This window comes from Paraburkholderia sediminicola (genome assembly GCF_046026855.1).
Classification (GTDB): domain Bacteria; phylum Pseudomonadota; class Gammaproteobacteria; order Burkholderiales; family Burkholderiaceae; genus Paraburkholderia; species Paraburkholderia sediminicola_A.
In genome coordinates this window covers 1-57,671 of sequence record NZ_JAQQET010000012.1, presented here as the reverse complement: position 1 = coordinate 57,671, position 57,671 = coordinate 1, and the positions used below count along the sequence as shown (strand labels likewise).

The window sequence follows — 57,671 nt, the reverse complement described above, 5'->3', positions numbered from 1 at the left end:
AGTACCAGCACGCCGCGCTCGTGCCTGTCGCGATAGCCGAGTTCGGCGAACAGCGGCTCCTTCACGGCGAGTGCCCGCGCGGGGCCTGATCCAAGCGAGAAAAACTTCTTGCCGCCGGTCTGTTCCTTGGTCGCCGACAGGCTCCATCCGGCGTACTGGCTGCCCAGGCAGGCCAGCACGGGCCACGAGGTGCGCACTTCGATCATGCTGGGCCACAGTGGCTGCGCCTCCAGGCTCTCGCGCACCGTGACGTGGCCGAGGCCGCCCATGCAGATGCGGGCGATCAGCACACCTGCCGCGACACTGCCGGGCGCGGCGACGCCCGCGTCCGCGAGCACGGTGCCGTTTCCCGTGTGGCTGATCGTCACGCCGAAGCGCGCCGCATCGTCGACCAGCCGGGCGACAAGACGCTCGCAGAGTGCGTTGACGCTTAGCGCGGCGGCATTGGCGAGTGGCGGCTGAGACGCGTCAGGAGTGGCATTGGATGAAGGCATAGTCGGGCTCATGGCAGGTTTCGATTCGTTGCAGAACGAGTGCATGCTGCGCGTCGAGCGCACGCCGCACCGCGTCCACCGACGTCGCGCGCACGAGTAGCGTGCAGACCGGCTGTCCGGCTTCGATCCACGTGCCGGGCATCGGCACGTCGCGGCAGCGCGGGTCGTGCAGGCAGGCGTCGCTGAAGCCTTGGGACACGGTGAACGGACGCGGCGCGAACAACACCTGTTGACCGGCGCGCCACACCGCGGGCGCAGGTGTTTCAGGTGCCGGCAGGCGGCCGTAGCGGCATGCTTCGATATGGCACGCGAGCAGTCCGCGCGGCCACGCATCAGGCGACGCGGTTTCGTAGAGCGTCATCGTCGACGAAGGACGGGTGTTGATTTCAAGCAGTTCGAACGCGTCGCCGTCGAGCAGAAAGTCGCAGCTATTGATGCCGGCGAGGCCGGTCCGCGCGCAGAGCAACGTGATCGCCGCGCGCACGCGCGCCTCGACGGGCGGAGGCAGATCGATCGGACCCATCGACCCGGCGTGCACGAAGGGTAGATCGCCCACCTCGCAGGTGAGCTGTTCAGCGAAGCCGAGCACGCGAGCGTTGCCGCGAGCGGCGATGAACAGCGCCGATAGCGAGCGGCCGCTGCTCCGGCGCTGGAAATAAACTTGCGCGGGAACGCGCAAGTCGCTGAACGCCGTCGCCGGTTCGATATGCGTCCCGCCGCAACCGTCCGCGTGTTTGACCAGCCACCCCTGCGCCGCAGCGGGCCGCGTGAACACGACCGCCGGATGCGGAATATCCAGCGCATCCAGCAGCGCAAAAAACCGCTGGGGTTCGCGCACCGCGGCGCTTGCCTCCACAGGATTACCGATAAAGCGGGGCAGCCCGTGCGCGCGGTACAACTGCGCGACGAACGGCTCGAGCCCGCTGCCGTCGATCCAGCCGATCAGGCGCGGCAAGCGCGTGGTCCGTTCGAGCGCCTCCATGAGCCGCGCGCCATCGATCGACAACTGGCCGCCGCCGATATCGAACCACAGTTCGGAGGCCTCGCGGGTATCGCGGTCGCCGAACACATCGAGCGCGGCGACGCGCAGGCCCGCACGCGTGGCGGACTGTGCGAGCATCCGCGCGGACAGTCCCGCCACCGCGACGAATGGCGCGAGCGAGAGCGATGGACGCGAGTTCATGGTGACTCCGATAGCGACAGCGCGCGGATCGTCACGCGCGCGCGTTCAACCAAGGCCGGCCGCGACGGCGCGGGCTTCGTCGAAGGCTTGCGGAAAACCCAAGTAGACCGGCTTGCCTCCCGTGCGCATTTGTATGAAAAGCCGATGCTCCACCTGATATTTGACGTTGCCGATCGCCAGCGCGCCGATGCCGATCGCGCCGCCGGCAGTCGGCACGCCCTCGATCGGCTTGCCGTCGTTCATCACGTTGACGCCTGCAATGCCTTCCGGCGGCACGGCGTTCACATCCGCGGCAATCAGCAGATGTCCGGCATGCGCGAGGTCGGCGGTGCTGACCACCTGAACGCCGGCGATGGCGGTGGCGAGTACGATCTCAGCCTCGCCCAGCGCCGCGCGCAGTTCTGCCGGCGTCGCCGTGCTCACGCCCTTGGTCACGATGCCGAAGCGCTGATTGATCTCGTCGCTGACGCGCACGGCGCGCGCCTGGTCGGCGTGGCTCGCAATCGACACGTCGGCGCCGAGCGAAGCCGCCATCGCCGCCGCCACGCGCCCGACCGCGCCGGTGCCGCCGAGAATCAGCACGCGCTTGCCGCCCAGTTCCATGCCATACGCCTTGGCCAGATGCCGCTCGACCAGCGCGACGAGCGCGGCGGCGGTCGTGTACGAACCGCTCGGATCGGCGAACACCGACACTTCGAACGGCGGGACCATGGCTTTGCGCGCGGTGTCGAGCATGTCGGCAGCGAGCATGACGTCGCGCCCGCCAATGAAGATGCCGGTGCGCGACACACCCTTCGGACCGCGCGAGAAAATCGCGTCCTGAGTCAGGTTCGCGACCATCCCGGCCTCGACGCCGCAATACGGCACGATGATCTGGTAGCCGGCGTCGGCGGCCATGTTCACGTCGAACGGACTCATCTGCGGCGTGGCCGTGAGCATGTGCAGGATATAAGGCCTTTCAGTGGGTTTTTCAGTGGTGTCGGACATGGCAGAAGGCTCGTTTCAGTGGCGATCCAGGGAGGGCGCAAGGGAAGGGCTCATGGCTGCGTGTGACTGCGTGCGGTTGCGTATTGCTGTCTACGGCTGTGTGTACCGCCGGATTCGCAGGTAGCGGCGCGGGACCGAGGCACGTCATGCGGCGTCGCTGCGGTGCTGCTGCCGGGCTTCGGCGGAGCGCACCGTCGCGCCGCGATTGCGTCCCGCGACGACCGTGCATTCGATGTGCGGCATGCCGCGCGTGGCCTCGCGCGCCGTGGCGAGCGCACACTCGGCCTCGTGCGCGTTAGCGACGATCGCAAAGCCCGTCGGTCCCCACGAGCTCTGGCCGATGCCCGCGGTTCGCTGCGCGGCCACGGCGCGCAGCGCGCGCTCGACATCGGGGCTCGCGAACACGCCGCCTTGCACGGGGGCAAAGTATTCGCCGATGGTCTGCTGCATCTCCGTCAGGCCATGCGCGAAGGGCACGATGTTGCGCTCCGCGGCGCCCGGCAGGATCTTCATCAGGACGAGGTGGCACAGATGCGCGGCGAGTTTTTGCGGAAACGGCGCGAGCGCGGCAAGGCCGCGGCGTTCTTCAGCACCGTGCAGACCCTCGCGAGCGTTGTCGCTGACGAGCAGGACGCGCCAGCTATCCGGAAACGGCTGGCGCGCGAGCAGAGGCGGCACGCCCGGATGCAGATCGCCGGACGGTCCTCCGTCCACCAGCAGGCCGCCGGCATCGAAGCCGAGGACGCCGATGCCCGAGCGCGCGCCGCGTCCGAGCAGGCTCGCGAGCTCGGCGCTGGTGGCGACGTGGCCGAGTAGACGAACGAAGGCGCTGCCGACCGCGAGCGAGAGTTGCGTGCCCGATCCCAGGCCGCTGTGCGCGCGCGGCGTTTGGGTCACCTCGATAGCGACGGGAGTCGGGTCGTAGGCCGCGTGCAGCCGTTCCAGACAGAGCGTGATGCGCTCGCGCTCCGCATCGGTCACCGCGCCTTCGATCCGGTCGCGACCGGCGAGCCGCGCCTCGACGCGAGTGCCGGCGCCGTCGATCACGAGCCCGAGGCTGCCGAACGCGCGTCCCAGCGAGGCGTTCGGATCGAGAAAACCGAGGTGCAGCCGCGCGGGCGCATCGACGGTCACGGAGGCATGAGGCTGAAGGCGGCGACTGTGAAGCTGCATCGCGAGTGTCCTTGTTCGTGCTTGACTTGTCGTGCATTAGCGGGCGTACCCGAAGGGCCATCGCGGCGACGGCGCGTGCCGCGGCGCAGCGGCCCGGCGGGGGACTTCAAGCGAAAGCCGTACCAGGCCCGCAGTGCGACGCCGGCTTCAACCGCCTTGCGCGGTTTTCGGCGCGTCGTACTTGATATAGCGGAAGCGCTGGTCCTCGGTTGGCGTGCCTTCGAGCGGGCCGCCTTCCGTTCCCGGCTGCCACTGAATGAATGATTCGATCTTGCTGGCGAGCGCAAAGTCCTTGTCCGTGATGCCCTTCGCGGAGTGCGTTTTCAGTTTCACGGTTACGAATGCATAGGAGACCGTGAGATCCGGGTGATGCCACGCGGCTTCCGCGAGGTGGCCCACCGCGTTCACCACCATCAACGTCCCTTTCCAGCCTTCGGTGCGATATTTGCGCCGCAGCCAGCCGTCTTCCAGATACCAGTGCTGTAGCGGACCGACGAGGCGTTGCTGGATCTCCTCGTCGGAATAGACCTGTTCTGCGTTTGCCATGATCGTTGCTCCGCACGTGTTGGAACCACCCATAACCGTCTGACACGCTGCAATTGACGGGCCAGTCACATGATCGCGTGTGGGCGGGGGTGTTCTCTCGCTGCTTGCCTCGCGACGGACACGCTTCGTATCGGGGCATGACACAGAATGTCCCACGTGGCGCGACGCAGCCGGTCACGGCCGTGACACCGCTGCGCCGGATCGTGCGTGATCCGAAGGTGATGCGAGGGTGGCGCGAATCGGCCCAGTACGCGGCCCGACGCGCGGCCCAATGCGCCGCGCGGCGTGTGCGGACGAGCTTGTGGCGGCAGACGATGCGCACGGCAGTTCGATTCCGGCATGGAATATGCGTTGGCCGTCATGCGCCGCAAAGCCCGACAACGATCGGGAGAGGGCGCTGATCGTTACCCGCATTCGAGGAGGCGCGCCCGATGCGACGAGGTAGCGTGGGTCATTCGTGAGTTGAACAGCAAGACCATTCTGGAGGAGACATGAACTTACGCACCACGGTTCTTGGGCTCGCGATCCTCGCGTCGGCAGCCTTGAGCTCTATCGTTGCACAGGCCGATTCGCAGCTCGACGGGCTCATGAAAAATCCGTCCAACTGGGCGGCGCAGGCGGGCGATTATGCCAATCACCGCTACAGCCCACTCAAGCAGATCAACGAAAACAACGTCGGGAAACTACAGGTCGCATGGACCATGTCGACCGGCGTGCTGCGCGGCCACGAAGGCGCGCCGCTCGTGATCGGCGACACCATGTATATCCACTCGCCGTTCCCCAACAAGGTTATTGCAATCAACCTGAAGGATCAGACGTTCATCTGGCAGTACCAGCCGAAGCAGGATGATTCGGTGGTGTCCGTGATGTGCTGCGATACCGTCAACCGCGGGCTCGCGTATGGCGACGGCAAGATCTTCCTGCAGCAGGCCGACACCAAACTCGTCGCGTTGAGCGCGAAAACCGGCGACGTGGTGTGGACCGCGCAAAACGGCAATCCGAAAGCGGGTGAAACCAACACCAACGCGCCGCACGTATTCGGCGACAAGGTGCTGACCGGCATCTCGGGCGGCGAGTTCGGCGTGCGCGGGCGTCTCATCGCGTACGACATCAAGACCGGGAAACCGGCCTGGACAGCCTACAGCACGGGTCCGGACAAGGACATGCTGATGGACCCCGACAAGACGATGACCTATGCCGACGGCAAGATGGTGCCGGTGGGCTCGGACTCGTCGCTGAAGTCCTGGAAGGGGGACCAGTGGAAACTGGGCGGCGGCACCACCTGGGGCTGGTATGCATGGGATCCGAAGCTCAACCTTGTCTATTACGGCACCGGCAATCCGGGTACATGGAATCCGACGCAACGTCCGGGCGACAACAAATGGTCGCTGTCGATCTTCGCGCGTGATCTGAATACCGGTGAAGCCAAGTGGGTCTACCAGATGACGCCCCATGACGAATGGGACTACGACGGCGTCAATGAAATGATCCTGTCGGACCTGACGATCGACGGCAAGAAGGTACCGGCTATCGTTCACTTCGACCGCAATGGTTTCGGCTACACGTTGAATCGCGTGACCGGTCAACTGCTCGTTGCCCAGAAGTTCGATCCGGCGGTGAACTGGGCTGACCATGTCGATATGAAGAGCGGCAAGCCGATTCGCAACGCGGCGTATTCGACGCAGGCGGCCGGCTCCGACCACAACGTGAAGGGCATCTGTCCGGCGGCGCTTGGTTCGAAGGACCAGCAACCGGCGGCGTACGACCCGAACACGAGCCTCTTCCTCGTGCCGACCAATCACGTGTGTATGGACTACGAGCCGTTCGATGTCGACTACGTGTCGGGCCAGCCGTATGTCGGCGCCACTTTGTCGATGTATCCGGGCCCGAACGACAACAACGCGATGGGTAACTTCATTGCGTGGGATGCCTCGAAGGGCAAGATAGTCTGGTCGAAGCCGGAGCGGTTCTCGGTGTGGTCGGGCGCGTTGGCCACCGCTGGTGGCATCGCATTCTACGGCACGCTGGAAGGCTACATCAAGGCAGTCCGCATCAAGGACGGCAAGGAACTGTGGCGCTTCAAGACCCCGTCGGGGATCATCGGCAACGTGTTTACTTACGAGTACCAGGGCAAGCAGTTCATCGGCGTGTACTCGGGTATCGGCGGCTGGGCTGGTATCGGCATGGCGGCGGGTCTTGAGAAGTCGACCGAAGGGCTCGGCGCGGTGGGCGGTTATCGCGAGCTTGCGAAGTACACGGCGTTGGGCGGCACGCTCTTCGTGTTCACCATTCCCGGCGGCAGCAGCTGAGTGGCCGGGCCAGATTGAATCGCACAGCCGGTTTGCCCTTGCGGAGGATTGGGCGGCCGGCAGCGCCTTCAGTCATATGAGTTATCTACGAGTCATCTGGCCCGCGCCATTGCACGGATGCGTCGATGAAACGCATCGGGGCGGGGCCTTACTTTGAAGGAGACGTCTGCATATGAAAGGCCGATCAATCTTGTTGCGGGCGGCACTGCCCGTCGTTTTCGTCGTGCTGCCTGCCGCGTTTGCCCAGACCAATCCCGCGATTGCCCAGGTGGCGTACAAGGTGGTCGACGGCAGCAAGGTCGACACGAATACGCTGCAAGGGTGGAGGACATGGCGTGCGCTTGACTGCGAACGCTGCCACGGCGCGCAGCAGCAGGGGCTCGTCGGACCTTCGCTTGTCGATGCATTCAAGACATTGGACAAGGACGAGTTCCATCGTACGGTATTCGGCGGCCGCGTGGCGAAGGGCATGCCCGACTTCAGTTCGAGCCAGATGATGCAGAAGAACTGGGAGAACCTCTACGCCTATCTGAAAGGGCGTTCCGACGGGCAGATCAAGCCGGGCGATCTGCAGGCCCTCGACGCGAAATAGCGCCCCCGTCTCTACCTCAGGAGATTATTGATGCGTCATGGCAAACGAATGTCCGCGCACGTCGCGTTCGTGGCCGCCGCGCTGTGCTACGCGGTGATTGCGAGCGGCGCGGTGCGTGCCCAGGGCGAGGCAATGCCCAATAACGATGGCGCCGACGGCGTGCTGCGGGTCTGCGCGGACCCGAACAACATGCCTTTGTCCAACAACAAAGGCGAGGGCTACGAGAACCGCATCGCAAGCCAGATGGCAAGTGATTTCGGCTACAAGCTCGAATACACCTATTTTCCGCAGCGCATGGGCTTTGTACGCCACACTTTGCGCGAGAAGGTGCCGGATACCGAGCGCTATAAATGCGATCTGATCATCGGCGTGCCGAAAGGCTACGACATGACCTCGACGACTCAGCCATACCTACGCTCCACGTATGCAATGGTGTTCACGAAGCGGCCCGAGCTTGCTGGCGTCAATACGCCGGATGACCTGCTCAAACTACCGCCGGACCAGCTGCACAAGCTGCGCTTCGGCATCTTCTCGCAGACGCCTGCGGTCGACTGGCTGCTCAGTCACGACCTGATCGATCAGGCGGTTTCGTATCAGGTGCAAAGCGGCGACCCGCAGGAATATCCCGGCCAGATGATCGAACACGATCTGCAGGCAGGCAATGTCGATGTCGTGTTCCTGTGGGGACCGATTGCGGGCTACTTTGCCAAGCGCTCCGGCGATACGGTGAAGCTGGTACCGTTCCCGGCCACGCCGGGAATCCGCTTCGACTATACGATCTCGATGGGGGTGCGCTACGGCGAGAAAGCGTGGAAGGACAAGGTCGATCAATGGATCGGCGAGAACCACGACAAGATCGACGGCATCCTCACGAGTTACGAAGTGCCGCTTCTGAAGCCCGTCGACACGCCGGCCGGCAAGCCCCCGGATGGGTCGCCATGAGGGGGGCGCAGAGGCGGTCGCACCGCGCGCTCGCGGTGTGCATCATGTGCGTGGCTTGTACGATGCATGCCGCGGTGTTTGCTGCGGGCACCGACGAAATCTCGCCCGCCGAGCGGCTCATCTTCACGACGGATCATCTGCACGGCATCGAGCAGCAAACCGAGCTCGACTACGCCTTCCTCAGCTCTGACCAGCCGGCGCACAGCACGGATATCGTCAGGGTGCTGGTGGTGAGCCCGGACAACGCCAAAGGCGATGCCCAGGTGTCCGATCACAGTGGAGCGGTGCCGTTGCCGAACGGCGGCTTGCAGTGCAACCCCGTGATCATCTATTTCCTCGAGCGCGACATCGCGGAGATGGAGCACCTGACGGGCGGCCAGCGCCGTTATTTCCAGCAGCGCTTGCGGCTCGCGCTCGCCGCGGGACCGAAGATCGAGACGGTGACGAGCCAGGTCGGCGGCAAGTCCGTGAAGGCTCAACAGATCGTCGTGCAGCCGTACCTGGGCGACCCCAATGCGGAACGCTTCGCGCAATACACCGGCAAGCGCTACACGTTTCTGATCGCCGATACGGTGCCGGGCCAGATCGCGCTGATCCGCACCGACGTGCCTGGCGCGAACAACGATTTCGCGCATCCGTTGCATACCCAGACGCTGAGCTTCCAGGCGGTGTTGCGGAAACTGCCACCGCCGGCGAACGCGCCGAGTGTGCCTGTGAAGCCTTCCAATGCGCCTCGGGCGAGCCGTTAGCGAGGTCGCGTCAAGGTGAATTTTATCCGCTCGCTGACCTTGCGTCAGTTGCAGATCTTCGTCGTGGCGAGCCGCTACACGAGCTTCGCACGGGCCGCGGAGGAACTGCATCTGACCCAGCCGGCGGTGTCAATGCAGATTCATCAGCTCGAGGACGCGGTGGGCCTGCGTCTGTTCGAACGCATCGCGCGCAAACTCACCTTGACCGAAGCGGGCGAAAAGCTGAGCCATCGCGCGAGCCGGATTCTCGGCGAAATCAAGGATGCCGAAGACGCGATGACGTCGCTCAAGCAGGCCGATAGCGGTTCGATCGCGGTGGGCATCGTCAGTTCCGCGACGTATTTCGCGCCGAAGCTGCTGGCCATGTATTCGCACCTGTATCCCAAGGTCGACGTGCACTTCTCGGTCGGCAACCGCGACGCGCTGCTGCGCGTGCTGCAGGACAATGCGATCGACCTCGCCATCATGGGGCGGCCGCCGCCGGAACTCGATACCACCACGGAGCCGCTTGCGTGGCATCCGCAAGTGGTGATCGCGCCGCTGAACCATCCGCTGTGCGGCGCGCGGCGCTTCGATCTGCAGGAACTGCGGGGTGACACGTTCCTGTTGCGCGAGCCCGGTTCGGGAACGCGCATGGCCGCCGAGGAAATGTTCAGGCAGCATCTGTTCACGCCCGCGAAGGTCGTCACGCTCGGCAGCAACGAAACGATCAAACAGGCGGTGATGGCGGGCATGGGGGTGAGCCTGATTTCTCTCCATACGCTGCTGCTGGAATTGCGTACGAAGGAAATCGCCTTGCTCGACGTGAACGGCACGCCGATTGAACGTACGTGGCAGATCGTGCATCTGCGGGCCAAGCAGCTGTCCCCGACCTGTACGGTATTCAGGCAGTTTCTGCTCGAGCAGGCCGCCGTTTATCTGGAGCGCGAGTACGCGGAATTCGCCACATTGCCCGTGAAAGCAGGAGTTCTGAAATGAGCGGTCTCGTCCCGGCATGTGCGGCGCTCGTGCGCTATGTGCGCCATGTGCGCTTCGTTGGCATGATCTGCGTGGCATTCGCCTGTTCGCAGGCGCTCGGTGCGCCGACCTCGATCGCGGTCATGGACTGCGTGTTGATCGACGATAACGCGGCTTACAACGACGCCGAGATCAACCGCATCCAGCAGGCGCGCATCGAGATGGTCAGCAATGCGTTGCGTGAGCAGTTGCGCAATAGCCGGCGCTATCACGTCGCCGACAATGCCCCCGCTGCAGATCTGATTGCTCGACTCGGCGTGTCACGGGATCTGAACACATGCGCCGATTGTGCACGGCAGGTGGGACGCAAACTCAGCGTCGAGCAGGTCGGCAGATGCTGGGTCCAGAAGGTCAGCAACCTGATCCTCAATATCAACCTGCACGTCGAAGATGTCGCCAGCGGGGCAACCGTATTCCAGCGCTCGGTCGACATTCGCGGCAATACCGACCTGTCCTGGCGCCGTGGCGCGATGGCGCTGGTCGGACTGATTGCCGACAGTGCGGCAGCGGGTTCGGAAGGTACCGATGCATCTCAGTGATATGGGTCGGGATTCTGCAGTAGCGGCACACTATGTACTCGAAAGGAGTGACAGGGTGACATCTTTCGTCGCGCGAGCGCGCATGCTGCATCCGCCGGCGTGCTGGCACGGAGTATGCGGCGACGTCCGCACATTTCCATGAGAAGCACGTTCGTCTTGCTGGTTCACGATGAGCGTGCTCCGGGTTGCCTGCCATAGGGGATTGCATCGATGGGTTCTGGCGAACTGCTTCAGGACTGGCGTCTGCATGCACTGCAAATCGAAGACGAGATATCGAGAGCCGTGATCGGCCAGCCGCAGACCATCCGTCTCATCAACGTCGCCTTGTTTGCCCGCGGTCATGTGCTCCTCGAAGGCGGCGTCGGTGTCGGCAAGACGACTGTGTTGCGCGCGTTTGCGCGGGTCGTGGGCGGGGAATTCGAGCGTGTCGAGGGCACCATCGATCTGATGCCAGGCGACCTCGTCTATCACACGTACGTCGACGCCGAGGGGAAGCCGCGCATCGATCCCGGTCCGCTTCTTAGACATGGTGAGCGGCTGACCACGTTCTTCTTCAACGAAATCAATCGTGCCCGTCCGCAGGTTCAGTCGCTCCTGCTGCGCGCGATGGCGGAGCGTTCGGTGTGGGCCTTCGATCGCGAATATCGCTTCCCGCATATGACGGTGTTCGCCGATCGCAACAAGGTCGAGAAGGAAGAGACCTTCGAGCTTGCATCGGCCGCGCGCGATCGCTTCCTGTTCGAGTTGGGCATGCCCACGCCGATTGAGCCCGAGGTGCGGCGCGCGCTGGTATTCGACGCGGCCTTCCATGACGTCGACAGGCTGCTTGCACGGCTCTCGCCCGCGATCGTGCCGTGGGAACAGTTGAATCAGGTCGGCGCGGCGATTCAGGAGAGTGTGCAGTCGAGTGCAACGATCGAACGCTATGTCCTGGACATCTGGCAGGCAACGGAAACACCGCAGCGTTTCGGCATTGCGCTCGACGGCGTCGATATGGACCGGCTCATTCTGGCGGGCGCGAGCCCACGAGGCATGAGCTCGCTGTTGCGGGCAGCCCGCGTGGTGGCGTGGCTGGCCGGCCGCTCACATCTGATACCGGAAGACATTCATGCCGTGCTGATGCCCGCGCTTGGGCATCGCGTGTTCTTCACGCCGATCTATGAACTGCGCCGCCAGGAACTCGCTGAAGCCCTGACCGCGCAAATTATGAACAGGCTTGCCGTACCCTGAATCATGAACGGGACATCGGAATTTCACTACCGATTGCCGATGCGCGCTGGGGGATTTCGTCCCGGCTCGCACCGGGGATCGAGCTTCGGCGCCGGTCAGGAATTCGCGATGCACGGCCGCCTGTTCGACTACCCGGATCCGCGTCGCCTGGATCTGCGTGCAAGCGTGCGCGCCGCACGCTCGGAGTGGCTGGTGCGGGTTCACCTGCAGCGCGCCGCGGTACCCGTGCAGGTGATCGTCGACGTCTCCGCGTCGATGCACTTCGGTATGCACCAGACGAAGTTGCAGGTTGCCGCGGACTTTGTCGAGGCGTTGGGATACAGCGCGTTCCGTGTCGGCGATCAGTTGGGCATGCTTGCCTTCGATACCGGCGCGCGCGACGATCTCTTCATGCCGGCGCGATATGGTCGAGGCGTCGGCAACGTGCTCGCGACGATGTTGCGCGAGAGCACGAGCGTTGCAGCCGGGGGCAGCAGTATCGCAGCGCTGCAACGCGCCGCTTCGACTCTGGCTGGACGGCAGGCGTTGGTTTTCCTTGTTTCCGACTTCCACTGGCCGCTTCCGGAGTTGCCCGCCGTACTCGACTTGCTGGTCCATGCATGCGTGGTCCCAATGGTTGTCTGGGACACGGCTGAGATCGCGCCGCCCAACGGCGGGCCGCTCCTTGCTGTCAACGACGTCGAGTCCGCCGGGCAACGCACGCTGTGGCTGCGCGGCAGTGTGCGCGAGCGTTGGTGCGGGGCCGTCGTGCGGCGGCGTGCAGAACTCTCGGAAGTGTTCGGCAAGCGCGGAATCCAGCCGTTTTATGTCGAGAACGCTTTTGATCCAGAGGCGATGTCGCGCTACTTTCTGGAGGCCATCGCATGAGACCTTGTGGGCGGCGGATTGGCAGGGCGAGTGGTTCGCTTCGACGAATACGTGTCGCGGCGATGTTCGTCACCGCGCTAGCGCTCGCGCCAGTGATCAGCGTCGCCGCGGCCCCGGCCGCTGTCATTCAGCTCACGGTGCAACAGCCGCGCGCATTCGGCTACCTGCTCGGAGACGTCCTCACGCAACGTATTCTGCTGCCAGCCGGCGATAGCGATGTGGGTTCGGTGGCGTCGCCTTCCATCGGCCGCACTGGCGCGTGGCTTGAGCGCCGGCTTGCCCGGTTCGAAACCGATGCTGAGGGTCGCCGGTGGATGGCGATCGACTACCAGGTCGTCAACGTCGCGCCGACGCTCACCAGGATTGCATTGCCCGCGTTGACCTTGACGACTGCGTCCGGTGCGACGCTGCACGTTGCAGAGTGGCCGCTGAGCGTCGCCCCGATGACACCCGCCGACCCGTTCAATGCCGGCGACCTGCAAGGGATGCGGCCCGACCGGCAGGCGTCCCCTGTGTCGATCGCGCCGCTACGCCGACAGGAGAGCCTCGCGCTCGGCCTGTTGCTGCTGACTTTGCTGTGGTGGGCGGGCTGGTGGTTGTGGCGCAACTGGCGCGAGTCGGCCCGGCTGCCGTTCGCGCGCGCCTGGCGGCAGATGCGGCGGCTCGACGGGCCGAACGTCGATACGTCCGCGGATGCGTGGCTCTGCCTGCACCGCGCACTGAACGAAACGGCGGGCCACGTCGTTCACCAGGGTTCTCTGCCCAGCCTGTTCGCTCAAGCGCCGTATTTGCAACCACTCCGCGCGCAACTTGAACAGTTCTATCGGCAATCGACCGAGCGATTCTTCACGCCTGCACAGGCGGTGGCCCCTTATCCGCTGCAGGTGCTATGCCGGGAACTGTATCGCGCAGAGCAGGGCCACCAGCGATGAACATGGCGTTCGATTTTTCCTATCCGTGGCTGCTCGTCTTGCTACCGCTGGCCGCGCTGCCGTTGTTGCCACGGCGCGGCGACACGTTGGCATTCTCCTGGGTCGCCTGGCTGCCGGGCGATCGCGTCGGACGATGGATCGGCTTTATCGGGCGGGGCAGTGCCGTGCTGGCGATAGCGGCGATCGTCGTCGGTCTGGCCGGTCCAGGACGCTCGCACCGGCAAGTGTTGCGTACGGGCAGCGGGGCGCAAATTCTGATCCTGATGGATCGCAGTGCGAGCATGGACGAAACGATGAATAGCAAAGGTGCGGAGTCGCCGGCGGGCGAATCGAAGAACAAGGTGGCGCGCGCTTCGTTGACCGGATTCGTTGCCCAACGGCCTAACGACCGGCTCGCGTTCATGATGTTCGGCACCAGTTCGGTGCTTGCAATGCCGTTTACCTACGACCACCGTGTGATCGAGGCGGCGATCGCGGGCACGGCGGTGGGCCGCGGCATGCCGGACACGCAACTCGACCGTGGGCTGCTGGCGGCGATCGGCGAGTTCGATGGGCGGGCCTCGTCGGGCCGCCGGGCGATCGTTCTCGTCTCCGACGGTGGCGCGAAACTCGACGCGCCGGTTCGGCGGCTTATCCAGGATGGACTGCTGCGCAACCAGATCGCGCTTTACTTTATCTATTTGCGCAGCAGCATCTACAGTCCCGATCTGAACACCACGGTTCCCGCGAACGAGTCTTCGGCCGAAGCCGAACTGCATCGCTACTTCGTCTCGCTGAAGACACCCTATCGGCTTTTCCAGGCTGGCAATGCGAAGGCGATGGTGGATGCCATGGCTGAGATCAACCGGCAGCAAAACGCGCTGACGTCATTTGTCGAGCGTTTGCCGCGGCAGGATTTCAGCCCGTATTGCTTCGCAGTGGCGCTGTGTGGTTGCGCGGTGCTGCTGGCGTTGCGGCTGTTTCAAGTGCGGGCATGGTCGTGAAGCGCGCGTCGATTCACATCATCTTCGCGACAGTCGCGCTGTGCTGCGCTGGGGCGGCAGGGTATGACTGGGCTCGCCTGCAGCACGCGCAGCATGTCAATCAGGCGACTGTTGCAGTGGCGGGAGAAATTGGCAAAACAGCGGGCAAAGCGAGCACGACAGGCGCTGCGCGCAACGACCGCGGCAGAGACGAGGCCCGCCAGGTCAGACTCGCGCGCGCAATGGCGCTGTCGAAAGCGGGCGCCTACGATACGGCAGGCCCGCTCTTCGAGGACCTGATCCGCGGTGAGCGCCTTGACGAGGTGGGACGTGCGGCGCTGTTCGATCTTGGCAACATGTACCTGCGAGAGGGCATGGGCAACAGCGCGTCTGGCACTGTTCATTCGGTCGCCATGATCGAGGAGGCCAAGGCGCGCTACCGTACGTTGCTGCGTGCGACGCCGGACGATTGGGACGCGCGTTACAACCTCGAGCGGGCGCTGTGGCTCGCGCCCGAAACGCGTTCCACGTCGGATGCGCCTGACGTCAAGTCGCAGCACAACGTCAAGGTGAGCGACCCGCAAAGCAAGGATCTGCCGTGAGCTTCGGCGCGCAGGCGCGTGATTTTTTCGGCAGGCGCCACTGGATGACGTCAGTGGCGCTCCTGTTGCTGATCGCGGCGGTCGCCATGCCGCGCGTGACACTGCCGCGCAATACGTTCAGCTACATCGTCACCTTCGATATCACGCAAAGCATGGACGTCGAGGACGTCGCGCTGAATGGCGCGCCGGCGAGCCGGCTGGTGTTCGCGCGGGCTGCGATGCGCGACGCGCTGGGGCAATTGCCTTGCGGCTCGAAGGTCGGCTGGAGTGTGTTCACCGGTCAGCGGACTTTGCTGTTACTGCCGCCTGTTGAAGTCTGCAGTAACTATGACGCGCTGCTGTCGTCGCTCGACAGGATTGACTGGCGCATGCGCTGGACCAACTGGAGCCGCATCGCGGAGGGCGGCGTCTATTCCGCGGTTCGCGTGGCGCGGGACGTCGGTCATGGCGCGGCCGTCGTGTTCGTCACTGATGGGCAGGAGGCACCGCCGGTCCTGCCGTCTGACACGCTGACGCGGGACATCAACCCGGCGGCTCAGGTGAAGGGCTGGCTGATCGGCGTGGGTGGCGATCAAGCCGCGCCCATTCCACGCACCGATGCCGACGGTACCCGCGACGGCTACTGGCAGCCAGAGGATGTGATCCAGGTTCCACCGGTGCCGGGTTCCACAACGCCGGCGAAAAGTCACGAGGAGCTGTCCGAATTGCATGGGTATTACTTGGCGGCGGTGGCCGGACAGATCAGCTTCGGATATCGGCGCCTGTCGAGTGCGGCGTCGTTGAGCGACGCCATGCTCGATACGCGACTCGCTCACGAGGAGCCGGTGCCGACCGATTTGCGCTGGTGTCCCGCTCTGCTTGCGTTGCTGCTGCTCGTCTGGCGGTTCATGCCGGAGTTCGGCTGGGTGAGGCGTCGCGCGGCCGGCAGGCGTGTGAAATCGTCATACGTGTGAAACCGCGCCTCGGAAAACGTACAGGGCCGAGTTGCAGCTCATGGGGCCGCACCCGGCGATCGTTCGGCTCCCGCAGAGACGTGGAATGAGCCTGTTTCGGGTCCCACGTGACTCGGTTTTAATTTTTGTTAGCGGCGTTTGATGCTAACCGACGCACTCCAGTTCGACGGCCTTCGCGACACCTAACCACTCAGGCCGGAATCTTCTTGTCGCAATTGATACACGTCGAGTCGAGCAGCATGCAGATACCGGCACAGGCAAAGACCACCAGCGCAAATAACAAGGTTCACATAGACCGCCGAATGCAAAATACCCCGACTGTTCGTTCTCTTGTGTCCGCTCATTCCAACATTGCATGGCGATGAAAACGGGGAAAGACCTCGGATGGGCGCGTGCCTATTCGGCCCTGAGCAACTCATTTGGTGGGCGCTTGATCTGTACGTCGTCTAAATGACCGCTATGCCGTAGTTGAGCAGAGCGATAAGAAGGGGGGCGGCTAAGGGAGTGCGCCACAGGATGTCGGCACAATCTTGCTGACGCATGGCTTCCGACTAACTCGCGGTGCGGATGGCCAGGTCGCGGACCTGAACGACGCCGGATCGGGGAGGCGTTTTTTTGCGGGGATCGGCAGCTTCGATCATCTGGTACGTAGTGCGCAAGGCGTTCGATCTGCGTATGTTTGGCGCAATTGCCGCAGTGAAAACGGCAGCGCCCAATATGCTAGTGGGAACAAAATTACTCTAAAAACGGGAACAAATTTGCTTTAACGAACGACTCGAGCATGTGCGGTGAGCTAGTTGGTAATTTAATTTGACATAATATAAATTATCAACAATTAAGTGTGTAGTGGCTAGACGGTAATGTCCGCTTTTAGCTACATAGAAATGTCCGCTTTTGATGCCGTCGTATGCTCTCCAGCCGCCGTTTTTCGGCGCTGGAGACTTCGATGGCTGTGACAGAACGGATAACAATGACGATGCAGGAACTGGACAGATTCAAGCTCATTCAGGACGTGACGGATGGACGGCTCAAGCCGTGGCGTGCAGCCGAACGTCTGGGTCTGACGACGCGGCAAATACGCCGTCTGGTGACGCGATATCGCGATTCTGGCGCTGCTGGACTGGTCTCGCGCAAGCGCGGCATGCCCGGGAATCGGAGACTGGACAACGATCTGGCCCAACGTGCCCTGGCCATCGTACGGGAGCGCTACGCCGATTTCGGACCGACGCTGGCGTGCGAGAAGCTGCGTGAATGCCATGGCATCCGCCTGTCGAAGGAAACGATTCGACAACTGATGATGGATGCCTGCCTGTGGGTTCCGCGCCGTCAACGTCCGCCGAAGATCTACCAGCCGCGTGCGCGACGAGCTTGCCTGGGCGAGCTGATCCAGATCGATGGCAGCGAGCACGCGTGGTTCGAGGACCGGGCGCCACAATGCACGCTGCTGGTGTACGTCGACGACGCGACCAGCCGGCTGATAGCGCTGCATTTCACGGCGAGCGAGTCGACCTTCAGCTATTTCGAGGCGACGCGCGCGTACATCGAGCGCCACGGCAAGCCTGGCGCGTTCTACAGCGACAAGGCCAGCGTGTTTCGCAAGACGACCACTGGCAAGACAGAGAACCGTGTGACGCACTTCGGCCGCGCCATGTACGAGCTGAACATCGACACGTTCTGCGCGAACAGCAGTCAGGCCAAGGGGCGCGTCGAGCGCGCCAATCTGACGTTGCAGGACCGTCTGGTCAAGGAACTGCGGCTGCGGGGAATCAACACCAGGGAGGCAGCCAACGCCTTCGTACCGCACTTCATTGCCGACTTCAACGCACGCTTTGCGAAGCCGCCGAAGAGCGACTTCGACGCGCACCGGCTGCTGCGGGTTGACGAGAACCTTGACACGGTGCTTACGTGGCGTGAGCCGCGGAAGGTGACGAAATCGCTGACGGTGCAGTACGACCGGGTCATGTACTTGCTGGCTGACACGCCGGAGCACCGGAAGCTGATTGATCGATATATCGAGGTCTGGGAGTACCCGGACGGGCGTATCGAACTCCGGGTGGACGGCCGTGTTCTGGCGTGCAGGCAGTACGACCGGCTGGCCGAAATCGATCAGGGCGCAGTCGTTGAACACAAGCGACTGGGCCATGTGCTTCAGGTCTCGCAGGCGATGCAGGCTCAACGCGATAACACCCGGATTGGCAAGGCACCGTCCCGGACTCATCTTGGCGCGCCAACGAAGGGCCAAAACCGTTTGCCGGGCAAGAAGAAACAACGCGAATTCACTCAGGCCGATGTCAAGCATGCGATCGTGGATCTTGCCCAGCGTAGAGAGGTGAAGCAGCAATCCAGCAAACCTGGCCAGCGGTCTGCAAGGGACAGTGGAACAGGCGTAAGCGCCCTGCCCATTCAGGACGGACTCTTCGACACTGCGTGATCCTTACCCCATGAGAAGCAAACCTTGAACCCCTTAAAAGCGGACATCTCTATCTAGCCAGAAAGCGGACATTTGAAAATGGCTTTGACATGGATGTCAGAGCTTTTTAGTAATGTCTGGTTCTGGCTCATTAGAAATGTCCGGTTCCCGGCTCCGGGCCGGCGGCTGTGGCGCATGCTGCGGCATGAGCACAGCCCGGGAGCCGGACATGAACGGACGTGGATTCATCACGATCAGCATGCATGAGTTGGATCGGCTGCAGGTCAGCTACTTCGAGGCGACGCGCGGGGATCTGGATACGCCATGGCAAGTCAGTCGCGTTCTACAGCGGCAAGGCGAGCGCATTCCGGCCGACACACACGCAGACCGACGACCGGAGTGTCACCCACGTTAGGATGTCCCCAGTGGGCTATTCTTCACGTTGAAAACCCTAAGCTGGTTCACAATCGGCTCTGTATACGGAAGCATCACCTCATAGACTGAAGAGCATGAAAGATCGATCCACAATCGTATGCGTACGCGACGGCAAGGTGCTGCTGGTCGCTCGCGCGCGCTCGCGGTGGTCGCTACCTGGCGGCACGATAAAGCAGTCCGAAACGCCCCTGGATGCAGCGCGACGCGAACTGGAAGAAGAAGCGAATCTTTTTGAAACCGGGTTGATGTACCTGTTCCAGTTCGGCGGACTGAACAAGCGGCATCATGTTTTCTCCGCCGATCTCGCGCGGGACGCGTCGCCCGAGCCCGGCAATGAAATCTCGCAATGTCACTGGTTCAGCCCGATCAAGATAGCAACCTTGTCAACCAGCATACCCACTCGCGCGATCGTTGATCTCTTTCTCAAATTCGAAAATCGCCGTGAAAATCCGTCCACAGTCGTCACCAAACGGGATTCACAAATTCACGCAGACGGAGAGCGAGTAACCCAAACCACGAACCAGGATGAAGAAAGCATCGCCCTCCTCGCCCGACGCTAAGGAATTCCGGACGATGCACCGGCTAAAGGCTACTTCCCCACACGCACCAGCAATGCGCGGCCACCGCGTTTAGCAATCCAAAGAACCAACCCGGCGGCAACGATCGACGTCAGTTGCCAGTCGAGCGGCACAGCGGCCGTCATCACGCCCGGCACGCTGCCACCACGAGCAGGAACGACACACGCATGACCGGTTTGCCCGGCTGGAACCTGCAACGCGCAGCGCGCTGGGGCGTCGTACTTTCCTTCCAAAATCTGGCAATTGCTTGACTACAATGTATTAATACAAATGAAGCTGCAAAGGCATTCTGTTCAGACATGGCAGTCAGTGATGTGACGTTTCAATTCCTTCATTGGAGGCATGGCCATGACCTGCCTGAGCGAAAGGATTGTCGGCGCAATATTTTGTTTGCTGAGCGGATACGCGTTCGCGGGCGGCGTTACCATGGACCTGCCCGAAGAGATGACCATTGCGAATATCGCACCTCCGCCCGAGAAGGCTGCTTCGTCCATTCCGGAGCCTCAACGCTATCTGCAGCGCTATGAAATGGAATATCAGTCGGATCAGGGGCAACCGTTTTACGCTCAAATCGAGAACTTCTATAGCTCACAGGTGACCCACGACTTCCAACTCGGCGCCGGCAAGGCCGCATCAGCGCCTGAGGCGCCGCCGCAGCAGGCGTCAAATTATCTCCATCTGGGTCCGTCGACGGCGCCGCAACTCTCAATCGTCCAGTTGTCGGACACGACTCTAACGCTCGGTGCGCAACCGCAGCGAAGGCTGTCGCTGACCGTCAACGATTGGGTCTTTTCCGGCACTGCGCGTGTGGCGGTTTTCCATTCACACGATACGGGCGCGACACTTTCGGTTCGCCACGGCTTTTAACCCAAGGTCTGCGGGTTAACTCGGATCCACGCTTGCTGGACAAAGTCTGCATTGCGCCGCACATCTTTTTCAAACCGGCGTTGGCTTGGCCGCCGCCACGACTCATGGGATGAGTGACCCCGGCGCGCAATCCCTGCTTCCCAAATCACTTCACGCCTCGACGAACCGGTTTGATCCGTCGAGGCGTGATGGTGGGCTATGCGTGTCGGTCGTCGTTACGTTATGCCGGTACCGTTTGCGCCAGCGCCGCGCGCGACCATACACGATGCTGTTCCGCCGCCGCGATGAACGCTTTTAGCACCTCGGCGCTGTGGCTGTCGTCGCCGGTTGCGACACCATCGGCATGGTCTGGCAGTTGGGCTGCCGTCAGCACATCGTGCCCTGCCCCTAGCGCGGCAATCGCTTTCAGATGCTTGAACGCTTCGAGCACGAAATGTCGGGCGTCACCAGATTGCGCCAGCGTTTTCGCGCCGGCCTCGCCTCCGCAGACGATCACTGCGTCGAACATGATCGACGGCATGCCGGCAATCGTCGCGTCCGGCTGCAAACCATCGATCGCCGCGAGGGTCGGCGCAATCAGCAAAGGCGTCGCGCCCTCGCCTCGCAGCGCTAATTGAAGCTTCCTGATCGACGCGGCGTCGGAACCCGGCGCGGCCAGCAACGCGATCTTGCACGTCTTGATGCCCGGCTTCACGCGATTGAGCAAACTCAGTGCCGGCGAAGTCTGCGGCTTCGACGCGGGTGGTGCGTTGCCCTTCTTTGGCGCGGGCAAGCCCAAGCCAGCCGCGACCTTCGCAGCCAGACCGGCGTCGAAATTGGCAAGGATCTCGTTCACCACGCGCTCGCGAATCTCCGGCTTCGTTACCTTGCCGAGCTCGAACTGATACGCGGCGCTGATATGTTCCTGCTCGACCTCGGACATGCTGCGATAGAAAAGCGCGGCTTGCGAGAAATGATCGGCAAAAGACTCGCTGCGCACACGGATCTTCACACCGTCGACACGTTCCTGATAGCTCTCGAAACCGCCGTCTGACGGCGCCGGATCGGTTTCCTTCGGCCAGCCTCCGTTCAGCGAGTTGGGTTCATAGGAAGCTTGCCCGACGTTGATCGCCTGGCGATGCATCGCGTCGCGCTGGTTGTTATGAAACGGGCACACCGGCCGGTTGATCGGAATCTCGTGGAAGTTCGGACCGCCCAGCCGGCTGATCTGCGTATCCGTGTACGAAAAGAGCCGACCTTGCAACAACGGGTCATTGCTGAAGTCGATGCCGGGCACGACGTGCCCAGGATGGAACGCGACCTGTTCGGTCTCAGCAAAGAAATTGTCAGGATTGCGATTGAGTGTCATTTTTCCGATGATCTTTACCGGCACGAGTTCTTCCGGAATCAGTTTGGTCGGATCGAGCAGATCGAAACCGAAGCTGTTTTCGTCCTGTTCCTCGATGATCTGCACTCCGAGTTCGTATTCGGGGAAGTCGCCCCTTTCGATTGCCTCCCACAGGTCGCGCCGATGGAAGTCGGGATCCTTGCCGGCGAGCTTCTGTGCTTCGTCCCACAACAACGAATAGGAGCCCAGCACCGGGCGCCAGTGAAATTTGATGAAGCGCGCCTTGCCTTGCGCATTCACGAAGCGGAAGGTGTGAATGCCAAAACCCTCCATCGTACGGAAGCTGCGTGGGATCGCGCGGTCCGACATGGTCCACAGCACCATGTGCGCGGATTCGGGCACCAACGACACGAAATCCCAGAACGTATCGTGCGCGGAGCCGCCGGTGGGCATCTCGTTGGGCGCTTCCGGTTTGACGGCGTGTACGAAGTCCGGAAACTTGATCGCATCCTGAATGAAGAACACTGGCATGTTGTTGCCCACCAGATCGTAATTACCCTCCTGCGTGTAGAACTTCACCGCGAACCCGCGCACGTCGCGCACCGTATCCGCCGAGCCGCGTGGCCCCTGAACGGTGGAAAAACGCACGTAGACCGGTGTCTGCACGGCCGGGTCCTGCAGGAACGCGGCTTTCGTGTACTCGGTCATCGACTCGTATAACTGGAATACGCCGTGTGCGGCGGAACCACGTGCATGCACGATGCGCTCGGGAATCCGCTCGTGATCGAAATGCGTGATCTTCTCGCGCATGATGAAGTCTTCGAGGAGCGAGGGACCACGCGGACCAGCGCGCAATGTGTTCTGGTTGTCGGCGATCTTCACGCCCTGATTGGTTCGCAGCGCTGCACCGTCGGGACGCACGCGAAACTGTTCGAGATCCTGCGATTTACTGTCGTCAGCCGGCTTGGCGGGCTGACGGCTACCGGTTTTTCCTGCCATGGAAACACTCCTTGCGTTAGCGGCGCCAGCCGATGATTCGCACTGGCTCGAACCTCAGAATCAGCAAGCGTTGTTCCTGATGAAGTGTGTGCGCGACTTCACGTCTGGCAGTGCGCGATAGAAGATATACGTGCCTCGCGGCAAGCTTTATAAAAAAAGCCGCCGGAGCGGCTGTCTGGGAGCGAACGACCCGACGCAGGATCTACAGCAGTTCACGCTGCAGCGGGGTCGCTGGTCAGGTCTTTGCCGCTCTCCAACCGCCCGGCGAACCGCCGCAGGAAGGCAGTCTGTTGCTGGACGGTTACGGTGAAGTCGTACCAGTTGGCGCTCGATGTGACGGACCAGTTGGTCTCCGCCACCGTGCCGGGGGCCACCTGAAAAGTCCATGGACCTCCGCTTACGTATGCATTGGCAGCAATTACAAATGTGCAAGTCGCCGTACCTGTGTTGATCATGGTCAGATACACCGCGCTGTTCGCTACGTCGTAGCAAACTCTAATCTCCGGATTCGCGGCATTGCTTCCCGACGTGGAGGCAATGTCGCCTGAGAATTGACGGTAGAAGCCGTTCGGCCCCTTCAAGGCGAGTGAGTATCGGGTGCCCGTCAAGGTGGATCCGCTCCAGCTATCCGTGATCTGAGCACCTGCGTCCACCGCGTAGCGACGCGGCGGATTAGACGGCGTATCCAGGTCGAAAGCCTGAAAGGCAGCGCCCGCCGTACCGGAGTTTGCAACGATTAGCCAGAACGAAGTCGCCGAGGGTACGACTCGACCGCTGGCGTGGAGCTCATAGGGCAAAGCGCGTGAAAGGCGCGTGCCCGACTCCTGGGTCGGCATCGATTGGGTCGTGGGTACGGTAGGAGCCGGCAGGTTGCTGCATTCGCTGTTCCCCGTCGAGACATATGTACTGGTGCCCGGGAGACTCGGCGCGGTTGCGTCGGGCGTTTTGAAGTTAAAGGCCGACGTCAGGTCGCCGCAAACAGACCGGCGCCATGGGCTGATATTGGGGCAATGAATCCCAAAGCGCTCTTCAATAAGGCGAATTGTCGAGGTGTGGTCAAACAGTTGGGAGCAAACATAGCCCCCCTTACTCCACGGAGAAATCACCAGCATTGGCACCCTGAACCCGAGGCCGATCGGCTGTCCCGCTGTTATCTCGCCTTGCGTCGTCATGGTGGTCTGCCCTTGCGTGCCAGAAGCGGGCGGCATCGGCGGCGGATCGTGATCGAAAAAGCCTCCGTTCTCGTCATAGTTAAGCAGGAAGATTGTCGCCCCCCAAACCTTGGGGTTGGCAACCAGGGTCGCCAGCAGACGAGCGGTAAGATCCTCGCCGTCACACGGATGATAGTCGGCGTGCTCGGACTGGGCCGCCGGCGCCACGATCCATGAAACCTGAGGAAGCGTTCCTGCGGCGATGTCCGAGGCAAACGCTTGCACGATGTCCGGCACAGTTGCGAGGCCATTCTTGTAAAGCGGACTGGAAGTTGGAGCGTTCTTGAAATTTGCGAACCATGCGAGCGCATTGTCATCGAAATTATCGGTTTCCTGATAGACGCGCCAGCTTATATTCGCCGCTTGCAAGGTCTCGGCTACTGTCGGCCACGTCGATACAGGCTCCGAGTTGTCGAGTACGGCCGTTTGTCCGACCGACAAACCGTTGCTGCCGCTGAACACGTGAAGTCTATTTGGATTCGTTTGCGTAAGCGTCGAACAGTGATACTGATCGCAGATTGTGAAAGCGTCCGCCAGCGCGTAATAGAACGGCAAATCATTGCGGGTAAAGTAGCTCATCCCCAGCCCGGGGGTTCTTGCCGTATTCCACGCGTTGTAAAGACCGTGGTTCCAGATGCCGATGTCGGTCGGATAGTCCATTGCGGCAGCGCCGATACATATAGCACTGGTAGTCGTGGTGTCGATATGAAACGGCAAAATGTAGCTGCCCGTGCTGCTGGTGGGCTGTTGCCAGACAGGCGCACCGTTGGGCAAGGTAATGGCGAATCTATCGTTGAAACCGCGCACGCCTTGTAGCGAGCCGTAGTAATGGTCGAAAGCCCGATTCTCCTGAGTGAAAATAACAATATGCTGGACGTCGTTGATCGTTCCAGTTGTGTTCGCTGCCGGCGCTGCAACCGCTTCGCGGATAAGGGAGGGAATCATGGCGCTCATTGCCGAAGCGCTAAGGGACCCCGCTGCCATCTTTAGAAAATTGCGTCGTGTATTTGAATGCATTTCTTCACCCCTGTTTATCTTGATCGCTAATGCATCTGAGGACCATGCTCATGGCGCGCAATGGAGCACGGGAGTCACGGCGCTCGCACCAGAGGCCGCATTTGCCCCGGCCTGCACCGGCGTTCCCCCACCGCTCGAATTGGAGGAGGAAGACGAAGGTGAGTCCCCACCACACGCCGTCAAACACAAGAAGATCATTCCGACAACGCACCATGCCGGTACGGCAACGCGAATACGATCAAGAGACGATGAAGTTAAGTAGTTCATCACGCCACCTGCGGTTATGGGTTGAGTGTCGACAAAGACTTGTTCGATGCATAAAGCGAATTGACTTGCGCCGAGGTCAATACCTTGTTCCACATCGTCATGTCATTGAACGTCATCGTGCCCGGAATGCCTTGTCCGCTTGAATAGTATTTTCCGGTTGCGCTCTCGTTGAAGCCGATGGTGCCGTACACGCCAGGTATCTTCGACATGTTCATCGAACTCATACTGAGCGTCGTCGTTTCCAGGCCATAAACCGGGTCATCGATGTACCCAGTAGCCGTTTTGGTACTTGTCGTGTCCACGGTCATGGCGACATAGATCCACGCATTCTTCGTAAAGTTGAGCGAACCGTCGGACCGAACTGAGCCATCTGCAATATTGAACTTGAGCTGGCCGTTACTTTCCTCCGCAATGGTGAAACCTGGATTGAGCCCGGAGCTCCAGTCCTTGTTCGTGATGACGGGAGAGTCGTTTTGCCCGTCACCAGAGTAAAACCAGAAGCCGACCGTGAATTGAGGTTTATTGGTGACGTCATCCGCCAACTTCATTCCGTTCAACGCATTCGATGCCGTATTCAGCGATGCGATTTGCAGAGCCTCCGCATTGAAATTGTCGGCCACAAACGACGCGGTGGTCGTGGAGATCGGGTTGAATTGAGCGATCGCGACCGAAGGGATGATGACGTCCGACAGTCCACTGTTAAACGAGAAATAGTGAATCAAGCCGCTTGCGAGCGTCGGATCCAGCACCACCGGTTGGACGTAGTTGATTTGCGCAAGGGTCGACACCGCGGCATTATTCCCAACCAGCGTGTAATTGAACGTGTAGAGCCCATTGCTACTCTCGCCCAGCTGCGTGTCGACGTAGGACTGCGCGCTCCCGGACAATGTCGCAATGAGATTGCCTGCCCGGTACAACTGGAATTGAGAGGGCGTTGTCGGAGGCGGCGTCCATGTCAGATTAAAGCTGGCGAGGTCACTTCGGGGTGTCGCCTGAAGCGATCGGGCTCCGATATTGCCAACCAGAGAGGTGCCGTCGATCGCGTAGGTATTCGCGTTCGGCACCGCGCCAAGCCACGTCAGAACAGTAGGCGTTATATCCGCCTGCGTTGCGCCCGTGGTGAGCTGAGCCAACGTGGGCGCAGGCTGTATTGTGCCGGGAGCAGTAGTCGCGTTAGCAACCGTAAGCGTCTGATTTGCAGCGATAAAGCTGGTCTGATTCGAGAGTAGTGGCAGGCCGCTTTCGCTCCCGGTTGCGTCCAGCCCCTGATCGGTTGTGACAAGCACAAGCCAGTTTTCATTTACGCCACTTTGACCTTCACGTGCTTTTATCGTACTGAACAACTGACCGATCTCGTTATCCGCGACAACGAGAGCGTTGGGGTAGTTGACTCCCAGACCCGACGCGGACGCAACTGTTTGAGGTCCCGTCAAGTTGGCAAAGACCACGCTGTCAGTGCCTGCAGTAATAGCGTTAGTGGCTGCACTCATCACGCAACTGTCCACACCGTTGCAGTCGATTGACGTATTGACGTAACCACTCCCGATCGCGGGCGAAAGAAGCGCGTTTATGGTCCCCCAACTCGCGAAAGCGGCAGTACCGTTTGCTCCCGCCTGTTGAGCAAGTTTAAAAAGTGGATCGGCTTCAAGTGCCTGATCCGCATAGTCGCTGAGAACACCGTGACGATTTGCCCACGTGCCGGTCAAGACGGTGGCCCACCCTGGGCCGGAGAGGGTTGGCTGCTGTGTCGTCGTGCCGCCAAACCCACCGGCCAAGGCTGAAACGACCGCCATGCTCTTCAAATTTGGCAACTGGTTGTTGGCGATACCAGCTTGCAGAGCCGTGTATTGAACACCTGAAAGACCGACCACGAGTACCTTTGGCGTCGCACCGGACCCGCTCGCTGTGTTGCCCGTTGGCGATTGGCTTACTTGTCCCGTCGACACGGCCTTTCCCAAATCATCGCCGCAGCCGGATAGACTACCGGTGATAATCAATATCAATAGGATTCCTGATTGACTAAATCGGCGGTGTAGACAATTTATTAACATGACATCTCCTCGATACGTTTATGCACAGTGCGGTCACCCAAGCCCGACATGCGCAGCAGAATCTAGCTTATGAAAATGCGTGTACAACTATTTGCTGGTTAAGCTAAAAGAAGCATCATCGAATACGTGCCATCATCCAGGACTATTCGCACGGGAGGCGACATTGAGCGTCCGGTCTCCGCCAAACAGAAGGAATTCCGACTAGAGAAGCAGCACGATCATCAAGAAAATTCGCCCTTCACCGCATATCGATCCGAGATGAAACGCATGCACAGATCAAGCGCTCTCGAAAACACTTTAATAAGTTTGAGTACTGGCTTCGGTATCGAAGACGGTTTCGCAACAAGCCCGCGTTACAGGACGCCGCCGCAGTTCCATCGTTATCGTGCATCGAAGCCTACTCCATCAGAATTCTGAACGCAACATTTCGACACGATACGCCTCAAAATGCCTCATTCCGAATGATGGTGCCACGCGCTCCAATGGATTAACGACTTTCAGAGCCGGTCCACGGGGGCTCGCATGGAGACAACGAGTCACGCGGCTGACCGTCCTTTGAGTTGTGCGGCATAAGCTTGCCGGGCATCGCCCCTTCGTCTTTCGCAGATCCATGTCATTCGAAAAAGTGGCTACCTAAAATTACAAAAAACTGGCTATTTAATAAGGCCACTTGAACGTCTAACCTGTACTCACCGAACCACTGAGTGGGTCCAAACCGTCAAGGAGTGAATCATGGAACAACGTCTCGACTTCTACAAAGCGAACCCCGCTGCCATCAAGGCGATGCTTGGCGTCGAAGAACGCATCGGCAAATCGGCCCTCGAAAAATCGCTGACTGAACTGGTCCGTCTGCGCGCTTCCCAGATTAACGGCTGCGCTTTCTGCGTCGACATGCACACCGCCGATGCCCGCAAAGGCGGCGAATCAGAGCGACGTCTGGCCACCGTCGTGGCGTGGCGTGAAACGCCCTTCTTCACCGACCGTGAGCGCGCCGCGCTCGAATGGACCGAAGCGCTCACGCTGGTGTCACAGGAACACGTACCCGATGCCGTGTGGAAAGCCGTACGCCCGCACTTCAGCGACGAGGAACTGGTCGACCTGACGCTGCTGGTTTCCGCCATCAACGCGTGGAACCGCTTCGCAATCGGGTTTCGCAAGATGCCGGTTTGAGCTCATCGCAGCCATGCCCCTACGAACCATTTCTGCATAAACCTTGAAGGAAATAAGTCGTGAAAATCATGCACGTCGACGCGAATCCCAAACGCGAGCGATTCAACGCCAGGCGTAATCGCACGAAAATGCGCACGCTTATCGCGATGGTGGCGCTTGCCGTTTTTTCTATCGCTGGAATTTCCCAACCCGTATTCGCCGCCGATACAGCCGCTCCACATGAGACGATTACGCCCGCGTTCACCGAGGCAATCGCCAACGTTCCAGGCAAAACGATGACGGCACTGGTCGTCGACTATGCGCCTGGAGGCAAGTCACCATCGCATCGGCATGGGCGAGCTTTTGTGGTCGGCTATGTGCTGTCGGGTGCGATCCGCAGCCGTGTCGACAACGGCGAGGAACGCGTCTTTCATGCGGGCGAATACTGGACCGAAAAGCCTGGCGCGCATCATAGGGTCAGCGAAAACGCGAGCGATACGGAACCCGCGAAGCTACTGGCCATTTTTGTGGCGGACACGAATGATAAAAAACTGGTCACGTTCGACAAGCAGTGAGCGCTTAACATGAGATGCAGGCGGGTCCGTCCATGCGCTCCCCGCATGGACTGGCCAAGCCCGTGCTGGCATAGAGAGTGTTCCGCCATTTATGGGTCAGTCCGGCGGCTCTTGCGCACATTCTCCCGCATCGCCCCCGCCGCCTTGCGCTGTTTTTTTGCTTTGGCCGACTTCATCGCGGCTTCCCTTCCCGGCCATAGCAACGCGCCAATCGCGATCAGAAACAGTGCCGCCAGGCCAATCCCCAATCCCATCCCCAGATCGGTCTTCCATTCTCCGGTCTCGACAGCTTCGCTTCGCCACGCGAACGATGGATGGTCGGCCGACACCCGTAGCCCTCCTGCAGCGGCCCGATCACAGAACCGTTTGGTGAGCGCTTCCTCGTCATGCTCGCTGACGACAGGATCCGGCCCGCGGCTATATCTCGGCGAATCCGGCGGCGTCCAGCTTTCCTGGTAGTGCCGATCGAAACCGCTTCCGTAACTGAACGTGGCCGAGACTTCCCACCACGAATCGTGTTTGCCGTAGTGCCTATACATCGAACATTGATCGACGCGCGCCGCGACCACCGGCCAGTTGCGTGCCTGCCAGAGCGTGGCGGCATCGCCAAGTCCTTTTATGGCAGCAATGAGAGCCACCAGTCCGAACAGAATGAGGACGATCGAACGAATGCAGGAGAAAAAGGTTTTCATTGAATACCGCTCATCAATGAACCTGCTGCCAGCTCATGCGACAACCCTCCCGCTCAGCAACGCGTCGGCTATAAGGCATCAGCGTCGCTCGCTGCCGGCAGCCCGGTAGTCTGCGCAGCACCACATTGATGACAATGCGGGAAGAAGGAAAAATTCCGGCCACCACACCCACAGAGATTGAACAGTCTCAATCCGCAGTGCACACAGAATGTGGAATCGTCACCACCAAGACTCCATTGCTTATCGCACGACGGGCACCGCTTTTTCTCGAATGAACGAACCGCCTTGTCGTATCCGATCGCGCGTGCGCGTTCGCCCTGGTCCTGCTGCAACTCGAGGCGTTTTCGTTCGACGTAGCGCTGGAATGCTTTCAGCATATAGAGACCGGCGAACACCGTGAGCACAATGCCGACCAATACCCTGACGTATCCCCCGAAATTCGGCAGATACGGAACCAGTTCGATAAAAAAGGCGCTCAATGCGAACAACGCAAAGCCGTATACGAATGGCCAGTAACGGGCTTTGCGGTAGCGGATGAACAACCAGACAGCCACTAGCAGAATCGGCAACGTCAGCGCGAGCCGAAGGCCGAACACCTGCAACTCATAATGCCGGGTCGCTTCATTGAACCGCCGCTCGGTTACGGCGTCTTCGTCGGCGATTTGCGCTTCCAGCTGGGATTGCTTCAATCCAAGCGCCCGTTGCTGATCGCCAATTGCATCGATCTGATGCTGCCAGCTGATTGCGACCGACTGGAGTGCGTCCAGTTTGCGGGTCCGCGCGAGAATGTCCGGATCGCGCGAACTGTCTCCCGTCACCGAGCGCGTTGCCAGCCAGTTGCGAAAACTCTCCTTGGCGTCCCCATACTCTTTCGCGGCACGTCCACGTGCCACCTCCATGGTTTCAGCCTTCTCCCCGAGTGCGTCGCGCTGCGATTGCAGATCGCGGCGCGCGGCGTCCAGCCGCGCTTTCGCAGGCGTGTCGGCGAACTGCTCGATGGCCGGTGGACCGCCGTGGGGCGCGAAAGCCATGTCCCGGATCACGAGACTGCCCAGCATGTTCAGAAAAACAGCGAAGAGGATGGCAATCACCCATGAGGCGAGCCGCAAAAGCCGCGCTGGGCTGGTCAGTCCGTCGCCGGAGGTCATCATTCTTTTTTGCCTTATTGGAACTGGATTATCTGTTTCGCATGGAGTCGCGAATAATCACGACGACGCGGGATTTTATCCAGAAGCTACAGCGATCTGCAAAGCGTTCGGTTTTCTTTTTCTCGTCGAAATTTCAGTTTGAAAATGATCTGGCGCCTGCATGCGGCCTGCATGCCGTTGCCATCATGCAAGTTAAGATGTCGCGCAATGGTGTTTCACTAATCTGGCGATGACCGAAAACACAAACGATTCAATTGAACAGCCGCACACGAGTAAATGGCAAATGCTCGTCGAACTCACCATCATTGTTCTGATGACATGGGCGTGCGCGAAGTTACCGCTGCAATGGGGCCTCGTTGGCTTGCTCTCTATTGCGCTGTTCGAATGGCTGCGGAGTCGATTTGCCGTTCTTCGGACCGGCCGGTTCTCGCTCATCAGGTTGTGCTGGCCGGTTGGACTCGGCATCCGAACGGCCCTCGACGTGCCTCATCTCTTGCTTGGGGTGCCGGCTGGCATTGGTGTCTGGGCGATTTCGGTGCTTGCGCTGGAGGCATTCGAGCGGCGCATCGGACTACGCCCGCGCACGGTCGAATCAGAGCCCGTCAAGCATCGGCCCGATCCTCCGCCGATGGTGTGGCCACCGGACTCAAGGTGTTTTCGCAAACACTGACCATTGACTGGTGCGGTGGCGGCCGCACCTTCATCTGCATCGCGATGGCGGCCGGCGATTACGCGACGCGTCGTCGTCAATGGAGCCTCGGGCAAGGATTCACCCTGATCGACGACACGGCTTCTTCAGTTTCCCCGTCGCCCTAGAATTTCGGATGACATTCGAAATTCACCGACGATGCATGCTCGGCCATCATCTGCACGCCGCTCACCGTTTCAGTCGTGACACTGCTCTGCATGCCGCGACGCTCGCAATAGTCGCGCGCCTCACTGATTGCGTGTTCGTGCGCGCGGGCCCAGGCCATCCTGCCGCCGGTTGCGCTCGCTGCTACGGTATAGGTGCCGGGTTTGTCGGTGGCGGCAACGTCGGTTGCGGATACGCATCCCACCAGGCTGGCGCACGCGACCACCGCCGCGATGAGCGAGCGCCCCCGGCCGAATAACCGGCTTCGATGCTGCTGTGCTACGGATGCTCGCCTCTGATCGAGCACGTGATCTGAAACAGTGTTGAACATGATTCGCCTACATTTTTTAACCGTTTTATCAATCCCGAAATTATCCGCAATCAGACGCGCAAGATCAGCCTCGTCATCCGAAAACACTGTTGCATGCGCCTGAACAATCGCTGGTAGTTGGTGCCTGCACACCGCTTCGCCGCTCTGCGGCGTGGCAGTCGAATGGTGTGATTCCGTCGGCCTGAGCCGGGTTTTCACGGCGTTTTTCTGTCATGCAACTTCTGCACTCTCCTCATAAAAACAATGCACTGGCTTTATCCCGCCAGTTCGCTTGAAATTAGCACGATCATTCCATTTTGCCGCGACCGGCCGGGGTCGATGAACCCGGCCCGCACTCGCTCCGCAATAGGTCTGTGCAATCAAGTCCGCTACAGGCGGATATAAAAAGAGGAGACATGCATGCGTTTTATCAATCATGGCGTTTGCGGAGCCACGCTGATTCTTGCCGCGGGCGGCGCTGCGGCTGCCGAGTCGAGCGTGACCTTGTACGGTGTCGTCGACGCGAACATCCAGTATCTGGACAACGGCGGCGTCCATTCGTACGCAGAAAAAAGCGGCGGCTCGACGGGTTCCCTATTCGGCCTGAAGGGCAGCGAGGACCTGGGTGGCGGCCTGAAGGCGCAGTTCAACGTCGAAACGGGCTTTAACGTGAACAACGGCGGCTTGTTCGCCGACACCTCGGCGCTCTTCTATCGTCAGGCGTGGGTCGGCCTGAGCAGTGACAAATACGGTTCGGTGACCATGGGACGTCAGTACGATCCGAGCTTCCGGGTTATCTACCCCTCCGATCCGTTTCGCGCGAACGAAGTGTTGTCGCCGTTTTCTGCCAATGTCCTTGCAGTCGACCGGAACACGCTGTCGACGCAATACGACTCCGGCCGCGCCAGCAACTCGATCATGTATCAATCGCCGAATCTGAAGGGTCTGCAGTTTTACGGCATGTATGCGTTCGCCGCAACGGTGACCCAGCCTGTGCCAGCCACGACGGGCAACATGCTGAACGTCGCGGCCACTTACACGGGCTACGGTTTCTATGCGGGACTTGCGTATGTGAACCAGCGTCCGGGACAGGAAACCATCGCCGGCTTGCCTGGTTCGCTGAGCCTGCTCGGCACCGAGCACTTCATCGGTGCGCTCGCTTACCGGATCGGCATCGTGAATTTCCAGTTCAACTATTCATATAACCGCGCGCAGGACCCGACGCCAGGCTCGCTGGCCGCGCACCTGGGCACGGGCCATTCGCTGAGCATTGCGGAGTTAGGCGCGACTATCCAGGCAACTCCGGCTGACGTGATCACGATCGCCGGGGTTCAGCGCAGCGTGCGCGGCGCGCACGACAATACGCCGGGCATCGAGCTGGGCGTCGATCATTCGATATCCCCGCGTACGAGTCTGTACATGCGGGCGGGATATATGAAGAACAACGGCTCCGCCACGGTGAGCTGGCCTGGCGTGAGCGTGAGCGCGCCCGGAACCAAGCAGATTCTTGCGACGGTGGGTATGACGCATCGGTTCTAAGGCGAAGCGCGGCCGCCAGGTGGCGCCGGAGTGCCGCCTGGCGGCGCAGCCATAGCAAAACCCTTCCGGAATCGCACTTCACCGACTAGTCTGTAAGCACATCAAGCGAACGGACCGGACGCTGAACCGGAGGAGACATCGATGGATATTGAAGCACGCACCATAACGCGCGTGACGGTCCGGCTCGTGCCGTTCCTGATTGTCTGCTATTTCATTGCTTATCTCGACCGGGTCAACGTCGGTTTTGCTGCACTGCAAATGAACAAGGCGCTCGGGCTGTCCGCGAGCGCATTCGGCTTCGGCGCCGGTATCTTCTTCATCGCGTATTTCTTTTTCGAAGTCCCCTCCAATCTTCTGCTCGAGAAATTCGGCGCACGGCGCTGGATCGCCCGGATCATGTTCACGTGGGGGATCCTTGCCGGCGCGATGGCGTATATCCCGGACATTGCCCGCTTCACCGGCCTCTCGCCCGCGCACGTGTTTTACGGCTTGCGCATCCTGTTGGGTGTGGCGGAAGCGGGCTTTTTCCCCGGCATCATCTTCCTGCTCACATTGTGGTTTCCCGCTGCCTATCGCGCCCGCGTGGTCGGCTATTTCATGGCGGCCATTCCGCTGTCAACGGTGATCGGTGGGCCGATTTCCGGCGCCCTCCTCTCGATGGACGGCCACGGCGGGCTCGCCGGCTGGCAGTGGGTCTATCTGATCGAGGCGGCGCCCGCGCTGCTGCTTGCGTTCGCCGTGCTGTTCTATCTGACCGACAAACCAGCGGACGCCAGTTGGCTTGCCGACGACGAACGCGACTGGCTGGTCGCCCGCCAGGCTCAGGAGCGCGAGCATCGCGAGGCCGTGCGCACGTTCAGCGTGAAGGAAGCGCTGTTCAATCCGCGCGTTCTGGCTGTTGCGCTCATCTACTTCGGTGCGAACGCAACCAACTATGGTCTGAGTTTCTTTCTGCCGCAGATCGTCAAGTCCTTCGGTCTCACCAACCTGCAGACCGGTTTCGTGACGTCGCTGCCTTACATCGTCGGCGTGATCAGCATGATTTATTGTGGGCGCCATTCGGACCGCAAGCTCGAACGTAAATGGCACGTGGCGATCGCGTTGCTGGTCGCGGCAGGCGGTATCGCGGCGGCGGCCGGGCTCGACAATCCGGTGCAGAAGATGATCGCGCTGTCGATTGCCGGGTTCGGCATCTTCGGCTGCCTGCCCGTGATCTGGACCTTGCCTGCCGCGTTCCTGTCGGGCGCGGCGGCGGCGGGCGGCATTGCCGCCGTCAATTCCCTCGGCAATCTGGCGGGATTCTTCGGGCCATACGCGATGGGCTGGATCAAGGACAGCACCGGCGGCTTCGGCGCCGGCCTGCTGTGTTTGTCGGGTGCGGGACTGGTCGGCGTGGCAGCCGTGCTTCTGCTGCGTCATGACACGGCGCTCGAGGCGTCGTGCAGTCTTCCTCCGGACCCGGGCGCGGCGGGCAGCACGAAGGTGGCGCGGTCCTAGCGAGGTCCTGGCGCCGTCCGCTCAGCGCGTTTGAACCTCAGGGCGATGCGCTCGCGCTGGCCGGCGCACTCGGGAGTGCGTTTGCCGTACCGCCGCCTGCGTCCGGCGCTGGCACGTCGTCCGGCGTGGGCGTCGGTGCCAGGGCCGGCTCGCCGTTGCCATGCACCTCACCGTCGACTGCCCCGCTCGCCGGTGCAGGCGCCGACGCCGGTGCCTGAAGGAGCGGCGGCTGTGCCGGGAACGGCCTGGGTTCCACATCCGCGGTGGATGCAGATGCAGGTGCCGACGCAGGCGCAGTAACGGCCGGCGCGCGGCGCGGCGTATTGCGCGTGACAACCTGCGCCTCAGGCTTCGCGGGCGACGCGGCGAACAGATGCTGGAACCACTCGCGCAGCCTGCCCGACCGTTCGGCAAACCAGCCCGGCTCCTGGTCGGTCTCGAACCTGACGCGGCTGTCGACCAGTTTTGACCTCTGCGCGCGCTGGAAAAAGTCGCCGACGATCGGCAACGCGCTATGCGCCCCCTGTCCCCAATAGTCGCTGCGCAAGGTCACGCGGCTGTCGTTAAAGCCGACCCACGCCCCTGCCACAAGCTGCGGGGACATCAGGATGAACCAGCCGTCGGCGTTACCCTGCGTCGTGCCCGTCTTGCCCGCGACATCGCCACGAACCCCGAAGCGGCTGCGAATGCTCGAACCCGTGCCCCGGCTCACCACGTCTCGCATCACATCGACGAGCGTGCGGGCAGCGTCGGCCGGCAGTTCCTGCCTGGGCGCCGCCGGCGCGAAATCGGCCAGCACCTCGCCGTTGCGGTCTTCGATACGCGTGACCATCACCGGCTCCACGTAGCCGCCGAGATTGGCGATCGTGCCGTAGGCCGAGACCATTTCCTTCAGCGTCACGGGACTCGTGCCGAGCGCGAGCGACGGCACCGGGTCGAGTTCGCTGTCGCGCACGCCCATGGCGCGCGCCAGTCGCGCGACCTTGTTCGGACCGACCTGTTCCATCAACTGGGCGGTGATCCGGTTGCGGGAATAAGCGAGGCCATCACGCAGGCTGATGGCCCGCTCGCTCGGCTCATCCTCGTCGCCCGGACGCCAGATTTCTCCGCCGGCCAGCGGAATCTCGACGGGTTTGTCGATGAACGTGTCGCTGGGTTTGGCGCCATCTTCGAAGGCCGCGGCATAGACGAATGGCTTGAAGGTCGACCCCGGCTGGCGGCGTGCCTGCTGGACGTGATCGAACGGGTCCTGGCTGAAGTCGCGGCTACCGACCCAGGCCTTGATCTGGCCGTTGCGTGGGTCCATCGCGAGGAAGTCCGCCTGCACCCGGGTTTTGGATTCGCAAACCGACTGCACCAGGTCGCGGTCGGACGAGACGCGTTTCATCGCATCGTCGTCCGTCAGGCCCGCGTCTTTCGCGGCGCGATAGTCAGGCGTTTCGCGCAGGAAAGTCTGCAGCAGGTCACGGCCGCTCGCACAACCCGCACGCGAGCCCCAAGCCGAATTGGCGATGCCCTGCAACTGGTTGCCCTGCAAGGTCACGGCCTGTGTCGCCATGGTCTGCAAGCGTGAATCGATGGTAGTACGCACCACCAGTCCGTCGGAATAGATGTTGTAGTCGTTGCGATCGGCCCATGCCGCGAGCCATTTGCGCAGTTGTTGCGCGAAGTGCGGCGCGGGGCCGGGCGGCTCGGTCTGCCGTTCGAAATCGATACGCAACGGACGGCGCACGAGCGTCGCGTAAGCCGCGGGCGTGAGCTTGCCGTACTTGACCATTTGCGCCAGCACCGTGTTGCGTCGCTGCAGCGCGCGTTCCGGATTGAGCACCGGGTTGTAGTAGCTATTGCCTTTGAGCATGCCGGTAAGCGTCGCGCTTTCCAGCACGTTCAGGTCGCCGGCTGATTTGTCGAAATAGGTTCGCGCTGCCATCTCGATGCCGTAGGCGTTGTAGAGGAACGGCACCGTGTTGAGGTAGGTCTCGAGGATCTCGTCCTTGGTGTAGAGCGCCTCGATCTTGAACGCCGTGATCGCTTCCTTGATCTTGCGGGTCAGCGTAGGCGCGCGGCCGATCTCGTCCGGATAGAGATTGCGGGCGAGTTGCTGGGTGATGGTCGACCCACCCTGGCGATCTCCGGAAAACGTGTGCAGCGCGGCCGATGCCGTACGGCGCCAGTCGAGCCCAAAATGCTGATAGAAGCGGTGATCTTCCGTAGCGATCAGCGCGTTCACCACGTTTGGCGAGATGTCCTGAAGTTTGACCCATTCACGGTTCGAGGGCTTGAATTCGGCCAGCAGCTTGCCGTCCGCCGAGAGAATCTGCGCGGGCTGCTCGATTTTCGCCTTGCGGATATCGCCGATGCTGGGCGTGAACGGAATCAGGACCAGGACATACAGGACGAGCAGCACCGGGATCGCCGCGCAGGCCTTTGCGACGCCACGCAGCGTAGGATGGCGGAGGTGCCATAGGGCCCGGGCGATGGGCTGGTTTGCCAGGATTAGCCCTTTTTCAAGGGTCTGCAGGAATGTGGGAATCAGACGCTTCACTCGGGTTACCGTTCTGCTTGACGAAGGCAGCATCGTATCAAGATGGGGGCGCCTGGGCGGCGGGTTTTGATTTGTATGGGTTTGGGTTGCCTGTGCGGCGCTTTTTTGTTTGCTTGTCTGCTTGCCTGTGGTTTGGGCGTTTTCTTGATCTGTTTGGTTGTTCGGTGCTTTCTTGTCTGTTTGCCTACGGCGTTGGGCTTTTCTTGGTCTGGAGTCTTGGGATTTCCCTGATCTGGTTTTTTGGCCTTTCCTTGAATTGTTATTGGTTTATTAACGTCGCCCCTGTGCGGGGCAGGCACCTACTTTTCTTTGCCTGCTGCAAAGAAAAGTAGGCAAAAGAAAGCAGCTCACACCGCTAATTCTTAAGCGGGCCCCCCGCACAGTCGCGGTAGTGGCGCATCTGGAATCTGTGTTCTCGCCCATTCCGCGTGAGTGACAAAGCGCTCATCAGCTCCCACTCCGCACTGCGTACGTCGCGGACGGGTTTGCCATGGAAACCTGCGGCTTCGTTGAGGTGCGGTGGGAGCCATCGCCTTCGCCTCGGCGGAGCGCCGAATGGAGCGCGGGTGCAAAAACGCGGTGGTCGGTTCTATGAGGTGCGCTTCGGAGCGCGCAGCGCCGCCGGAAGTATGACTGCCTTGTCACTAACGCCGAATGTGCGGGAACACAGATTCCAGATGCACCACTCCCTCCTCCAAGCCAGGGGACCCGCTTAAGAATTAGCGGGGTGAGCCGCTTTCTCTTGCCTACTTCTCTTTGCGGCCGGCAAAGAGAAGTAAGTGTGTAGTGCCGCACAGGGGCGACGCTAATAATCCAATAACAATTCAAGGAAAGACCAAAAAACCAGATCAAGGAAACAGCAACACCACAAAAACACAGAAAAACAAGCACCACACAGGCAACCAAAATCAAAAAAAAACCCAACGCCGCAGGCAAGCAGACAAAACCCCGCCGAACAGGCCAAAACCCAACCCCACTATAATGTCGGCAATTCTGACAAGAGGTGCTTCATGATCATCAAACCGCGCGTGCGTGGCTTCATCTGTGTATCGACCCATCCGACCGGCTGCGAAGCCAACGTCAAGGAACAAATCGAATACGTCAAGGCACACGGTCCCATCGCCAACGGCCCGAAGAAGGTGCTCGTGATCGGTGCATCAACGGGCTATGGCCTCGCCGCGCGTATCAGTGCCGCGTTCGGCTCCGACGCAGCTACACTCGGCGTCTTCTTCGAGCGTGCCGGCAGCGAAACCAAAGCCGGCACGGCAGGCTGGTACAACACCGCCGCCTTCGAAAAATTCGCCACGGACAAAGGCCTGTACGCCACGAGCATCAATGGCGACGCTTTCTCCGATGAAGTCAAGCAACGCACCATCGAGGTCATCAAGCGCGATCTCGGTCAGGTCGACCTGGTCGTCTACAGTCTCGCCGCGCCCAAGCGCACGCATCCGAAGACCGGCGAAGTGTTCAGCTCGACCCTGAAGCCGGTTGGTAAGGCCGTTAACCTGCGTGGCATCGACACCGACAAGGAAGTCATCAAGGAAACCGTCCTCGAACCCGCCACGCAAGCCGAAATCGACAACACCGTCGCGGTAATGGGCGGCGAAGACTGGCAAATGTGGATCGACGCCCTCCTCGACGCCGGCGTGCTCGCCGACGGCGCGAAGACGACCGCGTTCACCTATCTCGGCGAAAAAATCACGCACGACATCTACTGGAACGGCTCGATCGGCGCGGCCAAGAAAGATCTCGACCAGAAAGTGCTCGGCATCCGCGAAAAACTCGCAGCCAAGGGCGGCGATGCACGCGTCTCGGTACTCAAGGCGGTCGTGACGCAAGCAAGCTCCGCAATCCCGATGATGCCGCTGTACCTGTCGCTGCTCTTCAAGGTCATGAAGGAAAAAGGCACGCACGAAGGCTGTATCGAGCAGGTCTACGGGCTCTACAAAGACAGCATGTACGGCGCGGCACCGCACATCGACGAAGAAGGCCGTCTGCGCGCGGACTACAAGGAACTCGATCCCGAAGTGCAAGCCCGTGTCCAGGCACTCTGGACTCAGGTGACCAACGACAATATCTACGAGCTCACCGATTTCAGCGGCTACAAGACCGACTTCCTGCGACTCTTCGGGTTCGAGATCGCCGGCGTGGACTATGAAGCCGACGTCAATCCAGACGTGCAGATTCCCAGGCTCGTGCAGATCTGATGTTTGCTTGCGGGGCCTTCGCGGCCCCCGCCTGTTGTCTGTTTGCGGATGATCGGCAGCCCATCGCGGGCTGACCACACACGAGGGCTGGCGCGCAATGGCGTTCGAGGCGGGCGAAGCGGCAATGTGGCGGCTCGTGCAGCGCTACACAGGTCGAGTGGGATACCGGCGCGGCGTAAAGTCCGAAGGACTTTCAGCGAACCCGCCGGTTATCGATTGCTCGGGATGGACCGCCCTGCTGCTCACAGAGGCGCTGCAAGCCGAAAACGAGACGGCCATCCGTGGGGCGGCCACCCGCAGAGTGTTTGCCGTTGACAATATACAAGCGCTGCACACGTGGTCCGATCGGATTGTTCACGAGATCGAGCACCGCACAGGATTCATTCTCCAGGGGGCCGGGATCACGGCCCCCACGCTCCCGCGCTGCGCCACCATCGGGTTGAAGATGGGAGAGCCCGCATGGGCCGTCAACCATCCCCGGCCACGCGGCATCACACATATCGTTCAAATCGTCCGCCGTCCGGAGGATGATGCGCCGTTCGTTTCCGAATCGTTCGGCGGTTCGGTGGCGCCAGGAATAAGTCTTACGCCGCTGGCGGAGTGGCTTGCCCGCTCGCAGCCACATATTCTCGCAAACGAAGTATGGGTGGTGGACGCGTTTCGGATGGTGTCGTAGCCAGACTCATCAAGCATTTTTATCAGCAGGGAAACGCCGCCTCAAGCGTGCGCAGAATGGCAAGGCCGATTGGAAAATCGTCTGAAAGGCCCGGATGGTTGGTGAAAAACTGATCGAGCAGCGGATAGACGTTCTGATTGCCGATAGCGAGGTTTTGCGGCGGGCAGAACAGCGGTGGACGCTTTTTCGACACCAGATCCCCGTTCGCCCACCCCAGCGCGTTGATCGTGCCGGTGATGTAGGCCGCGTAGACCGAGTTGTTGTCGGTATGCGCCCAGAGCTTGTATTGCGAGGCCGTCATTTCGGCGCTTGCATTGAGAGTAAAACAGGCCATAAGCAAAGCCAGTGCAAATTTCGATACCCGCATCTTTGAACCTTCAATCTGTGTCGCAAAAGCGGCCATTGTAGGTGAGTCGGGTCGCGGTGCGCAGAAGCGTTCAGTGCTCGGGATTCCGTAAGCTTTTTGCGGGTATTTTTGTAAGCCTTCGCGAGCGAATAAACAGCCTGACGTCAGCGTCGCCGGCGCGACCTGATAGCGCCACGAACGCGCTGTTTAAGGCGTACCGTTGCGACAGTACTCAAGGTAGCCCGGGTGCATCGCAAGGCGCGCCATGTAGGCCGTCAGCGCTGGAAAATCGGCGTGCTGCAATGGCGTCTCGAGCCAGCGGTTGATCGAAAGGGCAATTGGAATATCCGCGAGTGAAAACGACGACCCGGCGATGAAGGCCCCAGTGGTCTCCAGTTGCCTGTCGACGATCGCAATATGCCTTGTCCAGTTCGCACATGACAGGTCGATTTGCTGACGGTCCTGATGAGCCGGCGAATGCCGAACCAGCGCAAGAAACGCGTAGCTCCATGCCCGGTTAAGTTCGCTCGCCTGCCAGTCGATCCATTGATCGCACTTCGCACGTTCGCGAGGGTCGACTGGATAGAGGGACGGGCCGCCGTAGCGGCCGGCCAGGTACCGGATGATCGAGTTGGATTCCCACAGCACAAACTCGCCGTCCCTGATTACCGGAACCATAGCGTTGGGGTTCAAGGCGACGAATTCGGGCACCTCGGTCGCCTTGAACCCGGCCCCCCAGTCCTCCCGTTCGAACGGCAGGTCGAGCTCGGCGCACGCCCACAATACTTTGCGAACGTTGATGGATGATGCTTTGCCTAAAATCTGAAGCATGGGATCGTGGCCGCTCGTTTAGTCGCTATGGATAAGTCACCGGGGTCCGGCTCGAATCGTAGTGTATCGATGGCTCGCTAAAGCGCACAGATACACTTCGCGCCTTGCGAGCTGGGCCAGCGCCGTAAGCGCCCTTGCATGACCCAAATTTGATCAAATTTCCCAAAAGTAAAATTCCATGCGATGATTTGATCAAATCCCATCATGCAAAACGCCCGGCTTTCCCGAACCGGCAGCTCGTCGCGCAAGGTTTGCAGCAGCGCTTCGCGCCGTGTTCATCAACCGACTGGAGTCAATCTTGCAAAGCGACCTACGCGCCGACCTGCGTGAATTCCTGGAGCATCACCGCATTCATGAAGTGGAATGCGTGATACCGGACATGACGGGGGTCGCGCGGGGCAAGATCGTGCCGAAGAACCTGTTTCTCTCGGAAGGCAGGATGCACATGTCGAACGCGCTGCTGATGATCACCGTCAACGGCGAATTCGCGAATTTCGAGCGCTTTGTCGGGCCGAGCGATCCCGACATGGTCTGCATCCCCGATCCGAATACGGTACGGCTCGTACCGTGGGCCATCGAACAGGTCGCGGTGGTGATCCACGATTGCGTCGGACTCGACGGCAAGCCGATCGGCATTTCGCCACGCGCGGTGTTGCGGCGTGTGCTGAAACTCTATGAGGACAAAGGCTGGCGTCCCGTGGTCGCGCCGGAGATGGAGTTCTATCTGATCGCGCAGAACAAGAATCCGCATGAACCGCTACGGCCGCCGCTCGGTCGCGCGGGCCGTCACGAAGCCGGCCGCCAGTCGTTCTCAATCGACGCCGTCAACGAATTCGATCCGTTCTTCCAGGACCTGTCGCGCTTTTGCGAGACCACGCGTCTCGGCGTCGAAACGCTCGTGCACGAAGTCGGCGCGGGGCAAATGGAAATCAACTTTTCGCACGGCGACGCGCTCGATCTCGCCGACCGCGTGTTCCTGTTCAAACGCGCGGTGCGCGAAACCGCCTTCCGTCATGGCATTTTTGCGACTTTCATGGCCAAGCCGATGGAGCACGAGCCCGGCAGCGCGATGCATATTCACCAGAGCATTGTCGATAGCAAAACCGGCGAGAACATCTTTTCGCTGCCCGACGGATCGGCGAGCCCGCTGTTTTTCAACTATATCGGCGGCTTGCAGAAGTACATGCCACAAGCCATGCCGATGTTCGCGCCCTACGTGAATTCCTACCGGCGCCTGTCGCGCTTCACCGCTGCGCCGATCAACGTGCGTTGGGGGTACGACAACCGCACCTGCGGTATCCGCGTGCCGAATTCCGGGCCCGACGGACGGCGGCTCGAAAACCGCGTGCCGGGTGTCGACGTCAACCCGTATCTGGCGATGGCGGCCACCCTCGCCTGCGGCTATCTCGGCATGGTGGAGCAGCAGCAGGCGTCGGCGCCGATGATTGAAAGCGCCTACGACCTCGAATACGAACTGCCGCGCGGTCTCGAAGATGCGCTCAAGGCGCTCCTGAAGTGCACCGAACTCGCGGATGTGCTCGGCGACAAGTTCGTGCAGGCCTTTTGCGCGGTAAAGGAAGCGGAGTTCGAGACCTTCTCGCAAGGCATTACCGCGTGGGAACGCGAGCATCTGCAACTGCTCGTCTGAGCGCTGGCGGCTTATGGAAACACCATCGGAGAACCTGGATTTGGCTACCCGTCAGGGCATCAATTGGGCACGTGCGCAGGCGCTTGTCGAACGCGAACGCCGCGCGTTTGCAGAGGCCATGCCGAAATCGCACGCGCTATCCGAACGCGCCGCGCGCCACCTGTTGTTCGGCGTGCCGCTGCACTGGATGAACGACTGGTCGACGCCCTTCTCGCTCTATGTCGATCAGGCGCGCGGCGCTTCGTTCACCGACGTGGATGGTCATCGCTACGCAGACTTCTGCCTCGGCGACACGGGCGCGATGTTTGGCCATTCACCCGCTCCCGTGGTCCGCGCGCTGGCTACCCAGGCTGAACGCGGACTGACGACCATGCTGCCGGGCGAGGATGCCGCATGGGTCTGTGAAGAACTCGCGCGCCGCTTCGGGTTGCCCTACTGGCAGTTCGCGATGACGGCGAGCGACGCCAACCGCTTTGCGTTGCGCTGGGCGCGCGCGGCGACCGGACGCCGGCAGATCGTGATCTTCAACGGCTGCTATCACGGCACGGTGGACGACGTATTCGTCGATCTCGTCGATGGGAAACCGCAACAGCGCGACAGCCTGATCGGCCAGGTACACGACCTGCTCGACGCCACGCGCGTGATCGAATTCAACGACCTGGCCGCGCTGGAAAACGCGCTGAAAGACGGTGATGTCGCCTGCGTGCTGGCCGAACCCGCGATGACCAACATCGGCATGGTGCTGCCCGAGCCGGACTACTGGCGGCAAGCGCAAGCGCTGATGCGCCGCTACGGCACGCTGCTCGCCATCGACGAAACCCACACCATCAGTTGCGGGCCGGGTGGTTACACGAGAGCGTACGGTCTCGAACCCGATCTGTTCGTCCTCGGCAAACCGGTGGGCGGCGGCTTTCCGTGCGCGGTGTACGGTTTCAGCGCCGAGCTGGCAGCCCGCGCGCAGCACGCCAAGCGCAGCGCACCGCCCGGCCACTCCGGCATCGGCACCACCCTCACGGCGAACATGCTGGCGATGAGCGCGATCCGCGCGACGCTCGCCGAGGTAATGACGGATGCCGCCTACGCTCACATGTTCGCGCTCGCCGAGCGCATTGAGGCCGGCCTGAAAGGGGCGATCGTGCGTCACGGCCTCGCGTGGTGCGTGACGCGCGTCGGCGCCCGCACCGAATTCCAGTTCACGCCGACACCGCCGCGCAACGGCACCGAAGCCGGCCGCCAGCTCGACGCGGAACTGGAACATATCGTGCACCTGTACCTGCTCAATCGCGGCGTGCTGATTACGCCGTTTCACAACATGATCCTGGTGTGCCCCGACACGTCGGCGGCCGACGTCGACAGACTGGTTTCTACGTTCGACGCCTGTCTTGCCGAACTGACCTGAGCGTAGTCAGATCGAGCTGGACGGCGCACGGCCACCGCTAAACCGCCGGCGTTTTTGCAGCCTTTTTTCGGCCCCAGCACCGAGCTTTATGAAAACTTCGCACCATCACACGTTGCAGGACCAGACTTACGAAACGCTGCGGCAGTGGCTGACGATCGGGCGCTTCGTGCCAGGCGAGCGCATCAAGATCCGTCACGTCGCCGCCGAGCTCGGTGTGGGCGAGATGCCGGTGCGCTCCGCCTTGCAGCGCCTCGCGGCCGAATCGGCGCTGGTGAACGTGCCCAATTGCGGCGTGACCGTGCCACGTCTGTCGAAAGAACAATTCGACGATGTGCTGCGCGTGCGCCTGATTCTCGAAGGCCAGGCCGCCGAACTGGGCGTACCCCATCTGAGCGCGCACGATCTGGAAACGCTGGAAAAGTTGAATGAAGAGATGGCGCGGGCCTTGCCGACCACTAACGCCAAGGGCTATCTCGATGCCAACGAGGCATTCCATCTGATTCTGTACCGCGCGGCCGGCTCGCCGCTTCTGCTCGAGTTGATCGAAACGGTGTGGCTGCAGGTCGGGCCGATTTCGAATCTGTTATTCGGCGACGCGCTGTTTGCCGGCACGCTCAACGATGCGCACGACGACTTGCTGAACGCCGCGAAGGCGCGCGATGCGGCCGGCGTGCGACGCGCGATCGAGCACGATCTGAACCATGCAGCGAGTTGTTTGCGGACGCAGTGTCTGTAGAGGCTGCGACTCGGCGCCGGCATCACGCCTTCAGCGTGGCCTGTTCCAGAATCATGTCGTAAAGCGCCTGCGCCGCCGGTGAAAGTTGAGCGGTCTTGCGCGCCACGAGGACGAGCGTGCGCGAGACCACCGGGTGCGTGAGCTCGACGGTGCGGACCGTCGGATACGCGCCCTTCTGAATCGCGAGCGCCGGCACGACGGCCGCGCCCACTCCTTGCGCGACCAACCCGACAGCCGTCGAACTGCGTTGCACCTCATAAAAGGAGCGCAGCGCCAGCTCACTCTTTTCCAGTGCGACGTCGAGCAACGCGCGATTGCCGCTGACCTCCCCGGCAAAAATCAGCGGATACGATTGCAGTTGCTGCCAGGCGATGCGCCGCCGTTTTGCTAAAGGATGATCTTCATGGCAAATCAGCACGTAGCGGTCTTCCGTCAACGGCACGCTGGCGAGATCCGGATGATGCTCACCGGCGATATTGATGCCGAACTCCACCTCCCGGCGCAGCACGGCCTCCTCCACTGCAGACGACGCGTGATCGAGAATCTTGATGCGGTTATGCGGATAACGCCCGGCGTACGCCTGCAGAATGCGCGGCAGATACTGCACGCCCACCGTCGGCACGCAGGCGATCGACACATCGCCGCGACGGGCCTCACCCGTCTCGCGAATCTCCACCAGCGCATCGGCAAGCTCGCCCAATAACCGACGCGCCTGCGGCAGAAAACTGCGCCCTATTTCGGTCAGCGCCATGGAGCGGGTAGTCCGCTCGATCAGCGTGACGCCGAGAAACGTTTCGAGCTTGCGCAGACGTTGCGTAATGGCCGTCTGCGTGACGTGCAAAGAATCCGCGGCGGCTTGAAAGCTGCCCCGGTCCGCAATCGCAACAAATGCCTGTACACCGAGAGTGTCGATTTTCATTAGAAAAATGAAGGAATCGGAATGATAAATTCATTTTACTCTACCCCCGACACCGCACAGAATAAGCGGATTGGATCGGTTTGACACCGCACACCGGCCACGGATGTCAGCGGACACCGGTCCTGCAATCAAGACAAAGGAGCGTGACATGACTTCACCGACGAACTGGTATGCGAAGCAGTATGTGATGTTCGAAAACGAGCGCACCCGTCCGGTCAGGGATCTGCTGGCGGCGGTCCCGGCAACCGACGTGCGGGTGGCGGTGGACATCGGCTGCGGCCCCGGTAATTCCACCGAGGCACTGGCGGCCCGCCTGCCCGGCGCGGCGGTCAGCGGTCTGGACAGTTCCGCCGACATGATCGCGGCGGCCACCAGGCGCCTGCCGCAATTCCAGTTCGAGGTGAGCGACATTGCGACGTGGGATGCCCCGGGCCCCTACGACCTGATCCTCGCCAATGCCGTGCTGCAGTGGGTGCCGGATCATGAGCAGCTGTTTCCGTCGCTTGTGAAAAAACTCGCACCGGGCGGCAACCTCGCCGTGCAAATGCCGGACAACCTCGACGAACCCGCGCACCGTCTGCTGCGCGAAATCGCGGCGGACGGCCCCTGGGCAAACAAACTCAAAGGCGTGGAACGCACCATGCGCTACGGCGCCGACTGGTACTACGCGTTGCTCAAACCGCTGTGTGCGCGGGTCGACGTGTGGCGTACCGTCTACTACCACCCGCTCGCGGGCGGCGCGGACGCGGTGGTCGAATGGTTCAAGGGCAGCGCGCTCAGGCCGTTCCTGAGCGAACTCGACGACAGCGAGGAAGACGCCTTCCTGGAACGCTACCGGGAAGCGATCGCGCGGGCGTACCCGGCGCTGGCAGACGGCACCGTGCTGTTGCCGTTTCCGCGCCTGTTTATCGTCGCTACGCGCTAGTGCGGCGGAGCCGGGCCGGCTGTCGCGTGGTATTTGTGGCGCCGGAGCGGCCAGGGTCAGTCTGGAATTGCCGCTCGCGAATTCTGCGTGATATTGTGTAACAGAAGCGGAGGACGGCCTGCCGTCCTCACCGGAACGCAAATTACAGCAGCGAGCGTCGCCATGAGTGATGTACGCCATCATCTGAGTCCACGTGACCGCCTGGAGCTGTTGTGCTGGCTCACATGCGGATCGCTTGGCGCTTTTTACCTGAATGAGGACTGGCCCGACGCGGCGTTTCAGGTGCAGGCCGCCCATAAGTGGCTCGACCTCCGGTCGCGGGAAGCAGACTGGTTGAGTATCGCCAGATTGTCGGCAACCGCACTGGAGATTGCACGGCGGCACGCGAATTTTGTCGATGCCGACTGGGCGCGGGACGCCGTCGAGGAGATTCTCGATACCGACGAGCTTGACCCGCAAGCGCGGCTGGTGAAGCAGGTATTGGCGGATTGCCAGAGCGCGCTTGCGGACAAACGCGTGGCGGATTAGTTTTCCCCGCGTGGCACGTTACGTGGTTCGCCATGCGGCGTTGGCTCCGTTGATCTGTTTGCCAGCGCCGCACAGGCAGATTAAAAATTGTGCCGCACGCCGACGATCACGGAGAGTTGCTTATCCGTATCCGAATTGACGATATTCGGAATCTGCGCCAGATTCTCCGTCTGCCCCGTCGACGGATTGATCCCGAGTCCCGCGCCGGAAGATTTCTGCCCGATCGCCACCGCATAGACCGCCGTCCGCTTCGACAGGCTGTACACCGCACCCAGGTTGATCTGATGCACGCGCGTCGAAGCACTGCTGCTCGGCCTGGCGTCGTTGAAGATATATGCCAGACCGAGCTGCAAATCAGGCGCGAGCATATAGGTCGTATTCAACTCGGCAATGTCGAATGAAATATCGGCCCCGGCAGAGCTCGCCGCACTTGCGAAATACTGGCTCTGCGACAGACGCGTATGCGTATAGCTCACCGCCACGCTCGCCTTGCCGAACGCATACGAGCCCCCTGCTCCGAAAATCCTGACCTTGCTCGCCTGCTGAAGCAGACAATACGACGCGTCGGCATTCGCGCAACTGAAATCGCCGATATAGCCGGCAGTACCGCCTAAGGCCGCCTGCAACGGCTGATTCAACTCGAGATAGCCTGCGCTCAACGACAGCGGCCCCTGTGCGTAATTCGCCGCCAGCGCCCAGCCCTTGTTCTGCGAGAAATTCCCTGCCACGCCACCCAGACTGAACAATCCGCCAATAGTCAATCCACCAAAGCTCGGGCTGATGTACTTGATCGAGTTGTTGAAGTTGAACGCTTCGTTGAGGTTGTCGACGTCGCCGAAATGGGAGCCGTACAGCGTCGCCCAGTTATTGCTCGATGCATAGGCGCCCATGTAGTCGGAGAACGGATCGTATTGGCGGCCGAATGTCAGTGCGCCGTACGTGCCGTTGTTCAAACCGACCCATGCGTTGCGGTTGAACAGCGTGTTCGATTGCAACATCGCGCCGTTGCCGATCAGAAAGCTGTTCTCCAATGTGAAGTTCACCGTGGTGCCGCCACCGATATCCTCAGTGCCCATCAAGCCCCACCGCGAAGGCACCAGGTTGCCGCCCGCCAGTTGGTAATTCGCGTGGCCGTTGGTGCTGCCGTCCGCGAGCGTTGTCTGCTGGTTGGTCGTGTAGACGACGCCGGCGTCGACCGTGCCATAGAGCGTCACCGAAGATTGCGCATGCGCGCCCATCGCGAGGCCGCACGCGGCCAGCGCAAGCGCCGAGCGCCTGACGAATTTGTGTGCCATATTTTTTGTCGAAAGTTGAGTGGTGAAATCAGCGAGCTCAAACTGGACGAGCCGGCCGAACCAGACGAGCGACACCACTCCGCTGCCGTTCGAGAATGAACTACAGCAGTCGATCGCTGGAACGTGACGAGACGGCGCGCGCTGAGTGCCTTGCGCGCGGTTCGATTACTGCCCGAAGCGCGCGTAGATATCTGGCCGCTTCTTACGCAAGATGAGACCGATCACGACGCCGAAAAGCGCCACCGCGAATACGATCCAGGGGAAAGACTTGACGATCGGGCTATCGGAGCCGCTGAGCGCATCGAGATTGCGCACCAGGATCACGCCGATATACAGCAGGCCGATGCCGCCAACCAGGGGCGCGACAAACGAGTGCCATACGCGTGTGTCCTTGCGCGTCTTGCGGAAGAACGCGATGACCGAAAAACTCGTCACGGCCTGAAGCATCACGATACCAATCGTGCCAAGCGCTGAACTCCAGCTGAAAACGATGTTGAACGGATCGCTGCCTGCCGCGATGAAGAGCCCGAGCAGCACGCACACGGAGAGTGTTTGCAGATAGCTCGCCACATACGGCGAACGGTATTTTTCGTGCACCCGGGTGAGCATTTGCGGCAGGATGCCTTCAAGGCTCAGCGCGTGGATATAGCGCACCAGCGTGTTATGGAACGACAACAGACTCGCGAAGATACTGCTAAGCAACAGGAAGCTCATCACGGTCGTCACGGCACCGCCCAGATACTTACCCGATTGAATGAACCAGAAATCGCCCGGTTGCTTCGTCGCGACCGCGACCACGTCGTTCAGTCCGTACGCGCAAACGATCGTCCACGTAACGAAAGCGAAGAACACGAGAATCAGCACGACCGACACATACGTCGCGCGTGGCACGGTCACCTTCGGGTCCCGGCATTCCTTGCCGTAAATCGCCGTCGCTTCAAAACCGATAAACGACGCGAAGGCGAACATCACGGCAATACCGAGGTGGCCGCTAAATACATGTTCCGGTGTGAACGGTGCGAGCGTGAGGCCATTCGGGCCGCCGCCATGCACGACGATCGCAATTGCAAGCAGCAGCAGAATGCCCAGTTCCAGACACATCAGCACGCCGAGCAGTCGGCTATTCAGATCGATACCACGGATGCCGGTGAATTGCACCACGGCCACGCAGATCAGCGAATAGCCGTACCAGGGCATCGCGGTATGCAGTAGTGGAGAAAGAATCACCGTGCAGAAGAATCCAAACAACCCATACAGCGCGATCTGGATGAAGGTGTACGACATCAGCGCGACGAGTGCGCCGGCCATGCCCAACGGCCGTCCGAGTCCGGCGGTGATGTATGCGTAGAACGCGCCGGCGCGCACCACGTGCCGGCTCATCGACGCAAAACCCACGCTGAAAATCAGCAGCACGATGCCGGCAATCACGAACGCGCCTGGAATACCTGCACCATTGCCCAGACTGATCGCGGGCGGCACCGCACCGAGCATGCCGGTAAGCGGTGCGGCGGCGGAAATCACGAGGAACACGATCTGCCACAAGCCCAGCGTATTGCCCTTCAGTTCCACGGGATTCTCCGCGTCGACCAGACGGGTCGGAGAGTAGGGTTCATTCATCGCTGCCTCTATTTTGTTGGCTAGTCTGGAACTCGCCTAAACCCTGGAAATACTGGTCCAGACGCTCGGTTGACCGACGTTCGATGTTTCGGTGTGAGCGCATGGTAGGTAGCTAAAAAATAAAGCGACTTCGCGAACCGCGCCAAATTTTCGATAATTTGCGCCAATGCTCCTGAGCGTGTCAGGCACTGCGGTTCGCAGCAAATACTTAGGAAACGGAAGTTTTTCTTTTCGTGTGACGATTGCGCTTTCGCGTGCTTTCAGAATGAAAGTATTTGCGACACCACCACCTTTTATTGTTTTTTCCAGTTGCGCGTGGCGCGCCACAGCACGGTTGCGTCGGCGTAGCCCACGGCGCGAGCGATCGCCGCATTGGTGAGCCCGTCACGTTCAAGCAGGCCTTCCACACTACGCTGCCGCTCTTCGCGCACGATCTGCCGCACGGAAGTCCCTGCCTCGGCCAGGTGCCGTTGCAACGAACGATGCGATAGACCGAGATCTTTCGCGATGTCGGCAACGATCAGCTTTTCGTGCGCAAGCCGCCGCGTTACCAGATCGCGCACCTGTTCGACGATGCTGTGGGGCACCGCATCGCGCGCAATCAGATCGGTGGCATGGCGTTCCATCATGCGCGCCATTTGCGTGTCGGCGCTCTTGAGCGGCGCATCGAGATCCAGCGGACGCAGGATCACGCCATTGAAAGGCTGCTGAAAGCGCACCGGCACGCGGAAATTGCGTGCATACGGTTTGAGGTCGGCCGGCGCGGCGTGTTCGAAATGCACTTCGACCGGATTCCACGCTGCGCCACGCACGAGCCGGATCATATGGCACATCGTCGAGAGGCTGTATTCCGCGTCCTGCCGGCGCGGCCAGATCTGTGGATTGGCGATCTGATAGGTCCATACCGGCCATTCGCTATCGCGCAGCAACTCACAGGTTGTGGTGTTCTGCCACGACGCCAGCGCGAGCGAGAACTTGCGCACGGCTGCGTTCAAGGTCGGCGACGATAGAAACACGAGACCTGCCGGCCCGAGTTCCGTCACTTGCAATTCGCTACCGAGACGCAAGCCGAGCGACGGTTCGCCGAGTACTTCAGCCGCGCGCTCGAATGCCGCCACATAACGCGTGAGCGGCAGGATTTCATACGGATTCGACAGGAGCTTGCGGCTCATGCCGAACGCTTCGAGCAGCGCGTCGCAATTGGCGCCTGATGCATCGAGTGCGCGCACAACCGGTCCCATTACCGCGCCGCGGATCATCGGGAAACTGCCGTTGAGCGTGACTTTTTTCATGCCGAGCGTCTCCTCTCAAGTCTTCGCTGATGTACTGCCGTGTTATTGCTCATGGCGCACTTTATCGTTCATTTGGCGCGATAAGCAAGCGCGAAAATAATATTGGGTTCCTACGATTTGCCATCGACTCAGCGTTCGCCGCGCTTCATTCAGCATCGCCGGCACGCAGTCCGGTCCAGCACACTCCTTACGGGAATCCTATGAACACGAATGCCACGAAAGCCGCTCACGCCCCCGTTCATCCGCTCGATCCGCTGAGTCCGGACGAAATGCAGCTTGCCTGCGATCTCGTGAAGGCCGCCGAAAGCCTCGACGCCCATGTACGCTTTCCCATGGTCGAATTGCGTGAGCCGCCGAAGACCGAAGTGGTCGCATTCAAGACTGGTGAATATTTTTCGCGTACGGCGTTCGTACTGGCAATCGACCGCACGAATGGGACGACGATCGAATTCAATGTGGACCTGAGAGAAAAAAGAGTCGCCTCGCGCAACGTGCTCCCGTTCGATCAGGCGCCTTACGGCCAGCCGCCGATCATGATCGAAGACTTCATGAACGCCGAGCAGATCGTCAAGAGCGACGACGCATGGCGCGTTGCGGTAATGAAGCGCGGTCTCACCGAGAAGGATCTGGAGCACGTCCAGGTCGATCCGTTTTCCGCCGGTTGCTTCGACCGCGAGAACGAGAATGGCCGGCGCCTTGTGCGTTGCGTGAGTTACTACCGCGAGACTGTGACCGACAACGGCTACGCGCATCCCATCGAGGGCGTGGTGGCGGTAGTCGATCTGCTCGAGAAGAAAGTGATCGAACTGGTCGACGACGGCCGCATCATTCCGATCCCGCGTGCGAAGCACAACTACGACACACCGAGCCTCGGCGAACCGCGCAGCACACTCAAACCGCTTTCGATCAGCCAACCGGAGGGCCCGAGCTTCAAGATCGACGGCTGGCATGTGAGCTGGCAGAACTGGAACTTCCGGGTCGGCTTCACGCCGCGCGAAGGGCTGGTGCTGCATCAGCTGTCATGGGACGACGGCAAGAACGCGCGGCCGATCATCTACCGTGCGAGCGTGACGGAGATGTGCGTGCCCTACTCCGACCCGAGCACGAACCACTACTGGAAAAGCGCATTCGATGCTGGCGAATACGGTCTTGGAAAACTGGCGAATCAACTTGAGCTCGGCTGCGATTGTCTCGGCACGATCCGCTATTTCGACATTCCGTCCGCCGACGATTTCGGCAATGCGTTCCTTATGAAGAACGCCGTGTGCATGCACGAAGAGGACTACGGCACCCTGTGGAAGCACTATGAGTTCCGCACCGGCGTCTTCGAAATGCGTCGCTCGCGACGCCTTGTGATCTCGTTCTTCGCGACGGTCGGCAACTACGACTACGGTTTCTACTGGTACCTGTATCAGGACGGCACGATTCAACTCGAATGCAAGCTGACCGGCATCGTACAAACCTCAGCGGTCGCCGACGGCGACACGTATCCGTGGGGCGGCATGATCACTGAAAACCTTGGCGGCCCGACCCACCAGCACTTCTTCAATGCACGGATGCACATGATGGTCGACGGCGAGCGCAACACCGTGACCGAACATGAATTCGTGCCGCGTCCAATGGGCGAAACGAATCCGTACGGCAACGTCTTCGACACCACGAAGCGCGTGTTCAAGACCGAGAGCGAAGCCGCGCGTCTTGCGAACGGTCGCACGGGACGTTACTGGAAGGTGACCAACCCGAACGTGAAGAACGCTGTCGGTGCGAATCCGGGCTACAAGCTGATCGTGAACGACTCACCGCTGATGCTGGCCGACGAGCGCTCGAAAGTCCGTCAACGCGGCGGTTTTGCCACGCGTCACGTGTGGGTCACACCGTTCGATCCGGCCGAGCGCTACGCGAGTGGCGACTATCCGAACCAGCATGCGGGTGGTGACGGCTTGCCGCGCTACATCGAGGCGAATCGCAACATCGAGAACGAAGACATCGTCTTGTGGCACAGCTTCGGTCACACGCACGTATGCAAACCCGAGGACTTCCCGGTGATGCCGGTGGAATACGCCGGCTTGATGCTCAAGCCGAACAACTTCTTCTCCGCCAACCCGACGATGGACCTGCCGTCCGAACGTGATCAGAACAGTGTTGAAGACGGCAAGTCCGCGGATCATGGCTGCTGCAAGCGCTGATCCGACGATACGCGACAAACGGCCTGCGGCTGCACACGTCGTCAACTCCGCAAACGTATATCCCGCGATTACAGCCCACGGGACACGCGTATTGACAGTGAGCGTGGGCGGCGCAGATCGCGCGTTGATGGCGAGAGTGGGTGGCGCGGCACACAGGCTGATGAAGAGCGTGAGCGGCGCGACTCGCGTGCTAACAGCGAGCGTGCGCGGCACGGCTTGTGTGCTGCTCGTGAGCGGCGCCGCGACGCTGGTGATACAGGCCGGCCTTGGTCAACGAACCAGCGCGCTGGGGATGAGCGCACTGGCGCTGGCCACGATGACGATTGTGCCGCTGTTGATGTCGCGCATTTCGAGGCAGCAGCACACCACGCTTGCGACGGCGGTGACACTGATCGCGACGATGAGTGCGATGGGTATCGTGCCGGCGTATGTCAGCGGGTTTGAGCATCGCATCGCGATAGGTGGGTTGGCTGTCGTGCTGGGTGGCGTGTTGCTGTTTTACGGGTGGCACCTTGCCAGCGAAACGCCCTCACCATTTGAAACAGCATCATCACCTGAACACTCCGATCGAAATAAACGTACGGACGAGTCGACCAAGGCCATGCACGCAACTGGCGCTGCGGCGCTGCTCGCACTGTTTGCGGGCGTATCGAGCGGCAGTCTCGCGCGTTTCCAGCTCGATGCAATTTGCGGCATGAGTGGCGCACAGCCGATGTGGCAGATCGCGCTTTCGCTGGGTGCTGTTTGCGCACTGGCGTTGATCGCCGACCGATCCGGCAACGGCAACCGGATATTGATTGTGTTGTACGTGCTACGAGCGGTATTGATTGGAGCGCTCGCGGCCGCAGACAGTCCGATGCTTGCACTACTCGCGGCAAAGATGTTTCTGGTTCTCGACTGCCTGACGATTCCTGAACTAATGAAACTGCGGGGCAAATCGTGCAGCGCATTGAGCGCGGGTTGCCCTGGTGCGGCACACCACATCGGGATGGCGTTGGGAGCAACGTTATCGACGACGTCCTATTTTTTCGGCGATGGATTCATGGTCTTGTATGCGCTAAGCGCGATTGCGAACCTGACATGTGCGGGCACGTTAGCAGCCAATTGGCTTAAAAAAAAGCCGTTACGTTGGCATCGAAACCATCCCCCCAGGGAGACCATTCCGACGAGCACGAAGTGCAAGTCGGGAAGTATGACTGCCTTGTCACCAAGGCCAAATGCGCGAGGGCACAGATTCCAGATGCACCACTACCGTGGCTGCGCGGGGGACCCGCTTAAGAATTAGCGGGGTGAGCCGCTTTCTTTGCTTATCTTTCTTTGCGGCGGCAAAGAAAGTAAGTGCCGCCCCGCACAGGGGCAACACTAATAGACCACTAACAAAACAAGAAAAATCCCCCCACAGACTCGAAACAAAACAGCAAATCAAGTCTCAAAAAGCGACAACCGAATAGCAAAGCCAATCTCACCCCAACGGAGACAAAGCAAAATGACCGAACAGAAAAACCCAGCGAAGCTTCCGACGACAATGTTCATCAACGGCGAAAGAACCCACAGCGCCGCAGGCAAAACCTTCCCCATCTACAACCCGGCGACAGGAGAAGAACTAGCCCAGCTTCCAGACGCATCAGAAACCGACATCGACCACGCGGTCAAAACCTCAAAAGCGGCCTTCGAATCCGACACCTGGCGCAGAATGCCGCCCGCCGCCCGCGAACATCTACTGCTAAAACTAGCGGACCTGGTAGAACAACACACAGAAGAACTGGCAACCTTGGAAACCCTGAACCAGGGAAAACTAATAGCATTCTCAAAGATGCTGGAAGTCTCAGGCAGCGTCCAATGGCTGCGCTACATGGCTGGCTGGGCCACCAAAATCGAGGGCACGACTTTCGACCTGTCGATCCCCTTCCCGCCCGGCACCCGCTACAACGCATCAACAAAACGCGTCCCGGCGGGCGTCGTCGCCGCAATCGTCCCGTGGAATTTCCCGCTGCTGATGGCAGTCTGGAAAATCGCCCCGGCACTCGCATGCGGCTGCACCGTCGTGCTAAAACCGGCCGAAGAAACCCCTTTAACAGCAATTCGCCTGGCCGAACTGGCACACGAAGCCGGCTTCCCGCCGGGCGTATTCAATGTGGTCACCGGCCGCGGCGAGACCGCTGGCGCAGCGCTGGTCAAGCATCCATCGGTGAATAAAGTCACCTTCACGGGATCGACCGAAGTGGGCCGCATCATCGGCCGCCAGTGTGCTGACGATCTGAAACGCGTGTCGCTGGAACTGGGTGGCAAGAGCCCCGTGATCGTGCTGGATGACTGCGACCCGAAGAAAGCGATTGAAGGCGCTGCAGGCGCGATTTTCTTCAACCATGGACAGGTCTGTACCGCTGGTTCTCGCTTGTACGTTGCGCGCTCGATTTACGACGAAGTCGTGCAAGGCATTGCGGCGGTGGCCGACAGCATTGCATTGGGTTCCGGTTTCGATGCCGCGACGCAGATGGGACCCATGGTTTCCGCACGTCATCGCGACAAGGTCATGGGCATGATTGCGCAAGGCCGGCAGGAAGGCGGCGAGATCTTGTCGCGCGATGCGGCCGTTGACGCAGATGGCTTCTTTGTCCGGCCGACGGTCATTGCCAATCGCGCGTGCAAACCGCTTTCCGTTGTCAGGGATGAGGTGTTCGGACCGGTGCTCGTGGCGATGCCTTATGACGATATCGATGAAGTGTTGGCGCAGGCCAATGCGTCCGAATATGGACTGGGCGCAAGCGTCTGGACAAACCAGATCGGCAAGGCGCTGCGACTCGTCGACGGTATCGAGGCCGGGACAGTGTGGGTCAACACTCACAATATGGTTGATCCGGCCATGCCGTTCGGCGGGTTTAAAGCATCCGGGATCGGGCGTGAACATGGGAAGGCTATTATTGATTCCTATACTGAAAGTAAATCTGTTTGTATTGCTTATTGATTTTGGTTTTTTTGCCTGCGGGGCACTTGTTGTCTGTGCTCCTATGGTTTTGGGTTTTCCTTGATCTGGATCCTTTGGCCTTTCCTTGAATTGTTATTGGTTTATTAGCGTCGCCCCTGTGCGGGGCAGGCACCTACTTCTCTTTGCCGCCGCAAAGAGAAGTAGGCAAGAGAAAGCGGCTCACCCCGCTAATTCTTAAGCGGGTCCCCTGGCTTGGAGGAGGGAGTGGTGCATCTGGAATCTGTGTTCCCGCACATTCGGCGTGAGTGACAAGGCAGTCATACTTCCGGCGGCGCTGCGCGCTCCGAAACGCACCTCATGAACCGACCACCATGTTTTCGCACTCACGCCTCCTTTGGCATTTCGCCGAGGCGAAGCCGATGGCCCCCACCGCGCCGAAACGAAGCCCCTGGTTTCCCTGGCAGACCCATCCGCGACGCACGCAGTGCGGAGTGGGAACTGATGAGCGCTTTGTCACTCACGCGGAATGGGCGGGAACACAGATTCCAGATGCGCCACTACCGCGACTGTGCGGGGAAACCGCTTAAGAATTG

Annotated in this window: 50 protein-coding genes (1 of these 50 running past the window's edge); 31 read left to right on the top strand and 19 right to left on the bottom strand. The window is 60.8% G+C overall.

Annotated features, from left to right (window positions below):
- The 5 genes from mch to PQR40_RS15130 form a co-directional block, all read right to left on the bottom strand.
- Nucleotides 1–494 carry the beginning of a methenyltetrahydromethanopterin cyclohydrolase gene (gene mch / locus PQR40_RS15150; RefSeq protein ID WP_408230744.1) on the bottom strand. Its footprint begins 538 nt before the window's first position, so only the first 494 of its 1,032 coding nucleotides appear in the window; its start codon is at nucleotides 492–494; the stop codon falls past the left edge of the window.
- Nucleotides 469–1,677 carry an ATP-grasp domain-containing protein gene (locus tag PQR40_RS15145; protein WP_408509295.1) on the bottom strand — a complete coding sequence of 403 codons (1,209 nt, stop codon included), beginning with the start codon at nucleotides 1,675–1,677 and terminating at the stop codon, nucleotides 469–471. Before PQR40_RS15145 ends, mch begins: the two co-directional genes overlap by 26 nt.
- Before the next feature lie 45 nt (nucleotides 1,678–1,722).
- Complete coding sequence (locus PQR40_RS15140) at nucleotides 1,723–2,664, bottom strand: NAD(P)-dependent methylenetetrahydromethanopterin dehydrogenase (RefSeq protein ID WP_408197016.1); 942 nt, start codon at nucleotides 2,662–2,664, stop codon at nucleotides 1,723–1,725.
- A 144-nt stretch (nucleotides 2,665–2,808) separates the two neighbouring features.
- Nucleotides 2,809–3,837 carry a beta-ribofuranosylaminobenzene 5'-phosphate synthase family protein gene (locus PQR40_RS15135; protein WP_408307676.1) on the bottom strand — a complete coding sequence of 343 codons (1,029 nt, stop codon included), beginning with the start codon at nucleotides 3,835–3,837 and terminating at the stop codon, nucleotides 2,809–2,811.
- A 147-nt stretch (nucleotides 3,838–3,984) separates the two neighbouring features.
- The gene (locus tag PQR40_RS15130) at nucleotides 3,985–4,383 is read right to left on the bottom strand and encodes a 4a-hydroxytetrahydrobiopterin dehydratase (protein ID WP_408197013.1); all 399 of its coding nucleotides are present in this window, start codon (nucleotides 4,381–4,383) and stop codon (nucleotides 3,985–3,987) included.
- A 491-nt stretch (nucleotides 4,384–4,874) separates the two neighbouring features.
- Here PQR40_RS15130 and PQR40_RS15125 point away from each other — a divergent pair, with 491 nt between their 5' ends.
- The 14 genes from PQR40_RS15125 (at nucleotide 4,875) to PQR40_RS15060 (ending at nucleotide 19,482) form a co-directional block, all read left to right on the top strand.
- Nucleotides 4,875–6,692 carry a methanol/ethanol family PQQ-dependent dehydrogenase gene (locus PQR40_RS15125; protein ID WP_408509294.1) on the top strand — a complete coding sequence of 606 codons (1,818 nt, stop codon included), beginning with the start codon at nucleotides 4,875–4,877 and terminating at the stop codon, nucleotides 6,690–6,692.
- Nucleotides 6,693–6,864: 172 nt separating this feature from the next.
- Nucleotides 6,865–7,284, top strand: a complete 420-nt coding sequence (locus PQR40_RS15120) for a c-type cytochrome (RefSeq protein WP_408230756.1) — start codon at nucleotides 6,865–6,867, stop codon at nucleotides 7,282–7,284.
- 30 nt (nucleotides 7,285–7,314) lie between these two features.
- Nucleotides 7,315–8,226: a substrate-binding domain-containing protein gene (locus PQR40_RS15115; RefSeq protein WP_408509293.1), complete on the top strand. Its 912-nt coding sequence runs from the start codon at nucleotides 7,315–7,317 to the stop codon at nucleotides 8,224–8,226.
- A gap of 44 nt (nucleotides 8,227–8,270) precedes the next feature.
- Complete coding sequence (locus PQR40_RS15110; RefSeq protein ID WP_408484763.1) at nucleotides 8,271–8,975, top strand: hypothetical protein; 705 nt, start codon at nucleotides 8,271–8,273, stop codon at nucleotides 8,973–8,975.
- Nucleotides 8,976–8,990: 15 nt separating this feature from the next.
- Nucleotides 8,991–9,953, top strand: a complete 963-nt coding sequence (locus PQR40_RS15105) for a LysR family transcriptional regulator (RefSeq protein ID WP_408509292.1) — start codon at nucleotides 8,991–8,993, stop codon at nucleotides 9,951–9,953.
- Entirely contained in the window at nucleotides 9,950–10,531 is a 582-nt protein-coding gene (locus tag PQR40_RS15100) for a DUF3280 domain-containing protein (protein ID WP_408230767.1), read from the top strand. The genes PQR40_RS15105 and PQR40_RS15100 overlap by 4 nt, the downstream gene beginning before the upstream one ends.
- 210 nt (nucleotides 10,532–10,741) lie before the next feature.
- Entirely contained in the window at nucleotides 10,742–11,761 is a 1,020-nt protein-coding gene (locus PQR40_RS15095; RefSeq protein WP_408230769.1) for an AAA family ATPase, read from the top strand.
- A gap of 3 nt (nucleotides 11,762–11,764) precedes the next feature.
- On the top strand, nucleotides 11,765–12,628 hold the full coding sequence (locus PQR40_RS15090) for a DUF58 domain-containing protein (protein WP_408338177.1): 864 nt from the start codon (nucleotides 11,765–11,767) through the stop codon (nucleotides 12,626–12,628).
- Nucleotides 12,625–13,560 carry a calcium incorporation protein MxaA gene (locus tag PQR40_RS15085; RefSeq protein ID WP_408338179.1) on the top strand — a complete coding sequence of 312 codons (936 nt, stop codon included), beginning with the start codon at nucleotides 12,625–12,627 and terminating at the stop codon, nucleotides 13,558–13,560. Before PQR40_RS15090 ends, PQR40_RS15085 begins: the two co-directional genes overlap by 4 nt.
- The gene (locus PQR40_RS15080; RefSeq protein ID WP_408509291.1) at nucleotides 13,557–14,543 is read left to right on the top strand and encodes a vWA domain-containing protein; all 987 of its coding nucleotides are present in this window, start codon (nucleotides 13,557–13,559) and stop codon (nucleotides 14,541–14,543) included. Before PQR40_RS15085 ends, PQR40_RS15080 begins: the two co-directional genes overlap by 4 nt.
- Nucleotides 14,540–15,124: a tetratricopeptide repeat protein gene (locus PQR40_RS15075; protein WP_408509361.1), complete on the top strand. Its 585-nt coding sequence runs from the start codon at nucleotides 14,540–14,542 to the stop codon at nucleotides 15,122–15,124. The genes PQR40_RS15080 and PQR40_RS15075 overlap by 4 nt, the downstream gene beginning before the upstream one ends.
- Before the next feature lie 44 nt (nucleotides 15,125–15,168).
- A complete protein-coding gene (locus PQR40_RS15070) occupies nucleotides 15,169–16,077 on the top strand; it encodes a vWA domain-containing protein (RefSeq protein ID WP_408338192.1) in 909 nt (302 codons plus the stop codon).
- 946 nt (nucleotides 16,078–17,023) lie between these two features.
- Nucleotides 17,024–18,508, top strand: a complete 1,485-nt coding sequence (locus tag PQR40_RS15065) for an ISNCY family transposase (RefSeq protein ID WP_408509290.1) — start codon at nucleotides 17,024–17,026, stop codon at nucleotides 18,506–18,508.
- A 488-nt stretch (nucleotides 18,509–18,996) separates the two neighbouring features.
- The gene (locus PQR40_RS15060) at nucleotides 18,997–19,482 is read left to right on the top strand and encodes an NUDIX hydrolase (RefSeq protein WP_408509289.1); all 486 of its coding nucleotides are present in this window, start codon (nucleotides 18,997–18,999) and stop codon (nucleotides 19,480–19,482) included.
- 29 nt (nucleotides 19,483–19,511) lie between these two features.
- Here the strand turns inward: PQR40_RS15060 and PQR40_RS15055 are convergent, their stop codons facing one another.
- On the bottom strand, nucleotides 19,512–19,733 hold the full coding sequence (locus tag PQR40_RS15055; RefSeq protein WP_408509288.1) for a hypothetical protein: 222 nt from the start codon (nucleotides 19,731–19,733) through the stop codon (nucleotides 19,512–19,514).
- Nucleotides 19,734–19,926: 193 nt separating this feature from the next.
- Here PQR40_RS15055 and PQR40_RS15050 point away from each other — a divergent pair, with 193 nt between their 5' ends.
- Nucleotides 19,927–20,367: a hypothetical protein gene (locus PQR40_RS15050; RefSeq protein ID WP_408485809.1), complete on the top strand. Its 441-nt coding sequence runs from the start codon at nucleotides 19,927–19,929 to the stop codon at nucleotides 20,365–20,367.
- Between the two features lie 220 nt (nucleotides 20,368–20,587).
- Here PQR40_RS15050 and katE read toward each other — a convergent pair whose 3' ends face one another.
- The gene (gene katE / locus PQR40_RS15045; RefSeq protein ID WP_408509287.1) at nucleotides 20,588–22,693 is read right to left on the bottom strand and encodes a catalase HPII; all 2,106 of its coding nucleotides are present in this window, start codon (nucleotides 22,691–22,693) and stop codon (nucleotides 20,588–20,590) included.
- 212 nt (nucleotides 22,694–22,905) lie between these two features.
- Nucleotides 22,906–24,858 carry a phosphocholine-specific phospholipase C gene (locus PQR40_RS15040; RefSeq protein WP_408509286.1) on the bottom strand — a complete coding sequence of 651 codons (1,953 nt, stop codon included), beginning with the start codon at nucleotides 24,856–24,858 and terminating at the stop codon, nucleotides 22,906–22,908.
- Here PQR40_RS15040 and PQR40_RS15035 point away from each other — a divergent pair.
- Nucleotides 24,848–25,183, top strand: a complete 336-nt coding sequence (locus tag PQR40_RS15035) for a hypothetical protein (protein ID WP_408223239.1) — start codon at nucleotides 24,848–24,850, stop codon at nucleotides 25,181–25,183. The genes PQR40_RS15040 and PQR40_RS15035 overlap by 11 nt on opposite strands.
- A 19-nt stretch (nucleotides 25,184–25,202) precedes the next feature.
- On the opposite strand, the gene PQR40_RS15030 is transcribed toward PQR40_RS15035, so the two are convergent.
- The gene (locus tag PQR40_RS15030) at nucleotides 25,203–27,191 is read right to left on the bottom strand and encodes an alkaline phosphatase family protein (protein WP_408509285.1); all 1,989 of its coding nucleotides are present in this window, start codon (nucleotides 27,189–27,191) and stop codon (nucleotides 25,203–25,205) included.
- A 780-nt stretch (nucleotides 27,192–27,971) separates the two neighbouring features.
- Here PQR40_RS15030 and PQR40_RS15025 point away from each other — a divergent pair.
- Together PQR40_RS15025 and PQR40_RS15020 are read left to right on the top strand one after the other, a co-directional pair.
- Complete coding sequence (locus PQR40_RS15025; RefSeq protein WP_408389323.1) at nucleotides 27,972–28,409, top strand: carboxymuconolactone decarboxylase family protein; 438 nt, start codon at nucleotides 27,972–27,974, stop codon at nucleotides 28,407–28,409.
- Between the two features lie 128 nt (nucleotides 28,410–28,537).
- The gene (locus PQR40_RS15020; RefSeq protein WP_408223277.1) at nucleotides 28,538–28,963 is read left to right on the top strand and encodes a cupin domain-containing protein; all 426 of its coding nucleotides are present in this window, start codon (nucleotides 28,538–28,540) and stop codon (nucleotides 28,961–28,963) included.
- A gap of 89 nt (nucleotides 28,964–29,052) precedes the next feature.
- On the opposite strand, the gene PQR40_RS15015 is transcribed toward PQR40_RS15020, so the two are convergent.
- Together PQR40_RS15015 and PQR40_RS15010 are read right to left on the bottom strand one after the other, a co-directional pair.
- The gene (locus PQR40_RS15015) at nucleotides 29,053–29,655 is read right to left on the bottom strand and encodes a DUF3592 domain-containing protein (protein WP_408509284.1); all 603 of its coding nucleotides are present in this window, start codon (nucleotides 29,653–29,655) and stop codon (nucleotides 29,053–29,055) included.
- Between the two features lie 68 nt (nucleotides 29,656–29,723).
- Entirely contained in the window at nucleotides 29,724–30,803 is a 1,080-nt protein-coding gene (locus PQR40_RS15010; RefSeq protein WP_408223275.1) for a hypothetical protein, read from the bottom strand.
- 283 nt (nucleotides 30,804–31,086) lie between these two features.
- Between PQR40_RS15010 and PQR40_RS15005 the strand changes: the two genes are divergently transcribed.
- Complete coding sequence (locus PQR40_RS15005) at nucleotides 31,087–31,473, top strand: hypothetical protein (protein ID WP_408509283.1); 387 nt, start codon at nucleotides 31,087–31,089, stop codon at nucleotides 31,471–31,473.
- Between the two features lie 142 nt (nucleotides 31,474–31,615).
- Here the strand turns inward: PQR40_RS15005 and PQR40_RS15000 are convergent, their stop codons facing one another.
- Nucleotides 31,616–31,987 (bottom strand): hypothetical protein, encoded by a 372-nt coding sequence (locus tag PQR40_RS15000; RefSeq protein ID WP_408223273.1) that lies wholly within the window; start codon nucleotides 31,985–31,987, stop codon nucleotides 31,616–31,618.
- A 399-nt stretch (nucleotides 31,988–32,386) separates the two neighbouring features.
- Here PQR40_RS15000 and PQR40_RS14995 point away from each other — a divergent pair, with 399 nt between their 5' ends.
- Both PQR40_RS14995 and PQR40_RS14990 read left to right on the top strand, forming a co-directional pair.
- Nucleotides 32,387–33,505, top strand: a complete 1,119-nt coding sequence (locus PQR40_RS14995; RefSeq protein ID WP_408340598.1) for a porin — start codon at nucleotides 32,387–32,389, stop codon at nucleotides 33,503–33,505.
- A gap of 141 nt (nucleotides 33,506–33,646) precedes the next feature.
- Complete coding sequence (locus PQR40_RS14990) at nucleotides 33,647–35,002, top strand: MFS transporter (RefSeq protein WP_408509282.1); 1,356 nt, start codon at nucleotides 33,647–33,649, stop codon at nucleotides 35,000–35,002.
- A gap of 37 nt (nucleotides 35,003–35,039) precedes the next feature.
- Here the strand turns inward: PQR40_RS14990 and PQR40_RS14985 are convergent, their stop codons facing one another.
- Nucleotides 35,040–37,547, bottom strand: coding sequence for a penicillin-binding protein 1A (locus PQR40_RS14985; RefSeq protein ID WP_408509281.1), 2,508 nt, complete (start codon nucleotides 37,545–37,547; stop codon nucleotides 35,040–35,042).
- A 1,010-nt stretch (nucleotides 37,548–38,557) separates the two neighbouring features.
- On the opposite strand from PQR40_RS14985, the gene fabV reads away from it, so the two are divergent.
- Both fabV and PQR40_RS14975 read left to right on the top strand, forming a co-directional pair.
- Nucleotides 38,558–39,754, top strand: coding sequence for an enoyl-ACP reductase FabV (gene fabV / locus PQR40_RS14980; protein WP_408223222.1), 1,197 nt, complete (start codon nucleotides 38,558–38,560; stop codon nucleotides 39,752–39,754).
- Between the two features lie 97 nt (nucleotides 39,755–39,851).
- On the top strand, nucleotides 39,852–40,430 hold the full coding sequence (locus PQR40_RS14975; protein ID WP_408223220.1) for a hypothetical protein: 579 nt from the start codon (nucleotides 39,852–39,854) through the stop codon (nucleotides 40,428–40,430).
- A gap of 22 nt (nucleotides 40,431–40,452) precedes the next feature.
- Here PQR40_RS14975 and PQR40_RS14970 read toward each other — a convergent pair whose 3' ends face one another.
- Both PQR40_RS14970 and PQR40_RS14965 read right to left on the bottom strand, forming a co-directional pair.
- Nucleotides 40,453–40,833, bottom strand: coding sequence for a hypothetical protein (locus PQR40_RS14970; protein ID WP_408223218.1), 381 nt, complete (start codon nucleotides 40,831–40,833; stop codon nucleotides 40,453–40,455).
- 150 nt (nucleotides 40,834–40,983) lie between these two features.
- Nucleotides 40,984–41,607, bottom strand: coding sequence for a glutathione S-transferase family protein (locus PQR40_RS14965; protein WP_408223216.1), 624 nt, complete (start codon nucleotides 41,605–41,607; stop codon nucleotides 40,984–40,986).
- Between the two features lie 298 nt (nucleotides 41,608–41,905).
- On the opposite strand from PQR40_RS14965, the gene PQR40_RS14960 reads away from it, so the two are divergent.
- The 3 genes from PQR40_RS14960 to PQR40_RS14950 all read left to right on the top strand — a co-directional run bounded on the left by PQR40_RS14960 (nucleotide 41,906) and on the right by PQR40_RS14950 (nucleotide 45,390).
- Nucleotides 41,906–43,255 (top strand): glutamine synthetase family protein, encoded by a 1,350-nt coding sequence (locus PQR40_RS14960; protein ID WP_408223214.1) that lies wholly within the window; start codon nucleotides 41,906–41,908, stop codon nucleotides 43,253–43,255.
- 40 nt (nucleotides 43,256–43,295) lie between these two features.
- Entirely contained in the window at nucleotides 43,296–44,654 is a 1,359-nt protein-coding gene (locus PQR40_RS14955) for an aspartate aminotransferase family protein (RefSeq protein WP_408394626.1), read from the top strand.
- An 88-nt stretch (nucleotides 44,655–44,742) separates the two neighbouring features.
- A complete protein-coding gene (locus PQR40_RS14950) occupies nucleotides 44,743–45,390 on the top strand; it encodes a GntR family transcriptional regulator (protein ID WP_408394625.1) in 648 nt (215 codons plus the stop codon).
- 22 nt (nucleotides 45,391–45,412) lie between these two features.
- On the opposite strand, the gene PQR40_RS14945 is transcribed toward PQR40_RS14950, so the two are convergent.
- Nucleotides 45,413–46,309, bottom strand: a complete 897-nt coding sequence (locus tag PQR40_RS14945) for a LysR family transcriptional regulator (RefSeq protein WP_408223208.1) — start codon at nucleotides 46,307–46,309, stop codon at nucleotides 45,413–45,415.
- 148 nt (nucleotides 46,310–46,457) lie between these two features.
- Here PQR40_RS14945 and tam point away from each other — a divergent pair, with 148 nt between their 5' ends.
- A complete protein-coding gene (gene tam / locus PQR40_RS14940; protein WP_408509280.1) occupies nucleotides 46,458–47,234 on the top strand; it encodes a trans-aconitate 2-methyltransferase in 777 nt (258 codons plus the stop codon).
- A gap of 162 nt (nucleotides 47,235–47,396) precedes the next feature.
- Nucleotides 47,397–47,762 carry a hypothetical protein gene (locus PQR40_RS14935; protein ID WP_408223204.1) on the top strand — a complete coding sequence of 122 codons (366 nt, stop codon included), beginning with the start codon at nucleotides 47,397–47,399 and terminating at the stop codon, nucleotides 47,760–47,762.
- 80 nt (nucleotides 47,763–47,842) lie between these two features.
- On the opposite strand, the gene PQR40_RS14930 is transcribed toward PQR40_RS14935, so the two are convergent.
- The 3 genes from PQR40_RS14930 to PQR40_RS14920 form a co-directional block, all read right to left on the bottom strand.
- Complete coding sequence (locus PQR40_RS14930; protein WP_408223202.1) at nucleotides 47,843–49,057, bottom strand: porin; 1,215 nt, start codon at nucleotides 49,055–49,057, stop codon at nucleotides 47,843–47,845.
- Between the two features lie 165 nt (nucleotides 49,058–49,222).
- Nucleotides 49,223–50,674 (bottom strand): APC family permease, encoded by a 1,452-nt coding sequence (locus tag PQR40_RS14925; protein WP_408340584.1) that lies wholly within the window; start codon nucleotides 50,672–50,674, stop codon nucleotides 49,223–49,225.
- A gap of 293 nt (nucleotides 50,675–50,967) precedes the next feature.
- Nucleotides 50,968–51,966 carry an AraC family transcriptional regulator gene (locus tag PQR40_RS14920; RefSeq protein ID WP_408223198.1) on the bottom strand — a complete coding sequence of 333 codons (999 nt, stop codon included), beginning with the start codon at nucleotides 51,964–51,966 and terminating at the stop codon, nucleotides 50,968–50,970.
- Nucleotides 51,967–52,166: 200 nt separating this feature from the next.
- Between PQR40_RS14920 and PQR40_RS14915 the strand changes: the two genes are divergently transcribed.
- The 3 genes from PQR40_RS14915 (at nucleotide 52,167) to styD (ending at nucleotide 57,117) form a co-directional block, all read left to right on the top strand.
- The gene (locus tag PQR40_RS14915) at nucleotides 52,167–54,152 is read left to right on the top strand and encodes a primary-amine oxidase (RefSeq protein WP_408509279.1); all 1,986 of its coding nucleotides are present in this window, start codon (nucleotides 52,167–52,169) and stop codon (nucleotides 54,150–54,152) included.
- Between the two features lie 229 nt (nucleotides 54,153–54,381).
- Nucleotides 54,382–55,437 carry a hypothetical protein gene (locus tag PQR40_RS14910; RefSeq protein WP_408509278.1) on the top strand — a complete coding sequence of 352 codons (1,056 nt, stop codon included), beginning with the start codon at nucleotides 54,382–54,384 and terminating at the stop codon, nucleotides 55,435–55,437.
- A 201-nt stretch (nucleotides 55,438–55,638) separates the two neighbouring features.
- The gene (gene styD / locus PQR40_RS14905) at nucleotides 55,639–57,117 is read left to right on the top strand and encodes a phenylacetaldehyde dehydrogenase StyD (protein ID WP_408394616.1); all 1,479 of its coding nucleotides are present in this window, start codon (nucleotides 55,639–55,641) and stop codon (nucleotides 57,115–57,117) included.
- The last annotated feature ends 554 nt before the right edge of the window (nucleotides 57,118–57,671 follow it).

Bases quoted from the DNA above. Each gene is read 5' to 3' on its own strand.
- PQR40_RS15145 (WP_408509295.1), bottom strand. From the start codon at position 1,677: ATGAACTCGCGTCCATCGCTCTCGCTCGCGCCATTCGTCGCGGTGGCG.
- PQR40_RS15140 (WP_408197016.1), bottom strand. From the start codon at position 2,664: ATGTCCGACACCACTGAAAAACCCACTGAAAGGCCTTATATCCTGCAC.
- PQR40_RS15135 (WP_408307676.1), bottom strand. From the start codon at position 3,837: ATGCAGCTTCACAGTCGCCGCCTTCAGCCTCATGCCTCCGTGACCGTC.
- PQR40_RS15130 (WP_408197013.1), bottom strand. From the start codon at position 4,383: ATGGCAAACGCAGAACAGGTCTATTCCGACGAGGAGATCCAGCAACGC.
- PQR40_RS15125 (WP_408509294.1), top strand. From the start codon at position 4,875: ATGAACTTACGCACCACGGTTCTTGGGCTCGCGATCCTCGCGTCGGCA.
- PQR40_RS15120 (WP_408230756.1), top strand. From the start codon at position 6,865: ATGAAAGGCCGATCAATCTTGTTGCGGGCGGCACTGCCCGTCGTTTTC.
- PQR40_RS15115 (WP_408509293.1), top strand. From the start codon at position 7,315: ATGCGTCATGGCAAACGAATGTCCGCGCACGTCGCGTTCGTGGCCGCC.
- PQR40_RS15110 (WP_408484763.1), top strand. From the start codon at position 8,271: ATGTGCGTGGCTTGTACGATGCATGCCGCGGTGTTTGCTGCGGGCACC.
- PQR40_RS15100 (WP_408230767.1), top strand. From the start codon at position 9,950: ATGAGCGGTCTCGTCCCGGCATGTGCGGCGCTCGTGCGCTATGTGCGC.
- PQR40_RS15095 (WP_408230769.1), top strand. From the start codon at position 10,742: ATGGGTTCTGGCGAACTGCTTCAGGACTGGCGTCTGCATGCACTGCAA.
- PQR40_RS15090 (WP_408338177.1), top strand. From the start codon at position 11,765: ATGAACGGGACATCGGAATTTCACTACCGATTGCCGATGCGCGCTGGG.
- PQR40_RS15085 (WP_408338179.1), top strand. From the start codon at position 12,625: ATGAGACCTTGTGGGCGGCGGATTGGCAGGGCGAGTGGTTCGCTTCGA.
- PQR40_RS15080 (WP_408509291.1), top strand. From the start codon at position 13,557: ATGAACATGGCGTTCGATTTTTCCTATCCGTGGCTGCTCGTCTTGCTA.
- PQR40_RS15070 (WP_408338192.1), top strand. From the start codon at position 15,169: ATGACGTCAGTGGCGCTCCTGTTGCTGATCGCGGCGGTCGCCATGCCG.
- PQR40_RS15065 (WP_408509290.1), top strand. From the start codon at position 17,024: ATGGCTGTGACAGAACGGATAACAATGACGATGCAGGAACTGGACAGA.
- PQR40_RS15060 (WP_408509289.1), top strand. From the start codon at position 18,997: ATGAAAGATCGATCCACAATCGTATGCGTACGCGACGGCAAGGTGCTG.
- PQR40_RS15050 (WP_408485809.1), top strand. From the start codon at position 19,927: ATGGACCTGCCCGAAGAGATGACCATTGCGAATATCGCACCTCCGCCC.
- katE (WP_408509287.1), bottom strand. From the start codon at position 22,693: ATGGCAGGAAAAACCGGTAGCCGTCAGCCCGCCAAGCCGGCTGACGAC.
- PQR40_RS15035 (WP_408223239.1), top strand. From the start codon at position 24,848: ATGGCGCTCATTGCCGAAGCGCTAAGGGACCCCGCTGCCATCTTTAGA.
- PQR40_RS15040 (WP_408509286.1), bottom strand. From the start codon at position 24,858: ATGAGCGCCATGATTCCCTCCCTTATCCGCGAAGCGGTTGCAGCGCCG.
- PQR40_RS15025 (WP_408389323.1), top strand. From the start codon at position 27,972: ATGGAACAACGTCTCGACTTCTACAAAGCGAACCCCGCTGCCATCAAG.
- PQR40_RS15020 (WP_408223277.1), top strand. From the start codon at position 28,538: ATGCGCACGCTTATCGCGATGGTGGCGCTTGCCGTTTTTTCTATCGCT.
- PQR40_RS15015 (WP_408509284.1), bottom strand. From the start codon at position 29,655: ATGAAAACCTTTTTCTCCTGCATTCGTTCGATCGTCCTCATTCTGTTC.
- PQR40_RS15010 (WP_408223275.1), bottom strand. From the start codon at position 30,803: ATGACCTCCGGCGACGGACTGACCAGCCCAGCGCGGCTTTTGCGGCTC.
- PQR40_RS15005 (WP_408509283.1), top strand. From the start codon at position 31,087: ATGCTCGTCGAACTCACCATCATTGTTCTGATGACATGGGCGTGCGCG.
- PQR40_RS15000 (WP_408223273.1), bottom strand. From the start codon at position 31,987: ATGTTCAACACTGTTTCAGATCACGTGCTCGATCAGAGGCGAGCATCC.
- PQR40_RS14995 (WP_408340598.1), top strand. From the start codon at position 32,387: ATGCGTTTTATCAATCATGGCGTTTGCGGAGCCACGCTGATTCTTGCC.
- PQR40_RS14990 (WP_408509282.1), top strand. From the start codon at position 33,647: ATGGATATTGAAGCACGCACCATAACGCGCGTGACGGTCCGGCTCGTG.
- fabV (WP_408223222.1), top strand. From the start codon at position 38,558: ATGATCATCAAACCGCGCGTGCGTGGCTTCATCTGTGTATCGACCCAT.
- PQR40_RS14975 (WP_408223220.1), top strand. From the start codon at position 39,852: ATGGCGTTCGAGGCGGGCGAAGCGGCAATGTGGCGGCTCGTGCAGCGC.
- PQR40_RS14970 (WP_408223218.1), bottom strand. From the start codon at position 40,833: ATGGCCGCTTTTGCGACACAGATTGAAGGTTCAAAGATGCGGGTATCG.
- PQR40_RS14965 (WP_408223216.1), bottom strand. From the start codon at position 41,607: ATGCTTCAGATTTTAGGCAAAGCATCATCCATCAACGTTCGCAAAGTA.
- PQR40_RS14950 (WP_408394625.1), top strand. From the start codon at position 44,743: ATGAAAACTTCGCACCATCACACGTTGCAGGACCAGACTTACGAAACG.
- PQR40_RS14945 (WP_408223208.1), bottom strand. From the start codon at position 46,309: ATGAAAATCGACACTCTCGGTGTACAGGCATTTGTTGCGATTGCGGAC.
- tam (WP_408509280.1), top strand. From the start codon at position 46,458: ATGACTTCACCGACGAACTGGTATGCGAAGCAGTATGTGATGTTCGAA.
- PQR40_RS14935 (WP_408223204.1), top strand. From the start codon at position 47,397: ATGAGTGATGTACGCCATCATCTGAGTCCACGTGACCGCCTGGAGCTG.
- PQR40_RS14930 (WP_408223202.1), bottom strand. From the start codon at position 49,057: ATGGCACACAAATTCGTCAGGCGCTCGGCGCTTGCGCTGGCCGCGTGC.
- PQR40_RS14925 (WP_408340584.1), bottom strand. From the start codon at position 50,674: ATGAATGAACCCTACTCTCCGACCCGTCTGGTCGACGCGGAGAATCCC.
- PQR40_RS14920 (WP_408223198.1), bottom strand. From the start codon at position 51,966: ATGAAAAAAGTCACGCTCAACGGCAGTTTCCCGATGATCCGCGGCGCG.
- PQR40_RS14915 (WP_408509279.1), top strand. From the start codon at position 52,167: ATGAACACGAATGCCACGAAAGCCGCTCACGCCCCCGTTCATCCGCTC.
- styD (WP_408394616.1), top strand. From the start codon at position 55,639: ATGACCGAACAGAAAAACCCAGCGAAGCTTCCGACGACAATGTTCATC.